We start from the raw sequence: 51142 nt of genomic DNA, 5'->3' as shown, positions 1-51142 counted from the left end.
ATTTTACCGCTTGTTCTTTAAATTCTTGACTGTAACGCTGCCGCTGTTCTCCCATTTTACACACTCCGCTTTACATTGATATTTTTTCTATTATATCAAATCGGTGTGTCCATCTAGTAGTCTAACTTCAAACTCTCATTCACACAGATGCATATAGTCCTTGTCACAACAAAATTCATATGCCTCTTGAAGTAGCTCAAGATCATCGTTATTCTGGTTTTAGAAATATGCTTTAATACCATCATCACCCACAAAACCAAAATCCATTTTATTTCGTTAACTCTAAAAGAAAGAGTTAAAGGAGATAAATAATATGAACAAATGGATTCTCACCAGCCTATGCGGTGCAGCCTTGTTGACCGCCTCGGGGTGCGGCAGCCAAACAGCAGCACCCCAGTCGAGTACAGCTGCCGTTGCTGCAAATGCTATCGCTTCGCCGCCGTCACCTGCCACTATGACCGTCACCCCATCGCCTAAACCTGCCATGTCTGCATCACCAACCGTGACGACAGCTCCTTCGCCTTCACTATCTCCGTCTCCGTCACCGGCAGCCGCAGCAAGCACGACGCCTAAACCGCAACCGTCGAAAGAAACAACGCCATCTGCAACTATGGCGAAGACTGAGACTGAGTCAGCAGCCCCAAGTCCAGCACCTACACCTGATCCCGCTCCGACAGCCAAGTCGCTGCCCGCTGAAAACGCTGACGTTCATGCCGAGAAGCTCTACAAAAGCAACTGCTTGGCTTGTCACGGAACGGGCCTGCAGGGTGACTTTGGTCCAAACTTGACTCAAGTCGGTTCGCGTAAAACGAAAGACCAAATCGTGAACCAAATCATGAAAGGCAAAGGCGATATGCCACCATTTAAAGATACTTTAAAAACGGAGGATATCGAAGCCTTGGCAACTTGGCTGGCTGCCAAGAAATAGTCTGAACAGTTTTCCAGTTGCTTCCTTAAGTTAAACTAAAAAGCGTGCAACAAAAAAGGAAACTGTGTACCTTGATGGTGGCTAGCAGTTTCCTTTTTAATACGGCATTTGTCGTAGGGAGAGGCCAATATTTGATCGGTAGACTTAAGTGCAGTCCCTCTTTTCTCCAAATCATGTGCCCATCACTTTAACTCCACGCGGCTTGCTGCCATTAGGATCCGGCTCCAATGTTACGCCAATGGAATCAATTTGCAAGTTTTTCACTGGCACATTATAGGTCAGAACGCCGACTCCTTCTTTATCAACGCGCAGCGTTCCGCAATTATACTTTTTACCGTCGTGATTTAACCAAACCTGGTACGTCCAGTCTCCCTCCGTTTCTTTTAGACCCGACAAATTTACAACTACGTTGTTGCTATCTCCGTGCTGCACAATCCAGGCTGTGCCAGTGGCAGACGGCATGGAGCTGTTCGCTGATATCAACTTATAGGTACGAATCACTTCTGCCGGTTGGCTCAGCAAATTATGTGCGTTCTGCTGCGAATGGGTCGTCTGATAATTCCACAAAGCGAATCCGGCCAATCCCAACAAAAGAACCGCGCTTATTCCATAGGTCCATTTCCGCGTCCATGTTTGTCTTTTTCGAGGGAGCTTTGGATGGATCGACTGCATCACTTGCTGCTTCAAATCCGCAGGAACTTCCACCTCTTCCATTTGAAAAGGGAGTGCTTGCCAGACAAGTCGTAAATCTTTGAGTTCTTCTCTGCAAGATTCACAAGTATGTAGATGGCGTTCAAAGGCGGCACGCTCCCATTCGGTGCATTCACCGGTCAAATACTCAATGAGAAAGCCGCAATCTACTCGTTCTTGTCCTTTCATATGGATCCCTCCTTCACTGGTGTCAGATGCTTGCGAAGTATTTTGAGGCACTGATGCAATCGGCTTTTCACGGTTCCTACGGGTTCATTCTTCTGAGAAGCAATTTCGCTTAACGAATACCCTTCCCAGTACATCAAATTGATCAATTCAATCTGATTGGTAGTCAAATGTGCATAAGCTTGCTTAATTTGCTCTCCACTTTGTTTACGGAATAAAGCAGTCTCTGGATCAGGTTCTCCAGATATAAAGGCTTGCTCCCACTCTCGCGGCTCCAATCGAATAATCTCATTTTGCTTCCGGTGCTTTCGAACATAATCTATGGTAATATTGCGGGTTATCGTGAGCAGCCAGTTCACGTATCCCCCCTTGCTTGCATCGTAGCCTTTCTCCGTCGTCCACAGCCGTGTAAAAACCAACTGTACGATTTCTCTGGATGCATGTTCGTCCTTCATCGTTTTCAGAGAAAATGAATACACCAGTTTGACATAACGATCGTAAAGTTCTTCCAAAGCTGAATGCTCTTTGGCCATAACTAGCTCCATGAGCTCCCCATCTGTTCGATTTTGCATATAAATCGGCGCTCCCCGAGTAGAAATAGCAGCTCACCTCACTCCACCCTTGTTTAGCTACAAACAACAAACACTCCACCCCTGCTGTATCGACAGCAGGATGGAGCGTTGTGAACAGCCTTTTTTAGAGAAAAACTCGCTGTTATCTGGCCTCAGTTTTAGTTGGATCAATAACAAACCATACTTTCGATACATTTTGCCCAGTTGTCTCACCAGGATTTTTATCTTTAATCCAATAATACAATGGCCACCCCTTGTACGTGCTTTGCTTCGTACCGTCGCTGCGGGTTAATACATCGAAATCGCTTGCTTTCAAATCGTTGGATACGGTTAGATTGGCGTCATAGAATACCGGCCAGTTGATTAAGCATTGACCTGTACAAGCGTTCGTATCCATTTTATCTTTCGTAAACACATACAAAGTCATGCCATTGCCATCCACGAGATAAGTGCCGAGTTGATCAGACTTGCTCGTTTTTATCGCACTATGTTCAGCTTTTGTACCGACAAATTTGTCCGGATTAACAACAAACCAGACATTTCCTACGTTTTGGCCTAATGTATCTCCTCTATGTTTGTCGGCTGCCCAATAATAGAGCGGAAACCCCTTGTATGTCGTTTGCTTCGATCCGTCAGCGCGAACTATCGTACCGAAGTCACTGGCATTTACGCCCGTTGGGGCAGAAATAGGATCTGCATAGAAAAGCGGCCACTTGTTCAAGCAATCCCCAGCGCAATTACTAACACCTTTGGTGTCTTTATCAAAATAATAGAGCGTCATGCCCTTTGCGTCTGTCAAATAAGTGCCCAAATCAGCCTTAGTTCCCAGAGCTACACCACTGGAAGGATTGACAACATGCCAAACATTGAGCACATTTTCGCCTTTTATATCGCCTGCTTGTTGATCTTTAACAAAATAATACAAAGGCCAACCCTTGTATGTCAATTGTTCTTTCCCATCCTTACGATCAAAAACAGAAAAATCTTTGGCATCCAAGCCTGCAGGAACAATCAACTTATCATCATAATAAATAGGCCAATTCGCAAGACAACCGTCCACACAGGCATTCATATCAGCCGCATCTTTTGTAAAATAATATAGCGTCATCCCTTTGGAATCGGTTATATAGCTGCCTACTGCATCATTCTGCTTCACATTCAACGAATTATTGGCAAGCTCTTCCACATGGCTGGCCTTAAGGATACCTTTGTCTGCAAGTGCAGAAGCCAATGTTTTGCCGCTGCCTTTCAGTGGAGCACGAAGCGCTTCAATTGTAGCTGTAGCTATGTTCGCATTGACCAGATGCGCAGCTTTTGCGATCTTGGATAAGCCTTTCTGTTCGGCAAAAGCTAACGTCATCTTGTAGTCAAAATCAGTATCCTGCTTATAGCCCAATGATTCCAGCAACACTTTGTAATAAGCCTGCGCCGTAATTTCAGTCCCCGGTTCAAACAAATTCCCGCCAGGTCCCTGCCAGCCCAAATCCGGATGATCTTTCAGATAGCCAAGAATAGCTTGCCCCTCTTTATACACAAGTCCTGCATCTTTGAAATTATCTTGTCCTTTGTAAGCAAGAGCTTCCTTCTCCAAACCCTTTAATCGTAGAAACATGATCGCCGCTTGAAAACGTGTTGTCGATTTGTTCAAATACTCACTCGTCAGTCCATTACCTTCCCCTTGTAACATACCCAGATCACCAACAAGCTCTGTCTCAGACTTTACATGCACTGGCTCTGCCGCGGCAGCAGATAAAGCTGTCAAACTTGTTACCATACTCAGGAGTGCGATACTGGAGAGAACTAGTTTTTTAATTTTTTTCTTCATGGACACTAAGCCTCCTTCGGTAGGTATAGACCGTTTAATAGTGGATTAAACGCTATTCTTACTTAAGGTAACGAAGCTTCCCTGCATTCGGTTTGATCACTTTCGTAAAAAATGATGAACCAAGCACTTATAAAACGCAAGAAACTAACCATCTCGCCGCATCATAAACAGGAAAATCTCAGACAGCCGAGACTTTCTCGACACCCGTAGATTCTCTATTCAAAGCGAAGCTAGCCATGACCACGTTCATCGACAAAATATCATCTCAAACATGCTCGATTCATCCTTTAATTTTAACAATAAATTAGAAAGGGGTAACCCCTCAGTCATCTCCCGAAAACATTGTGAAGTCGTATTTCCTTTTAACGCCAAAAGCCTATCGATGACATCTCATAAAGCGAAGATGCCGCTCGTAGGGCCACTAGATCCTTACAAATCACCAAACAAACTTATCCCTGTTGTACGATTGCTTCTGTAGTGACTTGCCACTTGATGCCGAACTTGTCCTCTATACGACCAAATAGGCTGCCCCAAAACTGCTTCTCAAGCGCCATAATCACTTGACCGCCTTCCGACAGATTAGCAAACGCCTGCTGGGCTTCCTCATCCGTCTTGAACTCGAGACTCAGATCAAAACCACTGCTTTTTCCCGCTGGCTCGTGCATGGTGTCAGCGATAAAAAAGTTTACGCCTCCCGCGGTGAATGCCATATGCATAACTTTGTCTTTGATCGCTTCATCTGTACCGGGGGCTTGTCCATACGTCATCTGAACGCCGATTTCCCCACCTAGTGCTTGCACATAAAACTGTGCCTGAGTTTTAGCATCTTCGGAATAAAAATACGGTGTCAACTTTGCCATCTACCATCCACGTCCTCTACTCATCATATTATCCTTGCATCCCTATTTTACCTCATCCAGCATTCTCTTACTATCCGTATCTTCAGAATCGTGTGCACGAACTTTCTTACACTTAGCAATATCAAGCCGATCTTGCAACTGCAACAGTTTACTTTAACGGTTTGGGGAATGGGTTTCCTCGATTAAATTTAGTGAATTATAACAACTATCTAACTTATAAGGCAGAATTGGATAGACTGTTAGCCTACGATGGGATGAATGCTCATGGCCATTGGGAGCTTGATAGTCAATATGCACAATATCAAGCTGACGTTGCAGCTGCAAAAAGTTATTTTGGTGTTTAAAACTTTGGTATGAAATAGAAACCTCCATCGGATTATCCGATGGAGGTTTAACATTTCTCATATAGGTAAATCAATCGTCAGGAGCGATAATGACTCTTTTTTTCATTATGATATTTGCATATTGAGCAGCCTCCCCTGCAGCTATAACACATTCTATAATTAAAAATATATATATATTATTTTACAGGAATATTCCTTATGAGGTATATTGTATCTAGGAATTACACAAGCTACACTAGATCACCAAACAACCTAATCCGATAGGAGGAATATGACCATGTCACAAGATGACATAACGAACGAAGCCGTCGCTGTCGTGAATGGCCGGGAATTGACGGTCACCCGCTATATAAACGCGCTGCGCAGCCTCGTCTACGAGGCTTGGACAGATCCGAAGCATTTGCCACATTGGTGGGGCCCCCGCGGCTTCACGATTACGATTCAATCCATGGAGGTGAGACCCGGAGGTTCCTGGGTATACATCATGCATGGACCTAACGGTGTCGATTACCCCAACATGATCACTTATATCGAGGTCGTCAGCCCTGAAAGGCTCGTCTACGTCCACTCCGGCGGAGAAGACGATGACGCTGGCTTCGACGTTACGGTGACCTTCGAGGAAGAAGACGGCAAAACGAAGATCACGATGCAATCAACCTTCCCGTCGTCCGAAGCGTTGCAGCTCGTCGTAGAAAAGTACGGTGCCATCGAAGGCGCCATATCTACTTTAGGCCGTCTGGCCGAGCATCTGGAGCACCGGTGATCAGTCGCATATCTGTGGCTCGAATAGGAGCCGATGCCGCATGAACGTGGCGACTTTCAGCGCTCTTGCCGAGCCCAATCGCATGGACATCGTCCAACTGCTAAGCAACGGGCCCTTGCCGGTCGGGGAGATCGCCGACGTCTCGATCTCAATCAGCCTCAGACATCTAAACATCTCCGAGTTCTGTGTGACACTGGCCTCGTCGAGGTTCAGCCGCAGGCGAACAAACGGATTTACAAACTACGTCCTGAACCCTTCAAGGAGATAGACACATGGTTGGAAACCTATCGGCGCATGTGGGAAGAGAAATTCGATCAACTAGACGTATATCTTCAAAAGTTGCAGGGCCAAATGAACAACTCAATTTCAACCAATGAATCGGAGGATATATAATGGAAAATCAACAAGCAGATCAGCAAACAGAAAATGATGAACTGGTACTTACCCGTGTGTTAAACGCGCCACGCGAGCTCGTTTTCCAGATATGGTCGGAAGTTGAACATCTCAAAAATTGGTGGGGACCTGTCGGCTTTGAGTGGGGATATGCCAAATTAGATTTTCAACCCGGAGGTTCGTTCCACTATCAAATGCGGGCGCCGGAAGGCTTCGAAATGTGGGGCAAGTTCGTCTATCATGAAATCGAGGCGCCGGAGCGGATCGTGTTCGTTAATTCCTTCTCCGATGAAGAAGGCAGCACCGTACGCGCTCCCTTCAGCCCGACGTTTCCACTCGAAATTCGCAATGTGGTGACCTTCACTGAGCAGGATGGGAAAACGACGATCACCCTGCGCGGCGGTCCGATCAACGCAACGGAAGAAGAACGCGCAGCATTCCGCGGCATGAAAGACTCGATGAACCAAGGCTTCAACGGTACATTCAACCAGCTCGAGGCGTATCTCGCCTCCGTTCGCGAATAAGGTTGTGGCGAGATCATTTTGCCAATAACCGCCTTCTAGACTGGCTAGCGCGAGGTAATATGACCAACTCAGCATCATAACGGTACGAACGGCTGCTAAATGCAGATTTCGAGGGCTCATCCCCCTGAGGTCGTCGCTTTATCTATAGCAGCCGTTTTTTACTGTTCTGTTTTCAGGCGATTCATTCTAAAGCACCTTTAGGATTCCATGTTTTAGCTACATCTAAAATTTCGTTTTTTGCATCTGCATCATTACCTATTACTGTAGCTGAAAGAATATACGTATTTACATTATTTGAGTCATTAGGTATAGGTCTCGTTACATAAAGCCAATAAATGATGTCCGTCCTTGCTCCTTTTTCCTTCTCCGTTACCGCCGTAAAATTGTCATGGGATATTTTAAGCAATGTTGCTTTTTCTCCAGTGATATTAACTTCTTCTTGATAAATAACAGACGAATGGTTTGGGTAACTAATATGACCTGGTACATCCATTTGCTGATTTATCGTAATGTCAATATCTTTGTAGGTAGTGGGTTCTTGCTGCCCTTCTATCACCATTTTTCCATCAGGCGTCTTAGCTATATTCTGAAATGTAGAAGAGATTTTTATTTCTGCTTGTATATCAGCTTTACCGACAGAAGAAGTCTCATTTGGTTTGATATGACAACCAGACAAGATAATAGAAAAACAAAAAATACAAACAGCCGTTTTTCTCACAAAGTATTCCGCCTCTTTTTGTTTAAATTTGCTCTTACCAAATAGACGTAACAATAACTTTATGGTTTATTACACCAATTAATTACTTAGCCCTTCACCCCCTATAACCCCAAATATTCATGTAAGTACTCCAAAATAAAAAAAGTGCCCCTTCAAAAATAATGAGAGGGGCACTTTTTAACTTTGCACAACCTGTATGTTAAGTTCAGGCAACTCTACGCTTATGATGCGGATCATGTTTGCGGAAGTAGTCCTTCAACTCTTGAAAGAAGTCATATACATTACTACTCGGTTGCACTGTTCAAACCTCTTTGAAGGCGTTGTAGAAGATTCGTGCGCACCTCTGGCCATTCTTCGGCGAGAATCGAATAATAGGCTTCATGATTATTTCTCGTCAAGCAAGATCCTAGCCACTGCAGCCAAATCAGCAACATCGATAATACCATCACCGTTTATATCGCAATTCTTGTATTGATCCCAATCTGGATCTTTGTTGGATTTTCCATAGGCTGCAGCGATGACAGCAATATCACCAATACTAACTTTGCCATCTCCGTTTTGGTCGCCTGGCATGCTCGGAATGATGGAATCTGCAAATGCCTGAAGCGCCGCCCTCAATGCGGATAATGCATCGTCCACGCCTTGTTGACTGCTCGAAGCGTTGTCGGCTACAGCTTTTGCAGCATCAATGGCGCCTTGCAAGACAGCTTTCGCCCCTTTCTTATACTGACCGGGAAGAGTGCCTTCCACCCCATTGTTGATCTTTTCTTGCGCTTGCGCAATCAGGTCAAGAAGTAATTGTTTGTTCACTGAAGCAGCTTTTACGACAACTTGGCTGTGATTTTTCGTGTTCAGCTGTGTCTCGACTCCACTGCCATTAGAGACAATAACATGTTGCAACAGAATTTCAACGGGTCCAGGTTGAACTGTAGGTTTCACCTTCCAATGCAGCTTAATTAAATCTCCGTATGCTGCGTTTGCATGCTCTTCTCCTAGTGTAGCTAATAGAATTCGAACTTTACCTGGTTGCTTCGATATGTCTACAACGACAACTGCATTGTCCTTAAGAGAAACTGCTGAATCAAACTCCAGCTTTGCCGGATCATAAGTCAGCGTAACATCCTGCGCATATATGCCTCCCGCAACATGGCTCAAGCCATAAATCAGATCGAAGGATTCTCCGGCCGAGACGCTTACGGTTCCGTTTAATACGGCGGATGGTTTCTCTTCCTCCCCAAGAATCGTAATCAGGATTTCACCTCTATAATTGGTGCCATCAGAAGCTGCAGCAATTACTTTAATCTTACCAGGCTTTAGGGCTGTTACAACACCTGTGGAAGTAACCGCTGCTTTGTCGGTCGCATTACCGTTCAATTCCGTAACCGTCCAGATCACACTGGGGTAGCCGGCCGACAAATTTATTAAATCTCCTATATGCAAGACGACACTCACATCAATGGAAGCAGCAGCAGCGGCATTCGCGGATTTCGGGACAGAAATCATTTGCAGGAACATACAGAAAACAATGATTGCTACGAAACCAATTTTTTTCATACGCATTCAACTCCTTACAAACCTTTATGTTTGAGCATAGAGAGAATTAGATTGACTACCTCAGCTCGGGTGGCCTTGTCGTTAGGTGCAAATAGGTTGTTACCTCTTCCTTGAATAAAGCCCGCATCGGCAGCAGCTGCAACGTGAGGAACGGCCCAGCTGGGAATATCATTCGCATCAGCAAATGAAGCTTTGGCACTCCAATCTACTTGCAGGCCGAACGCTTTGACAATCATCACAGCAAGCTCCGCGCGGGAGATCGGGTCTGCGGATCGAAACGAATTATCCTCATATCCGCTCACAATACCTAATTTTACTGCTTCGGAAACAAAGGGTTTCGACCAATCCGGTATCTGGTCTGCATCTGTAAACGGCAGACTACTGCCACCAGTCGGTTGAATTTTCAGAGCGCGTATCAACATAGCCACAAACTCAGAACGTGATACGTTATTATTCGGACGGAACGTTTGATCTGGATACCCCTCAACAAAGCCTTGCTTTACCGCTGCCAATATTGCCTCCTTCGCCCAATGATTAAGTATATCCTTAAAATTCATTTCATTGGTTAGCACCTTGTCAACATGGGCAGAGACGATAGCTGAATTTGCTAGTGTAGATGAAGCCAGTTGGCTATTGACGAGCTTAACGTCCTTCAAACCAAACTGGGCTTCCCCCGAATCAATCGGTTCAAAAGTAAACGTGCACAAGCTTATTTTCCCACTATCTCCGGCTACTTTACCCACCTTCGTATGCGCAAACTGAATTTTATTTCCTTTTACGATAGGACTGATGGAAAAACCGCTCTCTTGCTCCGCTTTGGCTCCTTTCAATTTCAAAAGTTTGTTATCGAATTCCAAGTTCACCTCATAAGCGTAAACGTCGTTAAAATTATCTCCTTTTACCGTTACAGAAATTTCATCGCCAGGCTTCTGATTATGATCACTGATGCTCAAAGTAAATGTAGGCCCAGTTGCAGCAAGTACAGCATGCGATGTCAAAAAGGAAATAAAAAGTACCAATGCAAAGCAAAAAGATAGGTAGGTTCGTCTCATTAAAAAAATTCTCCTCTCGCGTTAAGGTAGGATCTGAATCCATCCATTCTGTCTACGGCAGCCTTTCATTTATAGCCTCGGAATGTCGACCTATACCTTTTAAGTATAATAAGGTTCGTTATATCCGTTATTTGCAGTCTTAAGACAAACAGCTTGTCCGCATGAAATTTGAATTCTCATGAGACAATTGTTGAACGGATATCCACGATACATATTGTATCACGGATGCAAGGAAAAGTCACTAAAGCGTTTTCATCTCACAAATACTATTTTTATATCAGCTCTTCCAAAATAATTGCAGCGTCTAAGGATAGAGAGAAGCCTGCCCTCAAGCAGGCTTCTCTCTTCTTCCGTTCTATTCTCTTTATTGCAAAATTGAATTTGCCACGATAGCAAGGTCAGTGATGTCTACTTTGCCGTCGTTGTTGACATCCGCCACCTTGTATAGATCCCAATCCGTATCTGCGGATGTTTTACCATATGCAGCCGCAACGATAGCCAAATCGCCGATGCTGATCACGCCGTCTCCGGACGTATCGCTCGGTACACGATTAACGACCGAGGAGGTAAACGTTTGGATCGCCGCATTCAGATTCGTTACCGCTTGCGTTACGTCTGCCTGCGTTGCTGCTGCATTGTTCAGCACTACATTCGCTGTGTCTATCGCAGTCTGCAAGGCAGCTCTAGCTGCTGCCGGATACTGACCCGGACGTGTTCCTTCTACGGACGTATCATGCTTACTTTGTGCATTTGCGATCAATGTACTCAGAGCTGTTTTGTCAACTATAATAAATTGGATGCTGTGCGAAGTACCACTCAACTGAGTCTCCACTCCTTTTGCGTCGGCAATCACCACGTTCGTTATGTTTATTGCGCTAGTAGCGGATTGAACCGGTTTGGCCCGGAATTTCAGCTTTAACCAATCTCCACTTGCGTCATGATTCGTTCCCACATTGGCCAAAATAAACCGGACTTGACCGCTTGTTGCCTTTTTATCTACGATTTTTAATCCGTCTTTCGTCGGACTTGCGGAAACATACTCAAACTGCTGCGGATCATACGTTACTGTTACATCCTGTGCATACACTTGTTGAGCGACATTCCTCACGCTGTAGGTCAAATCGAATTCTTGACCCGGAATTGCTGTATCTGTACCCGATAAGACGGTTCCCGATTTCGTTTCGGCATACGTTAAACCATATCCAAGCGGGAATAACGGATTACTCTTGTCTTTCGCATTAATCTCATCAAACGTGCGAGGCCATGTGTATGGCAATTTGCCTTGGAAATCGTTGTCGCCGAATACGACATCGGCAACGCCCGCTCCTTCCGATCCCGGAAGCCATGCTTCTACAACGGCATCCCAATTAGCCAGATCGTTCGTTATGACAAGCGGTCTGCCCGATACCAGAATAATAACCACTTTCAAATTCGGATTAGCCGCTTTGGCCGCTTTCAGGTTCGCAACAATGCTGGTATCGCTGGAAGCACCACCGCCCGTTCCGTAAGTAAGGCTCGTGCCTGTGCGATCTCCATTGCCTTCCGCATAAGGATCTTCCCCGATGACAGCAATAGCAATATCATGACCTGCTGTAGCTGTAGCTCCGTTTTGATCCCAATCTACGGTTACGCCCGGACCGGCTACTTGTTTGATGCCGTCCAGAATGTTCGTGCCTTTCGTGACTGTGTTTCCTGCACCCTGCCAAGAGATTGTCCAGCCTCCAAGCTGATATCCGATATGGTTGGCTTTATCGCCAATGACGACGATCTTCTGGGAGCCGTCTTTTTTCAGAGGCAGCACGTTAGGGCTGTTCTTCAAAAGTACGAGTGACTTTCTCGCCGCTTCCCGGGCGAGAGCTGCGTGATCTTGGTTATAGATCACGCTATCCGGGTTGGTTACGCTGTCGGATAACGGCTGCTCGAACAACCCGTTTTCAAACTTGACTCTAAGATTTCTTGTAACCGCATCGTCAATCCGGGCCATGGGTACTTCACCGGTTCCTACCAACGATTTCAGGTTGTTAATAAATCCAATCCAGCCGTTGCCTGCGCCTGAGCTGCTGGTCGTGTTCCCTTTGTCGGAGAGCATGAACAAGTCGACGCCGGCATTCACGCTGGCTTTGATTTGTTTTTTGTAGTTGGCTGCTCCACTAATATTGTTCCCTTGATCGTCAACCGTTATCTGTTGAATGGCATTATAATCCGATACGACGAAGCCGGTAAATCCAAGCTGGCCTTTCAGCACATCCGTAACCAGATGGGTGTCGGCATGCGTTTTCAGCCCGTTAATGCCGCTGTACGTCACCATTACGGTACGTGCGCCTGCGTCAATCGCTTTTTTATAATAAGCGAGATAAGGCGCCAAATATTCATCCTTTGCTTGGTTCAATGTCTTGCCATCAGGTACAGGAACTGTTATGTTTCCTGTGTTAACCCCATTGTCCGTTAAACCGTCCCCAATGTAATGCTTAATATCGGCGACGATTTTCTTGCCTTTCAAAAACCCGGGATCCTCAGGATTGCCCTGCAGTCCTTGGACGGCTGCTACTCCGAGCTTCGCTACGATTTGCGGGTCTTCGCTGAAGCCTTCATACGTTCTGCCCCAACGTATATTTTGAACAGCGGATATGACGGGCGCGAAGGTCCAGTGGACGCCAGTCGCCCTCACTTCTTCCGCTGTTGCGCTGCCGATTCTTCTCACCAGATCGGCATCATTGGCCGCACCCAGTCCTACGTTATGCGGGAACATCGTAGCGTCCTTCAGGTTGTTATGCCCGTGGACAGCATCGACGCCGTAGATCATTGGAATGCCCAATCGGGTACTCAATGCCTGATTTTGATAATTGTCAACCATGGTCTTCCAGGCTGCTGCCGTATTTCCGGCTGGCACCGATCCGCCCCCGCTCAAAATCGAGCCTATAAAGTAAGTTTTGATGTCGCTTACTGTTCCCAGTGAAGCCCGCTCCGCCTGAACCATCTGACCTATTTTTTCATCCAAAGTCATTTTGCCAAGCAAATCCTGCACCCGTTGTTCAACGGGCATGTTCGGGTTTTTGTAGATTTCCAAGTCTGCAGCCGACACATTTGCCACATTAAAGGGCAATAAAGATAGCATTAATAAAGAGGCGAGATAAGAAGTTGTTTTCTTCATTTTTTGTTTCAAATCCTCCCATATGTTATTTATTGCGTTTTGTGTAAAACTGTTTCTGTGCATCCGGTTAAACCAAAGTCATTGTAGTAGCCACCTCCTTCACCTAGTGATTGATACATTTTGTATCATTATATACGGCCGTATATAAAACGCTTACATATTCTATTATGTTCTATAATTCCACTTAATTATATTCGAATTCCTCATATTTTGTATGAATATTCTACTATGTTTTTTAAACAAAGAGGTCTTGGTCTCGGTGATTAGCAACTCTTTTCGTAAAGAGAGAAGGAGGCGAATTTCGCCATCCCCCCCATGGTGTTTATTCTGTTTCAAGTATTTTTTGGGCTACCGCAGCAAGATCAATGATATCAATAACGCCATCGCCGTTGATATCGGCAACTTTATACTGCTGCCAGTTGCTGTCCAAAGAGTTTTTACCGTAATAAGCAGCCACGATAGCAAGGTCACCTATGCTGAATTTGCCATCGCCGTTAACATCTCCCGGTCTGCTGGTGTTAACAGAGGATGTAAAGACTTGGAGTGCCGTGTTCAGAACCGTCACCGCTTGATCCACTCCCTCTTGAGTAGACTGAGGATTGGCAGCTACGCTCGATGCCTGATCGATCGCTGCTAGCAGTTTCGCTTTCGCTCCCGCAGGATACTGACCAGGGTCCGTACCTTCAACTGCAGCATCATATTTGCTTTGTGCGTTCACAATTGCTGCTTGAAGCTCTGATTTATCAGCGACGGAAATGACTGAAACATTAAACGTTTGTAGTGCCGTACGCAAAGCGGCAAAAGCTAGATCGATTTGCTCTTGAGTCGCTTCTCTATTAAGGGCTACAGCCGCAGCCTGATTGATCGCCGCTTGCAGAACTGCTTTCGAACCTGCCGGGTACTGACCATATCTGGTTCCTTCAACTGCAGCATCGTGCTTGCTTTGCGTCTCTGCAATAAGCGCGGTCAAGGCCGATTTATCGGCAAGCTTGATCAGCACGTTATGAGAGTCGCCCGCGATTTCTGACTCATCTCCCTTTCCGTCGGCTACAATGACTTTCGACAATGTTATAGTTGCCAAAGCCGATTCTGAGAGCTGCTTCGCTTTAAATGTAAGCTTCATCAAATCTTCTCCCTGCACGGAGCCACCCACATTAGCCGTAATCAAGCGTACCCGACCCGCAGTTTGCGCTTGATTCAGGACAAAGAAGTGTTCATTCAGAGAATCCGCCTTGATATATTCCAGCTTCTCCGGATCATAGGTTACCGTAATATCCTGGGCATACGTCGACTGGGTCACGCTGCTTAGCGCATAAGTCAACTCGAACGTTTGACCTGGAGCTGCTTGGGATGCACCTTCCAGAGATGCGCTTGGAGCTTGTGGAACACTCTTATCGTGACTGATATGGATATCGTCCACGTACCCTCGGAAATAGCCGGTTTGGCCTGTAGCATTAAAGGAAATCAGGATTTTGTCAACAATTTTACCTGCAGCTACCGCACCGATGTTCGCTGTAACTGTGTTCCATGCATCAAGTTGAAGTTTTCCGCCTTGACCTTGAGCAAGCGGAGTCAATGCAATGCCGTTAAGATCCACGGCGTTCAAATCATGCAGATACGTTCCGTCAGTGAACAACAAGTCGACCGAAATATAAGCACTTGTCTTCCTGATCGTGGACGTGCTCGATTGGGCATTGGGTCCTTCAGGGAGAATACGGTACGATAATACCGTGGACGGTTTCACATCGAACGAAACATTAAACAATTGGCTGTATGTGTAATTCGCCGATGCATCCATAGCATTACCGGAATACAGCAGGGCGTTTGCTTTGTCGGTATCCGTCGTTCCGATCTTGGATTCCATACCGCCTAAACCGCAGCAGAATTCGCCAACATTTTTGCTGACAATTGGAGAGTTGCTCCAAGTAGGAGGCGTGTCGGTCGGTTCAAAACCGTTGATGAAATCCACACCCGCATCATATGGCGGTTCAACCTTGCTTAACGCTTTGACGATAACGGTAAACGATTTGCTTTGAATGACCGTTCCTTTTTGTACACTAGCCGTTAGCGTAATTGTCTTATCGGGCTTGCCTAATCCCGGACGAGAGACAACTTTACCCGCATTGCTGAGAACCGTTGTGTCGGAACTGTTCCAGGTGACAGTTGTCCCTTGCACGCCCGCTGACGGTAAAGCCAGAGCCACGGTAACATGCTGGGTATCGCCCAGATCGAGCGCTGCGATTGCTTTCGCCACGGAATCCTTATCGCTGAGATCGGAACCGAGGAATTCAATTTCAGCTAACGAGGTGGAAGCTCCTCCGCCATTTGCGGTAATTTCAAGCCTGTAGCTTGAGAACTCCGCATCGTTCTTAACTGGGAATGCTCTGGTCTGTTGGCGCCAAGTGAACTTCTCGTCGCTTCTCGTGTCTAGCAGCGTCCAATTCTGCCCGTCATTGGAGCCCTTCAGCAACCAGCTCATTGGATCGGTATTGGCATTGCCTGACGTCGAGGTGAGCGTATACATGTTTACTTTTTCTTTGCCTTTGGTGAAATCGTATTGAATCCAAGGAGCTGCGCTGTTGATTGTGCCTACCGTATTGGAGTTATTGTCAAACAGGTTGTTTAGGGTAGCGGCTGCTGTGCCTGCACTATCCGTAACTTTTCCTGCGCCTTGAGCAATGAGCTTGTCGGTTTTGTCTCGATACGGTCTTGGTACATCGGAGCCTTGCGTAATGGAAATTGGCGCAGCATCGCTGCCGCTTCCCCATGCGGAAGGATTTGGTCCCATATCGAAATCCAACACAGCCCCGCCAGCAAGATCGGCATGCTTGATATAAGATTTGGTGTAATCAACGCCGTTTATTTTCAAACCCTGTACATATTTATTGTCCATGCTGGTCTTCGGTGCGTTAATCACGAGCTTCTTCCCATTTTCAAGGTTGATGGTCGCTTTCTTGAACAAAGGCGCTCCGATCGCATATTCCGGACTGCCCATTTGCAGCGGATAGAATCCTAGCGCGCTGAAGATGTACCAAGCGGACATTTCGCCGTTATCTTCATCCCCTGCATACCCTTGGCCGATTTCGCTGCCGACATAAAGTCTGCTTAACGCATCGCGCACTAATGCCTGTGCTTTGGATGGTTGGCCGGCATAATCGTACATATAGATGATGTGATGAGACGGCTGGTTGCTGTGGCCGTAGTTCCCCATTCTAACGTCTCTTGCTTCTCTCATTTCATGAATGAGACCACCGTATGATCCAGGATTTTGAGCTGTTTCCGGCGTGCTGAAAAATTGATCCAGCTTCTGTGTGAGCTTTTCTTTCCCTCCATATAGATTGGCCAGACCTTGACCATCTTGCGGCACATGGAACGCCATGTTCCATGCATTTGTTTCGGTATAATCGCCGGATCCTCCGCCCCAATCGAGAGGGTTAAAATTGCTGGACGTATTGCGCCATGCTCCGCTGGAATCCCTACCGTTAAAAAATCCAAGATTCGGATTAAACATATTCACATAATTGGTAGCGCGATTGATGTAATATTCGTAATCTGAAGCGTAATTGGCGTTATAAGGATCTGTGGTGTCGTTTTTCTCAGCTAGCGCTTTAGCCAGATTGGCAATACCAAAGTCGTTGATGTATCCGTCCATTGCCCATGACATCGCTTCACCTGTGTCGCTATAGCTTGTGTAGCCCTTAAATACCGATGTGTTCATCCCCTTACGGCCTACATTGCCATTCGGCGGGTTCACCGACGCATCCTTGATTGCTGCTTGATAGAAGCTTTTGACATCAAAATTGGTGACGCCTTTGAGGTAGGCATCCGCAAAAGCAACGTCTGCGCTTGTTCCTACCATGATATTCGCATAGCCCGGCGAAGACCATCTGGAGATCCAGCCCCCGTCTTTATACTGCTGCACGAATCCGTCAACCAGTTCCCCAGCCACAGTTGGGGTCAGCAAGCTGTACGCCGGCCATGTCGTCCGGTACGTATCCCAGAAACCGTTGTTCACATATGATTTCCCGTCTACAATCTTGGCGCATGTTTGAACTGCTGTGCTAGTCGAACATGTGGTGAGCGGGGTTTGGTCAGCATGCTTGTATGTCGGTGCTTCTTTCGTGCCTGTATTTTCAAATGCCGAGTTCGGCCACAAGAATAAACGATACATATTGGAGTACATATTGACCAGTTGATCCTCTGTCGCCCCTTCAAGTTGAATCGTGCCTAATAATTGATCCCAATTGGACTGCGCCTTCTCCTTGATCGTATCGAACGTATCGGTTGGCGATATTTCCAAATCCAGATTTTTCTTCGCCTGATCAACTCCGATGAGCGATGTTGCAATCTTCATCGTAACTACCTTATCTGTTGTCGTATCGAACTTATAATAACGGGACACATTGGCTCCGCCGCCATTCTTGGACGGATTTCCACTGGCTTTTACCGGTTTGTCGAAGGTCGCGTAAAAGAACATGCGCGTAGCTCCGTTGGAATTGCCGCTCTTTTGATCGGAATAGCCCTGTATGGATCCATCGGCGTTAAGCGTAATGCCTCCGCTGTTGCTTTGGTTGTCGAAGATCAAATTGGATTCGCTGCCTGTAAACGTAAATTGGAACATAGCTGCGTGATCCGTAGGCGTAAACTCTGTTTTCATGCCGTTCTCGAAAGTGACGCCGTAATAATGGGCCTTGGCGATTTCATTGGCATGTTTAAACTCCAATTGACGATCCGTACGATTGGCGCTCGGAACTCCCGTTACGTTCGAAGGCATCACCTGAAACGTCTGACGGTCTCCCATCCAAGGGCTAGGTTCATGGTTCAACGCAAAAGCCTGGATGACAGGCAGATTGTTTGCCGTATTCTTTTCATTATAGGTATAAATCCATGAACCTGAGCCCGCATCTGTCATTGGCGTCCAGAAGTTAAACCCGTGTGGAATGGCGACGGCAGGAACGTTATTTCCTCGAGAGAAGCTGCCGTTCGATTGCGTGCCCCGAAGAATGTTCACATAATCGGAAAGCCTCGACTGGGCCATCGGCAGCGGATTTCCGTCAATTTTAATATCATCAACCGTTGCTTTGAAGGATGTTCCTGCCACCGCATTTGGATTATCGTACGCCAGAAGGATACGCTTAATTTTTTTGCCTGCCGCAACATGGCCGATTTGGGATTTGATGAAATTCCATTGATTGTTGTACAAGGCTTTGGAATTCCCTTGCGAGACAGGATCAAGTTTGAAGCCATGCTGATCAATGGCACCCAGATCATGCAGGTAGGTTCCGTCGGAGAATGCCAAATCGATTGCCGAATAAGTGCTCGTATAATCGGTTTCCGTCGTGCTGGTAAACTGCGGGGCCAGATAATACGAAAGCTCCGTATTTGGCGTAACGTCTACATCGACGTCATAAATTTTATTGTAAGAATAGGTTCTTCCGCTAACCAGATTGGTTCCCGCAAACGTCATTGCTTTTAATCCGCTCCAGCCAACTCCGCTTTTCGCGGTGTACAGACCTGTCGGCCCGTTCGAAATGTCGGATTTCATATCTGCCGGAGGCGGAGGGGGCAATTCGATGCCATCGGACAATTGTACTTCCGCCAACTGAACGATGTTTTCGCCGCCATTCAGAGTGATATCCAGCTTGTAGAACAGGTAAGCTGTCGTATTCGCAAAATCGTATACGTTGGTTGCAAATCGGCTGCTGAATGACTGATTCGTTCTCGTATCCAGCACGTTCCAAGTTGTACCGTCATTAGAGCCTTGCAGCGTCCAGTTTTTCGGATCCCTTCCCGCCGCATCGTTAGCCGAAGTCAAAGCATACTTCACGATGACTCTCGGCAGATCAAACTTGAATTGTGCCCAACTTGTTTTATTAAAATCCAACCACTTTGTATTATTGTTTGCGTCTGTCAAGTTCGCCACAAGTTCATTAGGCGGATTATCGCCTCTAGCTGTAACCTGTACGATTTTGCTGGAAATATTACCGGGAATTCCGACATAAGGGGTATTTCCGTCAACCCCTGAGGTCATTTTGTTTCCCGAACCGTCCAATTCCGTCGTATTGACCCAGGTCGGTTGAACATCTCCGGTCTCAAACGAAGTGAAGAAGCTCCTCGAAGCCGGAGCAGCGTCGGCCAAAGCGATTTGAGATCCGGGCGCGTACAATATTCCTGCGAGCAAAGTAGAACATGATAATATCGACATCGACTTGGCAGCCCATCTGTTTTTCACTCAAGCATTCCTCCAATACTAATTTCTGATACCTATTAACCCTTAATCGAACCAGCCAAAAGACCGCGAATGAAAAACCGGCTGAGCAAAATGTAAATCAGCAGCGTCGGCAGAGCTGCCAGCAAGGCTCCCGCCATCTGCACATTCCAGTGCACAATTTGGCTGCCGGACAAGTTCTGCAAGGCAACCATGATCGGCTGCTGCTTCTGCGTTGTGAGCGTGACGGCGAACAAAATTCATTCCAGACGCTGGTGAACTGCCAAATGGCGACCACAACAAACCCGGTTACTGACAAAGGCAGAATCACATGACGATATATACCGAAGAAACCGTTTCCATCAATCTTGGCCGCTTCCAGCACTTCCGTCGGAACGCCCACATAGAAGTTGCGGAACATAAGCGTACAAATGGGAAGCCCATAAGCGACATGCACCAAAATAAGACCGGGGATCGAGTTGTACAAGTGAATCGCTTGCAAAAATTGAATGAGCGGGATCAGAATGCTTTGATACGGGATAAACATCCCGAAGAGCATGCACGTAAACAAAACATGAGAACCCTTAAACTGCCATTTTGATAAAATGTATCCGTTCATCGAACCGAGCAGTGATGAAAGCAGTGTTGCCGGAACAGCCAGCAGAAAGCTGTTCGTCAAATTAGGAATCAGCTTCTGGAACGCTTCTTTATACCCGTTAAAATTGAGATGGCTAGGCAAACTCCACATTTTATCCAAGGTGACTTCGCTCAAATCTTTCACGCTTGTAATCAGCAACACATAGACAGGGATCAGATAGACGATGGCCAAAGCGACCAAAAGAAGGTACAGAAGCGAGCGATTGAAACGCCGTAATGTCATGTCATATCTTCTCCTTTCGCATGCTAGTGACTAAATACGGAACAATGAACAAGGAAACCAGCACCAACATAATCATGGAAATGCTTGCGCCCTGGGCATAGTTATTACCACGGAACGTCGTCTCGAACATATATACACCGGGAACATCTGTCACGAACATAGCGCCCGGTCCGGTCATTGCGTAGATCAAATCAAATATTTTCAGTGAAATATGGGCTAAAATAATCATTAAGCTCATGGTGATTGGTTTCAGCTGCGGAATGATCACTTTGCGAATCAACTGCCATTCGTTTGCTCCGTCGACTCTTGCCGCTTCTCGCAAATCATCGGATATGCTGCGCAGACCTGCCAAATACATCGCCATGGCGAACCCGGACATTTGCCATACGGCAGCGATAGCAACGGCTATAATGGCAATAGGCAGGCCGAATTCAATCTGTCCCCATTGGATATGGGGGATAATATCCGTGCTTATATACCACTGAGGAACATTGTTGATTCCAAGCGCTTTCAAAATAAGGTTAACCCCTGTTGTCGGATTCAGAATCCACTGCCATACAACACCGGTAACGATAAATGACAGTGCCATAGGGAAAATAAACACATTGCGGAAAAACGTCTCGCCCCGTACTTTACGATCCACCATGAGTGCCAAAAACATGCCGATGACCATCGTTATGCCAATAAAAATGATTGTAAACATCAGCGTATTGCGCATGTCGGACTGAAACCGAAAATCCTGAAACAATAGCTTGTAGTTGCTGAGCCCTACAAAGCTCAGGTTCTTGACCATCGTTTTCCAAGCAGTAAACGACACAAACCCGGTCCATGCGATAAAACCGTAAACAAAGATACCGATTAAAACGAGCGATGGCAGCAACATCAGTATGGGAATCCATCTCTCCGATTTCCAGACGCTACGCCTTAAGGGAGCCACAAGCTCAGATTGAGCCTGAAGTTCTCCGGATGTACGGGAAGCGTTCATGTACTCACACTCCTGAAAATAGGGTCAAATGTCGAGTCCGCCATCTGACCCCTCTTTATTATTTTTTAATGCCGTTCGCATCAGCAGCTTGTTTGAGCGTCTTCAATGCTTGATCGACATTGCCTTGCGTAACGAAAATATTAATGATTTGGTTGGCTTGCGTTGCGAAGCCTTCAATAGCGGCAGAACCGTGCGCCAAACTTGGTGTCAGCTTGCTTTTCTTGAAGTCTTCAATGGTTGCTTTACCGTAAGCGTCATATTTGGATGCGTCCGCATCGATACGTGCGGGAATAGAACCTTTCAACGGGTTAAACACGTCCTGACCTTCAACAGAACCCAAAACCTTCAACCATTCCTTGGCGCTTGCTTGATCCTTGGAATCTTTAGGCAGCGCGAAGGTGTCGGTAATGACCATGAAATCTCCGCTTGTGTTCGGCGTTGTTACCCAGCCGAAGTCTTCGTTCGGCTTCAGCTTCAAATCGGTCGTAAAATAGCCTTTGGCCCAGTCGCCCATCACGTTCATAGCCGCTTCTCCCTTGGCCACTAGCTGTGCGGCATCCTGCCAGTTGCGTGCTGCATGATCTTTGTTGACGTAAGTCAGCATCTTCTTGAAGGTTTCCAAGGACTCTTTGACCTTGGCGTCATCAAACGCGAGCTCGCCGGTCCACAGCTTGTTATAATTCTCAGGTCCGAGTTTGCCAAGCAGAACGTCCTCAAAGAGCATGGTCGCAGCCCAAGGCTCTTTGTCTCCGAGCGCAAGAGCAGTCACCCCTTTAGCCTTCAAAGCATCTGCCGCCGCAAAAAATTCATCAAACGTCGTAGGCGCTTTCACACCGTTGCTGTCCAATACTTTTTTATTATAAAAAATGACATTGCCGCGATGAATATTGACCGGAACGGAATAAATATTGCCGTCCTTGCTGACCATATCGATCAGGTCTTTAGGGAATTTCTCTTTCCAGCCCTGTTGATTGTACAGGTCGTTAAGCGGACTGACTTTACCGGCAGCTACCCACCCCGTGTTAAGCTCTGCGCCGCCATGCACTTGGAAGGCCGACGGCGGATCTCCGCCCTGCATGCGGCTCGCCAAAACGGCTTTCGCATTCGTGCCCGCTCCCCCTGCCACGGCTGCGTTAATGACTTCAATATCAGAATGCTTCTCTTTGAACAGCTTGATTAAGCCCTGTAAACCAGCCTCTTCGCCGGCACCTGTCCACCAACTGAAAATTTCCACTTTGCCGCCGCTTGCTGCTACCGGTTTGGCTGTTTCCGCTGGCGCTGGCGTGCTTTGGGCTGCCGTCGGTGTGCTTGGCGCCTGCGTCCCGCTTGGAGCCGGAGTCGTCGTCGAGCCTCCACATGCCGACAACACCATACTTGTAAGAGTTAAAGCCGAAATGATGACACCAAATTTACGTTTCATATTACTTCCCCTTTCGTTCGTTCCATCTTGAAACCGCTTTACAAATTTATTGTATCCGAAAGGGAAAGTACTTTTAACGAGGTAAACCTATCTTTTGTTCCGCTTTTCTATCCATCTTCCACTTTCCTTCAAAAGTTCATATGGCATGGTGCTTGCGATAATCCCCCGGTGACATGCCGGTCTGCTTTTGAAACCATTCGCTAAAGTAGCGGGGATTCGGGTAGCCTACCGCATCGCCAATCTGATAAATTTTTAACATACTGGATTTCAGCAGTTCGGTAGCCTTCTCCATCCGCAAATCGGAAAGATAGTCACTGAAGGATCTCCCTGTCTCCTGCCGAAACAATCGGCTTAAATAGTTCGGTGTCACGCATAATTCCTCGGCAATTTCGGAGAGGTGGATATCCTCTGTGAATCTGGCTCCCATGACGCCAAGCGCCTTCTTGATTAGATAAGAAGCCGGCTCCTCTATCTTGTCCATGCCCGACTCGTCGCGTAGAACAGACTCCTCCGGGCTTTCCCTGAGCGCCTTGGCTTTAGCCAGAGCTTCTTCGATTTCCTCCACATCTGAGGGCTTCAGCAAATAATCGACCGCACCCAGACGAAGCGCCTCTTGGGCATACTTAAAATCGCCGAATCCGCTTAAAAAAATAACCTTGATGTGGGATAACTGCTTGTGTTCCTTTGCTTTCTCCCGAATCGTCGCAACAAGCTCCAAGCCTGTCATGTTCGGCATGCGAATGTCCGACAACACAATATCCACGGGCTGTTCGGTAATATAAGTAATCGCATCCATCCCGTCTTCGAATACCTGAACCAGTTCAATGCCTAAACGTTCCCAGCCAATGTGTTTGCTCAGGCCATCACGGATCCAAGCTTCGTCATCAATAATAACAGCTCGGCAAATCGATACATTCATGGACTCTCCCCCATTCTTTTGGTACCTTTAATAGAAATATGTGCGGACAGGTTGCGTAATTCTACTGCCGCTGCTTTAAAGGCTTCCGATGGACTGGCAAACAAGGTCAAAATCTTAGCCAGAGCGTCCTCCTCAACATTCACCATGGCTGGGTAATAGATGAGCGACGGTTCACTTTTGGCGATGCTCATGCTCTCCAGAATCAGCGCAAAATCAGGCCTGCTATCACGGAACACAGGATCGCTCAGGATGGAGCGTCTCGCGGGAATACCGCCGTTTTTGGCATAAATCATCCCGCCTTGCTTGCCCGTGGCAAATTCAAGGAATCTCCATGCATGGAGCTGATTGGTCGAGCTTGCATTCATGGCGAGCGTCCAGCCATGTTGAAAGGGAACACGGCGGACTTCCCCGCTTTTATCGCGAATTCCGGGGATCAGCGCAATACGGATATAATCCTTGTGTGGGGAGTTGCTTTGCTTAATCATCGGATAGGCTGAATTCCAGTAAGGTGCAGCCATCGCGACATCACCATTGAGCAGCGCGTCTCGAGTCCTTGAGAAATCCCAAGACATCAAATCGCCCGGAACGATCTTATCCCGCACCAGTTTCTCCAAATATTCACCGCTTTGGATCGATTCCTTCGTATCTATTAATACCTGTCCGTCATCTCCTATGATGTCCCCGCCAAATGACCATAAAATCGAATCAAATATTTTTTCCCTTTCTTCCGGAATGACCGCAGGCATGGCCAGCCCCCAACGAGTAGGAGACTCTGGATGCATGCTCGAGGAAAATTTCTGCGCCACTTCGTATAGTTCATCCCACGTTTCCGGTGGTTTCGGAATTAAGTCGCTGCGATAATACAGAAAATGGGTGCCGGATATCGGTCGGCAGCGCGTAAATACTTCCGTTATAACGATAAACGGAAAGAAAATCGTTAATATCAAACGAGTCTCGGGAAGTCGAGTCGCTCATCGCAATATAATGATCCAACGGCAGAATCGCTTTGGAAGAAGCGAATTGAGCAATGGAGGTGCTCGGCATCAAGACGATATCGAACGTATTCGAACCTGCAAATAACTGCGTGCCCACGGTGGTAAAATAACTGTCCCGCCCCACTTCGATAAATTCCACTTTGATGCCCGTTTCCGTTTCAAAGGGCTTAGCGATCTGACGCAGAGCCGCAGACTCCGTTCCCGTGCGGATCAGCACTTTGACAACATCGACTGGCTTAGGGGAATTCGAAGCATCGATCATATCCCGGTTTAAGAGCACATATCCCGTTAAAGCCCATAGAACCAGAAGAGAAAAAGACACAACCATAAACGTATTCAGTTTGAAATGATTCATTTGGCCGCCTCCATTTGATAAGGAATATAAACGAGAACTAGAGCCCCTTCTTCTTGGGATGAAGAAAATCGAATGCCGTATTCCTGGCCAAACGCCATCTTGATTCTCTGGTCCACATTCCTCATTCCAACATGCTCGCTGGAATCGGTACTTTGCAAAAGTTTCTTTGCTTTTTCGATATCAATTCCGCTGCCCGTATTGAATACCGATAGACGCACACGCTCCCCTTCCCTGGCAACCGTAATGGACACCTTGCCTCCCTTGGACATTTTGGCGATTCCGTGCTCAAGCGCATTTTCCACCAAAGGCTGTAAAATAAGGGGCATGACATATATATGTTGAAGAGAAGGATCCATTTGAATCTCATATTTCAGCTTGTCCTTGTAACGAAACGATTGAATTTGCAAATAATTTTCTACGTGATCCAATTCTTTCTTCATGCTCGTCCATTCTTGGCCTGAATGCAGGGTAAACCGAAAAAATCGGCCCAGCGCCGTGACCAACTTGCTGATGGAATCAGCTTCATATTCCTTCGACATCCAATAAATCGTATCCAGCGTATTGTATAAAAAATGGGGTTGAATCTGCATCTGCATCGCTTGCATCAACGCTTCCCGTTTCTCTTTTTGCTGGCGCTCATTATCGAGCAGCAGTTGTTGAATACGCTCCCGCAATCGGTTGAAATTCCGCTGCAAAATGCTGATTTCCCGGATCGAGCCGACGTTTTCCCGCATATGCAAATTGTCAATGGATGTCGTAGACATCAACCGGGCTAAATGGATAACAGGCTTGGAAATGGCCATAGCAAGCAGCACCGAGACAATGATAAAGATCAAAGTGCCCAATCCCGCAATAATGATCAAATACTGCAATACCCTTTGATTCGGTACGAGCAGCTCTCGTAAAGGAACCACAGCTGTCATTTGCCAACCGCTAGTTGGAGAAGTGTTGAAAGCAAGCAGCCACTTGGCGTCCACCACCTGAATGCCCTGTCCCTGTTTGGGCAGGTTTTGGATCGTCTCTGACATACTGAGATTTTGAAACAAAGCGGAATCCTGCTGATAAATGACATCCCCCGCTGCATCCGATATCATAAAAGAACCTGTAGAACCGATGCGCACGTTTCCTACATTTTCACTAATAAACCGGTCGTTAAGCTGTACAAATAAATATCCTCTCAGCTCGGAGGTGTTGCTGTCGTTCAGCCTGCGCACTGCTGTAACCGAAGCGTGGATTGGGGTCTGGAATCCTTCCTGCGAACGAAATATGGCCCATTTATCGCTGAACCAGTTCATTTTAAGCGGTTCGCTCTCAAGCTGATCCATTATGTATCTAAAATGACCTGCGTCAATTTGATCAAAGGCATATAACGACGTATTGGTCGATAGCACTTGGTGGTCCGCTGTAACCAAATAGATGTCGCGAATGTGATCGAGCCGGCCGCGAAACAAATAGATGTACACCATATCTCGAAACTTCTGGTTGGCCTGAAACAATTGATAGGGAGTTTCAAGCGAATTGTCCAAAAAATCTAGTGATTGCTGATAAAGCAAAGGCCAAGTCAAGCGGTCAATCTCGGCTAAATTAGCGTCCAGTGCCCTTTGCGTCTGTTCCACAGTCTGCAGCAAATATTGACTGACCTGCTTCTGGGAAATTTCATTTTCCTTTTTGTAAGTAATAATGGCCACGGTCAAGGGAAATATCATCAACAATAGGAAAACTGACAACAGAAGCGAACGAATCGAAATCGTTTTTTTGATCATGAGACAGCACATCTCTTCCTTTCACAAATTGAAGGCGCTTACAAATAAATGCACCATATGATACATTTAGTATCATATTATCACGTGTTGTCACTTCTTGGAAGAGTTAATTTGTTTCATATCATTCCCTCTTCCTGCTGTAAAATAGGCCAGATGTTCGCAAAAAACCTTTCAGAAATAGTGAAAAAGGCCGCTGGATATTATCAGCGGCCTTCCCTATATCTTAATTAAGCGAATATTTAAAAAGGGTTCAGCACATGGAAGAAGACATTTGGCGACGCCATCCGGTAATAATAGCTGCACCAGCCTACCCCTTTATTCGTAAACCTGTTCGTGGTGCTGTACAGCAAACGATCCTGTTCCAGCTCTTCGATTTGCAGGATCCTACCTTCGAGATAATCGAAAATTCTCATCGAAGCTGTATCCAGCCTATTGACAACACCGCCGTATCGAATGTCGATAACTTCCCAGCCAAACGGCTTAAACATGCGCAGCCATTGGGTGCGATGGGCAGAGCGCAGCTCCTTCACAGCTTCCGCGATTGCTGGCAACACTTCTGTTGCAATGCGTCTCAGCGTATCTGTATCTTTTGCGTCGTATGCCCGCTTCAGCTCAATCCCGATCTCGCTTTTACTTTTCAGCACGCGACACAGCTTCTCCGGAACGTCGAACAAGTAATCCAACTCGGCGTCGTTGACGCGGCGGCTGTGGATCTCCTTCTCTACCTGCGCATAATGAGCAGACATTTCCAGCCCTTCGATTTGCTTATCAAACAGTCCCAGCAGCACATCCTGATACAATAGGAATTTCGAAGGATTGCTCTGCTTGCGGTTGTCAGGCTCGGAGCCAGGCGTCTCATCCAAATATTTGAGCTGCAGGAAAGCGTCAGCTTCGATGCCCGTGCAGAATTTCACGCGTTCCGAGAGAAGCTCCCAATTCGGTTTTTCCTCGGAATACGCGTGCTCGGCATAAAGCTGCAAACCTAGCAAAGCAATGAACGGGTTGCTCTCCATCCCGTCATCGCCCCACATTGTCGCATAAACTTCGCGGATGCCTTCCTTTTTGCAAACCTGCAGCGCGGTGTCAGAGGCGTTCAATGACAAGCCATAGTTAACCCCGAATGTGTTAAATACCCAAACAGCGCCGGCGAATACTAAATTACAGCCGAGCGGTCTGTGCTTGGCGATCAAGCTCTCATAATCTTCCCGCTCCGTATGGACATAATCCCAATACACCATATCCACATCTTTAGGGATACGGCGAGCCATCTCCTCCGGAATTTGGGTTTCTTCGTCGTAATACTCACTGCCGCCCTCTGAAGCAAGTTTCAAGAACATATCGCTCCACATCATCGGCTTTAACCCGCGCCCCCGTGCAATGTCCAGCACTTTCTCCAAATGCGCCGTCATAATGTCAAAGCGGCTTGCATAGCCGTTTTGATCCAAATATTTGCCGCGGCCGAGCTCTTCCGCCTCGTCCATGCCGACATGAAGTTTACGGCTGCGGAAAGGAGCGCTGGCCGCCTCGATCATGTTTGCGACCAACTGATCCGTCTTGTCATCCCCAACCAGCAGTGCACCTTTCGTATCTTTATAATGTTTCACAGGTTCCCATTTCAGGAACTCCTCCAAATGTGCTAGAGTCTGAATGCTCGGGAACGCCTCAATACCAAATTGGTCCGCGTAATCGTCAATCTCTTTCAACTCTGCTTGGGAATATCGGCCTCGCATATAGCCGAAATAAGGCTCCTCGCTGATTGCATAAGTGTCTTCCAAATAGAGCATGACGGTGTTCAGCCCCATCAACGCCATTTTGTTGAGCATGAATTTGAAACTGTCCAGCGTGAGTACCGCATTGCGGGACAGATCGAACATGGGCCCGATGGTGTCGAACTGCTGTTTTTCCCGGATATGGAAAGACTCTCTACTGCGGCCGTGCTGTACGAGAAGGCCGAGCCCGCGGAAAAATTGGTGCTTTTGTCCATAACGTATATAAGCTTTCCCCTGCTCCAAACCTACTTCCAAATCGCCTGTCGACGGTTCAACTTGAACGCGCAGCCCGTCTTCCCCTACGGTAATGCCAAGCTCCTGCGACAATAGGCCAATTCCAGGTAAAAAAGCAGTCATATCCCCTTCAAAAAACAACTTCATCTATATTTCCTCCTAAGCTTGTAACATTTTGCTATCATGAAGCTTACACTATTTATCGCCTTTTTTCTAGATATTTGTTGATAATCGCGCAATAAATTATATATTTATGATGTTTTTAATCATCTATTCCTCAAAAACTTAGCATTACGTGTAGTTCGCCTCTTTAGTGGAGTCGTCCTATTAGAACTTCTTTCATATTATTCCCAAATATATACGCTCAGCTTCATACCCATTTCGGAAAGTTGGGACAAGATCTTCCTAAGCGGAAAAGGAGATAGTCCTTCAACGGACTCACCCTTTGGCTTAGTGCTTGCATCTCGAGACAAAAAGAAAAAGCAGATTGCTAGTCGCAACCTGCCTTTTAAGCAAAAACTTATTCCAATCACGGTTATTACTTCGTTGCATCCGGGTAAACATCAACTGAAATCGTTTTCCCATTCGCTGTGATCATGGTTGCAGTGAATGAAGAAACTTCCACAGGTGATCCGTCTACAGCGGATGTGGCAGGTCTGTAGATGTACTTGGCATCCCCGCGATATAGCCTGATTTTATTGTTTATGGTGGAGAACACCCAATCGGTTGGATCTACTTCTTTTCCTGCGCCAGCTCCCACATCTGGGTCATCTTTCGGATATCGATATCCTGTTGTTGGATCTCCCACTAGTTCATATGGAGCATTTGACGATGCGTTCACGCTGTTTACACCGGTAATATTGGACTCAACTGCGAGATAGCCTGAATCCGGTACGATATTGTCGCTAGTCCATTTTACATTGCTTATAAAGATTTGAATTCCAAATACAGGCGCAACACGGATCACCGAGCTGTTTTTAAAGGCGTTATTGCCGTACTGATCCATTAGCGTAATGTTGCTGAAGGTTTGTTTTAGCAGTAATTTTTTTGCTGTCGTATCGACACTATTCCCCGAGAAGATGTTAACTCCTGCTTTTAGCTGGGACAACCCCATGATTTTTGACTTGCCGTTATAGGTTGCTGTTAACGAGCTAACCGTTAGCGGGTCATCCTTAATGGAAATACTATCCATAAATACTACCTTACTGCCGCTGTAGTTGGATGGTTTGAATACAACAGAAATGCTTGTGGTCCCCACATCTTTTCCGCGAATGCCGTAACCATCGAAAAAGTTTGCCGTTTGTCCATCTGCCTTCGGTTTATTCACGACGGATGAAACTCGAGTGTTAGAAGTGGTAGTGGAATTAATCGTTTGAATCGCATTGTTAGGCATTTGGACAATGTTCCCGCTGGCATCCTTTGCCGTAAGCACGACTTTGCCTGAGAACATGTTTTCCAAAGAATAACCTTCTGTAGAATAAACGTTATTGATGACATTTTTTACCGAGCCTTGCAAGGTGTCCTTAATTTTATCAACCGCATAGATGCCATTTGTAAATGGCGTAAGCGTATAAATTAAATTATTGGCCTCTCTAGCTTTTTGGAGCTGCGTCGAGCCGATGGCTGTTGACAATAAGGAAGCCGTTCCTGCTGCAACAGTTGCACGATCCCCTTTGAACAACTGGGCTGTAACCTGGTAGGTTCCTTCATTGTTATCGCCTGGTTTTGAAATGAAGAAAAAATCTCTGTCGCGGTAATAGCCGAAATCTGTCGGACTTTTACCTGAATCATATCCTTCTACCGTACCATCTACGCCGTTTACAATGAAAGAAGTTGTTACCGTATCTAAAAATGGAGTTATGCTTCCCCTGACGACGTACACAGCGTCAGAAACTGTGCTGGAGGTGTTGGCAAAAGACAATTTCATCGAATAGCCCCGATAATCCCGATCAAAATCTTCGCCATATTGGTCTTTAAATTTCAATCTAAATGCGTTTTCAGTTCTTCCTTTATCCAAATCAAACGATGGTAGCATTTTGGGCTTTGGCACAACCGAAAAGTAAACCGTCTTCGGATAACGCTTGGCAACAACATTTGTGGTGTTGGATGCGGTTTGCCCGCTTGTCACAACCATCGCTTTGACCGTTAATGGGCCCGTATTATGATCCGTAAACAATTTCAAATCGGAAATACGAATTGAGCCTCTATTTGCACCACTCTTCTCGATACCGCCAATTAGTTTGCCAGATACATCCTTGGCACCAATGGCTACACTGCCGATAGCAGATCCGTTAACACTTATTTTATCGGCATTCTCTACAACATCATCTGTGCTTAGTATATTCCCTCCTTGGTCTTTAACAACGATCGGAAGATAAAAATCTTCATCGCCGACAGCAACCGTATTCGGGAAGTTACCTATGCTAATTTCGTACGGAGTTTTTGGAACCCCAACCTTCATGACTTTAGAAGTGGATTGGCCTGAACCAAATGCAGTCAACGAAAGTGTGACATCTTTTACGCTAAACATCGTAAAATTTTGAGCGGCTTTTGCCTTCAATTCAGGAATTCCGTCCCCCGTTTCGTCAGCAATAAAACCGAAGCCATGCGGAGGGTAAGTCGCCGCCGTATCGATAACGCCCGCTGCATTGGAGTAAACGCTCGTGCCTTTCGTCAATACATCGAGATCCATGATCGGATAACCGTATTGGTCAAATGCTTTGTAGGGAACGGTCACCAGATCGCCTGCTTCGAATTTCGTTTTACCGTTAACATACACAACATCGCTTAGCTCCACTTTGCCGACCGATTGCGGATCGCCAACTATAAACGATTTGTTTGCTTGAATCGAATAATCGGGTGCGACAATGCGCACTTCGATTCTAGCATCCTTTCGCAATTGGTTGCCGTATACGGCGCTTCCTACATCAATGGTCAAAGACTGCGAATCACCCGCGGGGACCATATTCAGATCAGAACTTGTAAGTATGCCAAAAATAGCAGCACTCAAGTCGGATACTTCTTTATACTGGTTCGTTGCTTTAAATGTAAGCTTGATCTTGCCTTGCGCAATGGTATCAGAAGGCGTCGTGAAGTCAATTTGGGTAATTTTCTCATTGGTTACGGATACCTCGGCAGTACCTTTGTCAATAGTTAGTCCGCCGTCTTTGACCGCATCTAATTTGACTGTGTAGATACCTTCCGTCATTTTCGTATCCAGCGTAATGGTTACTTCGTTCTTGACCGCATTCCATTTTTGAGCGCCTGTTACAACAGCCCCGGTGATGCCTCCGCGAAGAACAGAAACGGTTAGCTTGCTGGTATCGGCAATAACGCCGTTTAGTTTGACCACAAGTAGTTTGGCGCCTGTTGCTTTAAGTTCAGCAACAGATACTTTGGTTACTGGCGGGCCTCCGGATTGGACTAATTGATAGGCAGCATATGCGGAGTTTACTAGAAACTCTCGTTTTGCTGTTTTCGTGTAGTCCGTTGTGCTCGTAATAAGACCTGCAGTGATTGCTGCAGCAACATGCCTTTTTGCCCAGCCGGATACGGTTCCAGTAACTTTTGCTGCTTCCGTTTCATCTGCTTGAAGTTTGAAAACGCGCGTCAATACAGATGCCACTTGTTCAATAGTTACGATGCCAGAAGGGTCGAATTGCCCTTTGGCGATACCATCCATATAGCCCGCTTTCGTTGCTGCTCCGATAAATCCAATAGCCCAGCTTGCATCGCCTAAGTCCGTATAAACGGAGCTGGAAGCCTTAGCTTCGACGAGCCCGTTCAACAAGACGATTACTTTGGCTAGCTGAGCGCGAGTTACTTCTTTGTCGAGATCCGCTTTACCTGCCTCATCGGATCCATCCAATATTCCCTTTTCTTTCAATGCGTTAAATTTAGCTTGCGTGTCCAATGGAGGTGCAGTCGGTTTAGAGGGCGTGGAGTCTGCAGCAGTTGAAGTTGGCGCTGCATCCGCGTACACGTTAACCACGGAAGCAAGCATAGAGAACACCATAGCAAGTACGAATAGTAATGACAGCTTTTTTTTCGAAATCATTGGTCTTATTTTCCCTCCCGCATTCATTTCAACCCATTCCCCAAGTGTACGTAGATGATTACTTGCAAACGCTTACCAAAAGTGTTACCCTCCTTCCTTTTTCTTACTAAATCATAATTTATGAGAGAAAAGATAACATAATAGTTATTTAAGTTGATATTGAACTAACTTAAGGTATGATATACATGGTTAGCTTCGATCATATGCAAAAACGCTATGGATTGATCCATAGCGTTCATCTAAATAACCCCGTAGCACCGCTTTCAAAATGCAATAAACAAATGCAGACGAGGCTAAGACTTCTGGTCATGTAATCGTGGAGAATGATGGTCCCCCTCAATGTTCCGAATCGCTTCAGAACCAAGACGATCCTGTAATTGCTGCATATACAAGCTGCGGGGATTTACATGTGTCCCAAAGCTTTCCCAGTAAGCCTCCTGCCGCTGTCTAGGATCATAAGGGTTAGGAAGAAACGATTTTCCTTTCGTTCCTACATGTCCAATTGCATAGTTTTGGGCGGTGGGCGGTTGTTGCGATACAAGTTCATTTTGTGTATTCCAAGTGACATAGTTAGCACCCGACCACCCATGCCCACTTCCCAGCCAGCCACGATCCTGAATATGAATACGCCCGTTTACATTGTCGTACAAACAGCCTACGGACCATCTATGATGCGGCTCGCTGGTGTTGTAATCCTTTTTCGATTCGCAGTCGAGGAACACATTCGGCCCCGCAACCCGCGAATCGACTGCGAATGCGTGTCGTGCTGTTTCCGTATAAGCGCGCTGCACCAGCGTTAATTCGCCCATCAGATGAAACGGGTATCGGCGTCCTCCCGTAATCACGCTGATAAAATCGTATACAGCGCAATCCTGTATAGTCACCCATTTGGCATTGCGTCCAACTTGCACAAGGGCATGCTGCAGATGAAAACCGCTGACATTTCTCATCCAGGCATTTTTGACATGATCCATGAAAATAAAGTTAATGGCATGATCCTCATCAGCTAAATAAGAGAAGCTTCCCTCGTTGCCGTCGATTCTCGTACTCGTGATGCTCGGGTCGTATTCAACATCTACCCGTAAATGCTCCACACCGACATGTTCAATACGTGTTGTATCTTCATATTTAACGATAGCTCCACAGCCCCATCGCTTTTCGAGCGCATTGGCGACGGGCGCGTCCATCGTGATACAATTCCCGTCGATCCGAGTGATTACCCTGTCAAATTCGAGATGAAAAGGCAGCCATTGAACCGTCCCTCCTGTAACAGGCCTCATTCGAATGGAATCCATGCTTATGGCATGTATCCATCGTTCATTTCCGTGCCGCAGCACCTTCACGGTGTCGCCGGGATGAAAGCAAGAAGCATCCTCGACATGGATCTCGCGAGATCCCGAAGGGACATACAGATCGCTAACGGACGTTAATGTCTCTGTCAGCAAACGAGGACCGGACGCGCCTAATATTTCGATCAGATTCCGCTTCATCGTCCCTGTCGCATAAAGTAAAGTGCCATCCTCGCCTGCGCCCTCGCCTCGCAATACGATACCACTTGCGTTAATTCGCAGCGTTCCGCTGATTGGATAGACCCCCTTCCTCAAAAGAACCGTCCCCCGAAAGCCTTTGGCTGATACCGGCAAGGCGGATAAACGGTCAATCGCATGTTGGATATGTTCCGTGTTATCCCCCTCCACGGGTTCAATGTTAATGGTTGGCGGGATATCGGGTAATTTCACACCGCCTCCGCCATAACCGCTATTGGAGAAATCCAGAACCCGATTCCCTTTGAAATCAGGTACATAGTCCAGCTTCCCGGCCTCATCCAAGTAAACGATTTGGCTTTGGCCAATCTTTGCATGTAAAGGATCAACAATGGTGAAATAAAATGAATCGTAGATGACAGGTTTCCCTGAGAAAAGTAACGTTACTTGTATTTGATATCGCCCTAGTTGAGCAGAATGGCCTGAAAATGTAACCATGCTTTCCATTTGTGCCCAGATTTCTCGTTCTGGCAGGTCCAGCATGATTTCCCCAGTCGATTCGTTTAGCAAAGAAACGTTCACAGTCATGCCTTCATCAGCCAAGATATGCAAAATAGGAAGGGTGTCACCTATCTTCAACAAGGCAGGTTGACCGATTTCCATAACAAGTGTCGAATGCGTTAGCCATAATTCAACCAGCCGATCGGAAGGTTCGTAAACATCGATAAAGAGACTGTTTTCTCTAGCCACCCCATCTAGAATGACAACCCCTTTGACTTGTGCAATGCCTTGCTTTTGTGCAGTGAGAACACCCTGTTCCCCCATTGAAACTACTTCAGGACAGGTACTTATAAAGAAGATCGCTGCATTCGCCATCTCAGCTTCAGAACCGTCGGTCATGATTCCTTTTAAAGTGAATGTTGCCATGCTGCTCACTTGCAACGATACGGTATCATCCTGATCGTAGACTTCGCCTGACGCATCTGTGATAAAAACCCGATCCAACAAGGGTCCGGAAGGAATGGATGACAAGTCATAGATGCCTAATTCGATCAATTGAAAATCACGCTCAGGATCAAAAAGATCCACTTCAAGAGTGACATATCTTCCCGTAACTTTAGGAAATAAAGCGATGTCTAAGGCGCTAATTCCACCTTTGGAAGTATCCCGTTGAAAGGCATCCAGCCATGTAAAATTGTCTTGGGAATAACTAATTTTGTAAGCGCTAATGAACCCGGATGCTAATTTCAAAACAACCTCATTAAAAGAGATGCTATCGCCCAAATCGACAGTCAGCCACACTCGATTGTCTTCTTTCTTGTCCAAACCTAATGGCTGCCAGAATGTATTTACATTTCCGTCAATGGCGTGGCTAGCCATAGCATTCTTGCTCTCGGAACTGCATGTTACCGTTTTGTGTAGGGCAAAATTGTCTTTCATAACAGTCATACATCCTCCAAACTTTCTGGTATTAACTCGACAAGCCAAATTTCCTTTAAGTTCATCAATACCTTTCCGCAGATGGTGTCCGGCTTGACGGCCAATTTAAATTCACCTGCATGGGCAAAATCAATTTGGCCAATCTCATACGCTAGAAATTGATGTTCACCACCTGTAAAATTCACCGCAGCAGCCAGCTTTTCGTGACCTACTGTGATTTCAAATAAACCTCCTGCAGACTGCTCATCCGTGCCATAAACGACAGTTACTTGGTAGGAGCCTGGGCTTGCCACCCGAAAATTCCAACAGATATAATCATGGACAGCATGCCAATCCCTGACATTGTCTCTCCCCTTTTTCCCTGTATCATATCGCAAAGATTCCCCATGCAGCTCCCCATCAAAAACCCCAAAAACATGAGTCACTCCTCCAGGAAGCAATACTTGAAGAGGATTCGGCTTCATATCTCCCTCAAACTCAACTACTACCACTGTACAAAGGGGATCAAGCTCCTCTGCGGGTAATTGAATAATGACGATACCATCCGAGTCCTTCATGCGCTGTTGCTTTAGGCACGTTTTCTCCGAATCCGCCAACAAATAAGCTTTGCCAATAGGATTGTGCAAATCAGGTATCATCAACTCCCCACGAACAGGCCAATCCCAAACATGCAGATATAACGTATGTCCTTTAATGGTGCATCGGCCCCAAGGCATTTTGCCGATTGGGCTCCCTTGTGTGCCATATATACTTTCACCGTTCTTTTTCAGCCAGCTACCGATAGTTTGGAGGATCTCCAGCGATTTCGGATCGAATTCCCCATCACCTGTAGGTCCTACGTTGATGACGTAATTCCCGCCCATACTGACGACGTTAATCATGTCATACAGGATGTCTTGGGGACTGCGCCAATGATGATCCGTTTGGTTATAGCCCCATGAATGATTTAACGTAGCGATTGATTCCCAGTCTCTTTCAAACGATCGGACATGAAGCTGGTTGTCGCCCGTATTGTCATAATCCCCGAAACCTGGCCGCCGAACTCTGTGGTTGACCAAGCAGCTCGGTTGTAACCCGTGAACCAAATCCACAAATAGCATGCCCTGCTCGTCGGAAATCTTATGTCCACAGTCAAACCAAAGAATGCCGACAGGACCATATTGCTCAAGCAATTCATGAATTTGCGGATAAGCCTTTTCTTGCAAATACCGCTCATAGCGATTTTTTTTATCCGCTTCGTTCATCCATGCTTCCAATGGATCGTAAGCGCCAATATTGCCCGGGAAATCCAAGGTATTCCCTTGGGAATCAGGATGATGCCAATCCATGGCATGAGAGTAGTATAGGCACAGGACCATCTCTTCGCTCTGGCAAGCCTCGGCCAATTCTGCTATAGGGTCACGTCCAAAAGGGGTTGCCTTAACCAGATTATAATCGCTTACTTTAGAATCATACATGGCGAATCCATCATGATGTTTAGCAGTGAAAATGATATATTTCAAACCAGCTTCCTTTGCTGTTCGGACCCACGCTTTCGCATCAAAGTGAACAGGGTTGAAATGGGCAGTAATCTGCTCATACTCCTGAATAGGAATTTGGGCTCTTAATTGCAGATGCTCGGAGTAAGAAGCGTTCACGGTTTCGCCTTTCCAGATACCTCCCGGCAGTGAGTACAACCCCCAGTGAATAAACAGCCCAACTCTTGCTTCTCGCCACCAAGCAATCCGCTCTTCACGTTCTTTATCGATGGATTCTTCCTTAAAATGATTCCGCTGCCGGCTATCCGCTTCTGCATTATCCATGAGATGATCCTTCGTTGACATGCGTACCCTCCCCTCCTTCCGAATGACTCAACCATTTAAAATGTTTTCGATTTCCTGCAGATCAAATTCAGAAAGCTTCACGCCTGAAGCCTTTGCATTTTCCGCCACTTGCTCAGGCCGAGAAGCTCCAATGATGCAGCTAGAGACATTATCCAAGCGTAAAATCCAAGCCAAAGCCAATTGAGCTAAACTTAATTCATTGCGTTCTGCAATGAATCTCAACTGTTCGACCTTGGTCAATTGTTCTTCCTTCATCAAGTGAACAATTGCCCCGTTTTGCTCCGGATCTGCCGCCCTTGAATCCAATGGGAATGGCATACCGGGTTTATACTTACCGGTCAGAATACCTTGAGCCAAAGGCGAATACACGACTTGTCCGATTCCTTCCTTCTTACACAATGGAACAATGTCCTTCTCAATGCCGCGTCGAAACATATGATACTGCGGTTGATTGGATACGAGACGATTCAAATTCAACGCTTTGCCAATATGAACGCCGTCGAGAAGCTGTTCGGCCTTCCACATACTGACGCCCGTATACAATACTTTACCTTGCGTAATTAGATCATTCAAGGCCCGAAGCGTCTCCTCAAGCGGAGTTTCCGTATCGTAACGGTGACATTGATACAAGTCGATGTAGTCCACGCCGAGCCTTTTCAAGCTTGCGTCACATTGCTCTTTAATATGTTTGCGGGACAAACCGCGGTCATTGGGCCCATCCCCCATAGGCACGCACACCTTTGTTGCCAGAATATACGATTCCCTTGGATATTTAGACAATGCCTTGCCGACCACTTGCTCCGCTTCGCCTCTGTGATAAACGTTGGCTGTATCAAACAGGTTGATACCCAACTCGTAGGCTTTATCAATAATCAACTCGGATTGCTTCGAATCAACGGCCCCACCATAGGTAAGCCAGCTGCCCAAGCTTAATTCACTTACTTTCAAACCACTATTGCCTAAACGTCTGTATTGCATTTCAAAAAACCTCCCTCATCTATCATTTATCAACCCATACTTGTTAACTTCATTTTGCAAATCGCCCTTTATGCTCTCGTTACTACATAGGTGGCCCCAGCTAAGGTTTCGTCCCTCCGAAATTTAGGCTTATGATTCGATCTTACAATCACTGAACCAATCCTTCATTATCTGTATTTATACTCCTATGTCTTTTTTTAAGATAGCAAGGATAAACCTAGACTGAAGCTACGCTCTACCATTTGCGTTAGGTGTCCTAAGAAAATATAGTTTTAGACTGGATTTGTTGAATCTACAAGGAAATCTGAATTGCAAACCGGCAGGCTCGAAGCGAGCATGATGCAGTTACCTCCTTCACCTTGACACGCATCTTCTTCATCCCTGTAGCAGAAGCCATATTTAAAATCTTCAAAACCGAACTCGCCAACCATATTAAATTTTATGAATTCGGAGCAATTGGCACTGAGGCTCAGTACTATGTGAATTGGTATAACTACCATCATATTCACGGATTTCTAGGGTATCTTATACCAGCAAAAGCTAGATGTTTGACCTTCTAAAAATTGTCCAATTTTCTGTTGACAATCCAATTCCAATTTTTTCTTCTACAGAAAACTTCCACCAAAAAACTGCACCTCCAATTGTTAGTTGAGTATCTAACAATTGGGGTGCAGTTCATGTTTGGGACAGCCCCTTCTTTTATATCCTCTCGTGTACCACTCGCTTACAACCGCCTCACGCTCATCGGACTCCTCGAAATAAACCATGCCGCTGCCAGTAAGGCAAGAGCTACTAAAATCCCCGACTCCCCCGTCCAGAACAGCACATTCTCACCTTCGGAAGATGCATCGAATACGTCCTGGATCACAGCATTCCATGACGCATGCAGGAAGAACGCAGGCCATACGCTGCCGGTTGTTAGCCGCAGGCGCCCAATAATGTAACCGAAGGAGGTGACCGAAATCATAAATAAAAAAACGGAGAGAGCAGGGTAGGGACCGGAATAATAAAGCCCGGCAATCATCACGGGAAGATGCCATAATCCCCAGATATCGTCTCACCCGTGAGATAAAACCACAGATCGTGCTCATTTTCTGCATAACCTTCCATCCCCGCGCATGAACGATCAATAAGCAAACATCGCTTGCTGAAGTTTCCACAACAAGAGCCATTTGAACACATAAGCAACTCCTTCCTTGTGTTGTCTACGCTAACGAACCGTAGCGGTTGTTAGCCCCGAGAAATGAGCCTGTCCATTCGTCTAACGAACTGAAGCGACGTAATAGAGTCAATGATGAGTGAATTGATGCGCTTTTATTTGAAATAGCGCGTCTGGAGTTCGTTAAAACGATAACTCTTAGTATTTTGATCAAATAAGGGTTGCTGAGTTCGTTAGGCGTCCCCCCGTCAAAAAAAAGCAAAGACTTTCAACAAGTTAAAGCCGTCCCCGACGCCAAAAGTACGTTCCAAGTTGGATAAAACACTCAAAAGCTCACCATCTCGCCGCATCATAAACAGGCCGAGACTTTCTCGACACCCGGAGATTCTAATTCTTATCTTGCAAGGATAAACGACTTCCTCCTTCAGGGACGAGCGAGTTGGTCAAGATAGATGCGAAGCAAACGTATAGACATATACTTTCTATACATAAAAAACGACCGCTTAACCTCTGCAGGCTAGGCGGTCATCTATGATTATTGGTTATACACTTCAATCTCGTTGATCGTAGGCACTGCACTGGCTGTGCTCATGTACAGCCTCAAATATCTGGAAGTAACCGGAGTGAAACTGATCGTTTTGCTCGCACCGATCGTCGTTCCCGTTGTTCCGGCAATATCCGTATACGTTGTTCCGTCGTTAGAAGACTGGAGCTTATAAGACGTTACACGCTGGAACGAAGTTTCTTTGATCACAACTCGGCTATACGTAGTTGCGGCATTGAAATCGAAGCTAACCCATTGATTATTCAACGAACCGCTCGCTGCGGACCAGCGGGTAGTCACATCAGCGTCAAAGGCGTTAGATGCTGGGTAAGCAACACTCCATACGGATGAAGCGTTGTACGTTTTGCCCAGCGCAAGATTGCCTCCTGTCGCTAAAGTCGTAGTATTTGCTGTATTGCTTGATGCAGATACGTTAGCTGCGGCATCTTTTGCTTTTACGGTGTAGCTATAAGCGGTTGAAGCAGTGAGTCCCGTATCGCTGTACGAAGTCGTCGTCGAAGTCCCAACCTTTGTACCTCCTCTATATACTTCATAACTTGTAACACCCACATTGTCTGTCGAAGCGGTCCAACTCAAATTAATTTGACTGCTCGATACTGCCGTTGCCGTCAAATTTGTCGGCGCTGTAGGTGCTTGGGTGTCACTACCACCACCCTGATTTCGTTGATTTTTCACCCACATAAAACGGGCGTATGTGGCCATGCTTGTGCTCGTATTATTCGGCAAATCCACATTGCCCAAGGCGTAGTACATATCGGGACGAAGAGCCGCTAAAAAGAGATTTCCATTGCGGGCATAGGTGGTCGGTGCGCCATGCCCCGTACCATCCGTTCCATCAATACGACCTGCAAAATCATTAGGTCCTCTCATCATCACGTCGGCATACATGTTGGCAAAAGGCATCATCATCGCCGCAGTAATGCCATAGCGGCCACTTAGGTATGCTCGATAAAAACCAGCTACATCTAGGCTGGCATGATTGGAATCTTCTCCCCCCAATAAAGTGGGATTGTAACCCCAGTTATAAGCCGTGCTGCCTTTACTGTCCGTATAAGTCTGTTTGGCAGAATCATTGTTAAAGAACCAATTGAGGTTCGTTTGGACGATACTATCATACTGAGCGGCTAATGATGCATTATCTCCTAAAGTGGCATGAGCAGCTGCAAGATTTTGCAAACCATAGGAAATCATCATTTGCTGATTCCATGGCATAATGCCTCCGCTCATATAAGGCGATTGCGTAGAGAAGTAGTATTTATTTCCTCTGGAAAGATCTAATAGGGACGGCAGAATAAATTGGTTGACAACATAATCCGCTTCCGTTAAAAATGTCGCTGCCCGCTGTTTATACGTAGCTCCATACCCATAAGTATCGGAGACGGGAACCGTCGTATTCCAAATCGACGGGGTTTGAAGAATAAGCTTGGCGCAGTAGGCCAGGTGACCGACGGGATCGCCGTTCGCCGAGTCAGCGGATGCTGTACCACTGTTATTCCCTGGCCATACCGGTGCTTTGGTGTTCGTCCAGACGGTGCGTTGGCCATAGGGAGCAGGGAGTTTGTCGTTGCGTTGTGAAAGAAGTACGTCACAGAAGTAGATCATTCGATCAAGAATCGCTGTGTCACCCGTAATCTCATACATGAGTCCCATGGCCTTGATGTTTTCACCGCTAGCTCCTTGCGCATATTCGCCCTGCATAGAGCCGGTGTTGGGCCAGACAACAGGCTCCACTGTTTGAATGTAAGTTTTAAACGAATTGATTTCGTTCTGTGTGACGGGACCTTCGAAGCTATCTACTACCATCGACCCAGCAGCACGTGCTTGCGTGTAAGGAAGCAGTCCAACAACAATAGCGATAAGCAGTCCACATACAAACAGACGTTTTTTGTTTGTCATCATCAAATTACCCTCTTTCTAGGTCTCCATCGGCTGGAGTAATTGCTGCATGATAGACTGAAAAGGATTGCCGAGTTATAGGTTAGCAGTTTCACACCTCCTTTCATTGGACTGAACCCGTTCATAAGCCTAGGAATCATAAAGGGTTCTGTTCTTTGTTTTCATTTTAATGTGTTTTCATCATGATGGGAATTTACTTTACTAACAACTTTTTTGATAAAACTAACTTTTAAATTTGCATCATTGAATGTTGATGGCGAAACTCCGAGGGCGATATGCCGACATGCTTTTTAAAGGAGGTTGAGAAATGAGAAGCATCGTGAAAGCCCGTCATTTGAGCTACTTCGTTAATCGTCATCAAAGAATTACTGAGCATTCCTTTTGCCTTCTCCAACCTTCGGTCGTAAATATACTTCATCGGCGACACACCAAGATGAGTTTTAAAAATACGTATAAAATAGTTCGGATGAAAATGCGCGGTTTGCGACAGCTCGTGAATGGTCATGTCCTTATCCAAATTTGCATCGATGTATTTAATTGTGTCAACCAATTTGTTTATAAAGGGAACGTTGACCTCCTTCTTCGTTTCGATCATCGCATGGTCGATAAAAAAAGCGATCATTTCTAGCAAAGCTGACTGAATCTTGATCGAGGCCGTCAGCCCAAAATGACTGCGGTTCTCTATCAACTGCCGGAAGTAGCCCAGCAGCCGCGAACTATCCCTCACTTTAATCATATTGGGGATACCCATAGACTGAAAAAGTGAGTGAAGTCCGATATTGGAAGTAAAATGGCACCAGTACATCGTATACGGAGGATGATCGTTTGTAACGGAATAAGACTGCAAAACTCCCGCAGGAGCGAAAAACAGTTGCCCTGATTGGGGTTGGTAATGCTTGCCTTCAATGTTGATCCACCCGTTGCCTTCGCAAATATAGTAAAATTTATTGTATTCGGGCATAAAATCGAGATGTTTCCAGTCCTGTCGGCACACGGAAAGTTTAGCGTATAACAATTTCATTCGTAAATCGGAAAGCTTATGATACAACAAATGATTGGTTATTTGCATATCCGCCACTTCCTTCATCGAATAGGATAATGTTCACTTGCAAAGATAATGGATAAAAAGCTCCGCCAGGCCTCAAGGCATGCGGAGCTTAATTCCCTTTAACTTATCAAAGGTCTTCTTCTTATTTCTTCAATGCGTCGTATGCTTGTTGGTAGATTTTCAGATATCTTGGCAGCTTCATATTTTCCATATTTTTCAAGTATTCATCCCATTTTTTATCAATATCCATATCACCGATAATCATTCTTGCAGTTGACTCCTTTCGGTAGTCATCGATCGTTTTGCCGATATTGGCGAGTTCATCCGTCTGCTCGTTTGTAAAGTTTAAGGTCGGAATCATTTTTTTAGGGTCCGTTTTATAGGGCTCGTACTTGGTCAGCGTTTCTTTATACAGGATGTCTTCCAGCGGATTTTTCGGATCGGCCGTCTGACCCAAACGCCATTCGTTCGTACGCAGGGATGGACCTACTTGTCCCCAGGTTGCATTCTTTGCTCCTGGAGATGAATTGCCCAATAACGTGTATTTGGCTGGCTTCCCATTAATGCCAACATCATTGGCTCCTGCTATCTTCCATTCCATATCCGGTCTGCCGAGAACGCCGCGATTTGTGGCCTCCTCCGAATACAGGAAATCAGCTAATCGCAACGCGATCTCTGGATTTTTGGCTTTGTTGGTAATGACGAAAGCTCCAGAAGTAATACCTTGAGGGATGTATTTGGATGCTTGGACGCCCTTAGGCCCTTTTAAAGGAGGGACGGCTACATAATCCTTCCAACGTGTCCCTTCAAGTAAATTGAAGACAGTTGGGTTTTGTGCCGCCACTGCCCCTAAGAGGACAGCATCTGGATTTTCGCCCAATTTCCTTATTTGGTTCCGGTCCTGAGTGAAGGATTGCGGATCAATCAAACCTTCTTTATACAGTTTATTGATATACTTTAGCCCCTCCTTATATTCAGGCTGGGTAAAGGCAACGTTAATTTTGCCATCTTTCAGGAACTGCATATTGCGATCACTGTCAATAAACGCTTGCAAGAGGAAAGTATCAATGTAAGAGTTGGCAATGTTGGCCCCGACGAGCGGAAGTTCATCCGCTTTTTTATTGCCGTTAGGATCTTTTTCCTTAAACGCTTTCAAAACTTGATAAAACTCATCCGTGGTTGTAGGCATCTGCATCCCTACAGCTTCAAGCCATTTCTTGTTAATCCACATTTTGTTGCTGTGCATACAGTGAAAACACTCGTTTACAGCTGGCAGCCCGTAGATGTTACCGTCTGTTGAAGCAGAAAGTTCTTTCGTATACGGGAGTGCAGCGAACATTTTTTTCGTTTCAGTGCCATATTTGTCGATCAGCTTATTTAGCGGGATAAACACGCCGTCTTTACCATAAAGCGCTAATTGGACTTGATCGATGTTAAATCCTAGATAAACATCTGGATAGTCGCCGCTGGCCAAAGAAATATTCAGCTTTTGCTTCGGATCGTTAGCGATATCCCATTCGATATGGATATTGGTTTTTTCTTCCAGCCATTTCGTAAACTCGTTTGTTGCGAAGTTCTCCACATTAGGATTCGTTCGCGACATCACTTTGAGCGTCGTTTTCTCTTTGGTGATCGGAAGCACACCAGGCGGATTTACCACTTCGTTCGAAGCGGTTGCTGTCGGTCGCTTGGATTCCTGGGAAACCGTTTCTGATGTTTTACATCCACTTAAGATGACGGTTACAGCTAAGAACAAGCATAATGCTGAACCCCATAATTTCTTACCTTGCATTTGCAATTCCTCCCTTTTAAATATGGTGTGAATGGGTTACCCCTTTAAAGAACCGATCATCATGCCTTTTACAAAGTGCCGCTGGACAAAAGGATACACAATCAGAACAGGAATTGTAGAAATAACAATCAATGAATATTTCAGCAGCTCTCTCATCCCTTCCCGCTGCGCCGCACCAACTACATCCGTTAAGATATCCTCATTAAACGTGTTTTGAACTAATATATCGCGTAAAATAATCTGAAGTGGAAACAGATTTGGCGATTTCAAATAAAGAAGAGCGTTAAAATACGTATTCCAATGTCCTACTGCGTAAAATAAGGAAAGCACCGCTATGATGGGACCCGATAACGGTGCGACGATTTTCACCAAAAATCGATAATCGCTGCAGCCGTCCAGATGCGCCGCTTCCAACAGCTCATCGGGGATCGTCGTTTGAAAATAGGTTCTTGCGATAATGACGCTCATGACACTCATGAGCCCTGGGATAATCAACGCCCATCGCGTATCGAGCAGTCCAAGCGACTTGACCAGCAGGTAATTGGGAATCAACCCCCCGCCAAACATCATCGTGAAAACGAACAGAGCCATCACCGCATTGCGAATATAAAAATCTTTGCGAGATAATGGGTAGGCTGCAATTAGCGTCATGATCACATTGAAGACGGTTCCAACTACCGCATAATACATCGAATTGGCAAAGCCGGTCCAGACCTGTTTATGTTTGAACACCGCTTCGTACCCCTGAAAGGTGGTATCAACGGGCCATAGCCATACTTTACCTGACATAACGGCTGTTGGCGAGCTAAATGAAGCACTCAGCACATAGATTAGCGGGTATAACACCGTGATTGTAAATAAGATGAGCACCGTGTAATTGAAAATGTTAAAAATCTGATCGCTTCTTGACTCATGAATTCGTATCGATTTCATTTTTGAACTTGCACCTCTTTACCACAGACTCGTTTGCCCTAATTTTTTAGCGAGCTTGTTAACCGAGAACAGAAGAATCAGATTGACGACGGACGTGAACACGCCAATTGCCGTAGCGTATGAATATTTGATCCCTGTCGAAAGAAGTCCCACCTTATAGACATAAGTATCGATGACTTCCGAAGTGCTTAAATTTAATGGATTCTGCATTAACAGCACTTTTTCAAACCCTGCGTCCATCATATGACCTACACTCATGATCATTATTATAATAGCAACCGGTAAAATACCGGGAATATCCACATGCCACATTCTCTGAATTTTGGATGCCCCATCCATAACAGCCGCTTCGTGCAGCGAAGGATCGATTGCTGCCAATGCCGCTAAATAAATGATGCAGCCGTAACCCACATTTTGCCAAACGCCTGACCAAACATAAAGTGATTTAAAGTAGTTGGGATTCCCAAAAAAGTCGAGCTTTTCAAAGCCTAATTGTGCCAATATCATATTGACAATCCCTGTTTTGGGATCGAGAAGCTGCATAATGATACCGATCATCACAACGATTGAAATAAAATGAGGAGCATAAGTGACCATCTGTACGCTCTTCTTTACGAAAGGACGTCCCACATAATTTAGACAGAGCGCTAACAGGATCGGAAACGGAAACCCCGCTAAAAGACCGTAAAAACTAATGCCGAGCGTGTTCTTGATGACCTTCCAGAATTCATAGGAATTGAAAAACGTTTTAAAATGCTTGAGCCCCACCCAATCGCTCCCGAAAAATCCTTTATGAGGCACATAATCTTGAAAAGCGATCACTACGCCGTACATAGGCACATATTTAAATATGAGAATGTACAGAATCGGCAGAGCAGACAAAATGTACAACTGCGGTGCTTTTTTTATATTGCGGAAAAGCAGAATCACGATATTGGATCTATGCTTACGTACCTTTTGACTGCGCTTACTTTCCCCTTGTATGTCCCGGACAAATTCCAAACCAAACCTCCTCCTCTCATTTGTTATCTTCATGATAGTTTTTTGAAGAAGAGAGAGCATACTAGTTTTTTAAGCACATATTCAACAAAATTATGGTACTTGCCTACCAATCAGCCCAAAAAAAATAATGAAAACAACTGTACCAGGTGCAGTCGTTCCATTATTTTTGTAACTTATTGCGAAATCAGAGAAGCAAGCCCACTTCGTCATTCTTGCTAGGCATTCGTAATATAAACTTCGTGCCCGTATCAAACTCATTGTTGGAAACAGCGAGTCCGTACTTCTCGCCAAATACGATTTGAATACGGCTGTGTACATTCACTAGACCGATGCCCCCTTCACGTTGCTCGCGTTCTGGCAAGCCGATTTGGGTCTGTTGCGCTGTCAGCCTCGTCTGAAGCTGGTTAAGCCTGTCAGGGGGAATACCGATGCCGTTATCGGTAACGGTCACAACGAAGTCGTCATGATCCACGAACGCATCGATGATGATCCGATGATGACTCTCGATCCCGTCGGGAAAAGCATGCTTAAACACATTCTCTACCAAAGGCTGCAAGGACAGCCGCACCATTTTTTTCAACAAAAGCTCTGGAGGAATTAGAACCTCAACTTCAAACGTGTGACCTAGCCTATAATTCATAATGTTCATAAAGTGCATCACGTGCTTCAGTTCATTGGCTACCGTAATTTCCTCCAAGTCGGCTCGTACCGAGTAGCGAAGCATATAGGAGAGGGATCGGACAATCTCCTTAATCTCCTGAGAATCTTGAACGACAGCATAACATACAATCGTTTCCAATGTGTTGTACAGAAAGTGTGGATTGATTTGCAACTGCAGGGCTTGGAATTCGGCGGCCTGCCTTTTAAGCAGGTACTCCTTATTCTTCAGCTCTTCGGCATAGACTTGCTCCATCAACTCCTGTAATCGGGAAACCATCATATTATAGCTAACAATCAGGCGGTCCATCTCGTCTGTCCTGCCACTGATCGCTACGTGGGTCCAGTCGCCCTTTTCCGTTCTGCGCATCCCGCTCACCAACAATTTGATGGGCCGAATAATAGACTGGCCAAACTGGTAGGCAAGAAGCAAAGCAACTAATAATGCAATCGCGCAGGTGTAGAGTGTGGTTTTTCTAATATTCAACACAGGTGCTCGGAGTTCATCCAGAGGCATGGAGGCGACCAGTGTCCAACCCGAATAATCGGATCTGCGATTAAAGTGCACTCTTTCGACATCTTCTTTGTAATTAAAAATCTGATTTTGGTTTTCTTTTAACTTCGTCAACAGTTTATCGTTCACATGCGTACCGATCATTTCGGATTTCGGGTGGTACACAATTTTCCCCTTATCGTTAACAATGTAAAAATAACCAGTTTCACCAAGGTGAATCCCCTTCCATAGCGAAGTAAGCTCTTCGATGTTTAACTCAATGCCAAGGATCCCTTTGAATACTTTCGAAGTCTGGCGGTCGGATATTTTACGCGTTAAGGCTAGCTTTCCATCCAAAAAACTCCAGTCCATAATCGTCAATTTTCCGTCGTTATTCGTAATCCCCTTTAAAGATTCCAGTTTTTCCAGTAACAACGATTGACTGAAATCCGTCATTTCTTTGTTATAGTCATAAACGCTTAGGCCATTATAGCCTATCAAATAAACCATGCTGATTTCGGGATTATTGATGAAAATGGGCTGTATCACCTTCTCTTTCATGGGTCTGATCGACAAAAAATATGAGACAAAGTTGTTGTTGTCCAGGTTCAAAAAATCCTTCACATTCGTCGAAGTCAACATGGACAAAGTAGCTCGATCGTATTTCTTCAAATACATGTCGGTATGATTCATCGCGTTATCGACGATTTGCGTCAAGAGCTCGTTTGTTTGCTTGTCCACCTCTTTAGAAGACTGCAAGTAGAGTACGAAGCCTACAATAGATGAAGAAATGACGATAACAATAATGAAATATGCGAACATTCTCGCCGCTAAGCTGGACCTTATCATTTGATCCCCAACATACTGCGGTATTCGGTTGGTGAGCAGCCGGTCATCTTTTTAAATATTTTCGTGAAATACGGATAATTTTGATATCCGATGGTCACACCCACATCAACGACTTTATAATGAGGCATTTCGAGGAGCCTTTTTGCCATCTCAATCCGTTTTTTCATTCTATACTGAACGAACGTTTCATTCGTCATTTTTTTGAATATATAACTGAAATAGGTCGGTGCAAGCCCCATTTTCTCAGCGACTTCCTCCAGGCTAAGCTCTTCCGAAATGTGATTGTCAATGTATGTTTTTGCTTCCTCGAACAAGCTTTTCTGATTGCCGCCTCGCCAGTGGAAAAGCTGATTATATAAGTGAACGATTTGCGACTGCAAATAAGCGATCGCACCAGGAACGTTATTCAACTGATTGGGTGAAGGAATGATCGTAAATGTCGCCATCCCGTGTGCGTTAAGCTTTTTAACCAAAATTTTCAGCCCGTCCGCAATAATCCATTCTAGCTGCTCAATTTGGATCCCTTTGGTCAGATCCCCATGCTTCCAGTCATTCATAAGTCCATTTAGCGCTTCCAAATCCGCCGACCAGATCGTCGATTCGACGCGCTCCAGCCATTCCTCCACTTTTAAAAAAGAGATAGGCACGGAATGATCCTGCTGCGACAAAAGTTTGTGCAGAACGGGGTATAACTCATGCTCCGTAAGCGGTTTCAACAAATATTCTTTAACGCCATAGGTGAGACACTTTTGTGCATAGGAAAAATCATCGTAGCCAGATATGACTACGACAGGAACATTCACATTCATGGACTGAACCTGTTTGCACAATTCCAGTCCGTCCATCTTCGGCATCTGGATATCCGTCAACAGCATATCCGGACGCTGCTTGTTGATTTGCTCCAGAGCCTCCGCACCATTAGCCGCGACGACCGTGCGAAATAAAGGGTTGCACTGCCTGACTAGCTGGGCCAAACCCATTCGAACCATCGGTTCGTCATCTACAATGAGGATCTGTTTCATTCCGTGTGCACTCCTTTTTTAGAACATGCAAATCACCATATATGAACCAAAAATGAATCTACTTTCCACCGGTCCTGCTCTGCATATTTTATCACAGACCTCATACCTATGTAGACCTATTTTTAAGTATACGCCCAATGGGAAGGCCTCTGGTTATGTTTATTTACGATCCTATGTGTTATTTTACTTGCTGATTGCACAAATACAGTTTTTTCAAATATATCCCCTCATCCTCATTTACAAAGAGCTGATTCATAGACAAGGAGCTTAATATCCTGATTTGTATGATTCTGTAACCCGTGACTTCCAAAAGGCTTGTTCAAGATTGTATCACCCGCTTTGACCTCCTTGGTTTCACCATCAACCGTCATCAGTCCGCGGCCTGCCAGTAGGATATACATTTCTTCATCATCCTTGTGCTTGTGATATCCGATCGAAGCGCCTGGCGGAATTTCTATGTAGTACAAAAATCGCAGTGGAGACTCATAATCCTTCTGACTGTAGAGTCGGACGCTCCGCACCCCTCCTTCCCCCCCATGGCTAGGTCCGTATGCCAGATCCGCTTCAAGAAAGCTTCGAACATCCATTCCTGCACACTCCGTTCTCATTCATTTTTTTGCCTTCGACTTCTATCAACTGTTTTCAACTCGTTGCTGCCCGAATCGCCTTATGCTCCCATTCCTGCTAATATTGCTTTCATACGAGCTCCCTCTTCCATATGACAGACCAATGAAGCAAATCCTCTGAAAGCGATACTTGCCTTAACCTTGATTGAAATTTGACAGTGCTGCCCTTTAGACCAACGGCTGCTTCAGGTAAAATAAGATCAATTAGTTGGCTGCCTTTCGTTGAACGC

32 protein-coding genes and 3 pseudogenes (1 of these 35 running past the window's edge) are annotated in these 51142 nt (G+C 45.8%); 5 read left to right on the top strand and 30 right to left on the bottom strand.

The window, feature by feature from the left end; genetic code table 11:
- Positions 1–313 precede the first annotated feature (313 nt).
- Complete coding sequence (locus FU659_RS12185; RefSeq protein WP_147947831.1) at positions 314–928, top strand: c-type cytochrome; 615 nt, start codon at positions 314–316, stop codon at positions 926–928.
- A 171-nt stretch (positions 929–1099) separates the two neighbouring features.
- On the opposite strand, the gene FU659_RS12180 is transcribed toward FU659_RS12185, so the two are convergent.
- From FU659_RS12180 to FU659_RS12165, 4 genes are all read right to left on the bottom strand, one after another.
- Complete coding sequence (locus FU659_RS12180) at positions 1100–1807, bottom strand: anti-sigma factor domain-containing protein (RefSeq protein ID WP_147947836.1); 708 nt, start codon at positions 1805–1807, stop codon at positions 1100–1102.
- The gene (locus FU659_RS12175; RefSeq protein ID WP_147947830.1) at positions 1804–2376 is read right to left on the bottom strand and encodes an RNA polymerase sigma factor; all 573 of its coding nucleotides are present in this window, start codon (positions 2374–2376) and stop codon (positions 1804–1806) included. Before FU659_RS12175 ends, FU659_RS12180 begins: the two co-directional genes overlap by 4 nt.
- Before the next feature lie 142 nt (positions 2377–2518).
- Positions 2519–4201: a hypothetical protein gene (locus FU659_RS12170; RefSeq protein ID WP_147947829.1), complete on the bottom strand. Its 1683-nt coding sequence runs from the start codon at positions 4199–4201 to the stop codon at positions 2519–2521.
- Between the two features lie 449 nt (positions 4202–4650).
- A complete protein-coding gene (locus tag FU659_RS12165) occupies positions 4651–5061 on the bottom strand; it encodes a VOC family protein (protein ID WP_147947828.1) in 411 nt (136 codons plus the stop codon).
- 621 nt (positions 5062–5682) lie between these two features.
- Here FU659_RS12165 and FU659_RS12160 point away from each other — a divergent pair.
- The 3 genes and pseudogenes from FU659_RS12160 to FU659_RS12150 all read left to right on the top strand — a co-directional run bounded on the left by FU659_RS12160 (position 5683) and on the right by FU659_RS12150 (position 7085).
- Positions 5683–6168, top strand: coding sequence for an SRPBCC family protein (locus tag FU659_RS12160; protein WP_147947827.1), 486 nt, complete (start codon positions 5683–5685; stop codon positions 6166–6168).
- 40 nt (positions 6169–6208) lie between these two features.
- Positions 6209–6561 (top strand): annotated as a pseudogene (locus FU659_RS37100) (ArsR/SmtB family transcription factor).
- Positions 6561–7085 (top strand): SRPBCC family protein, encoded by a 525-nt coding sequence (locus tag FU659_RS12150; protein ID WP_147947826.1) that lies wholly within the window; start codon positions 6561–6563, stop codon positions 7083–7085. Before FU659_RS37100 ends, FU659_RS12150 begins: the two are co-directional and overlap by 1 nt.
- A 181-nt stretch (positions 7086–7266) precedes the next feature.
- Here the strand turns inward: FU659_RS12150 and FU659_RS12145 are convergent, their stop codons facing one another.
- From FU659_RS12145 to FU659_RS12060, 16 genes and pseudogenes are all read right to left on the bottom strand, one after another.
- A complete protein-coding gene (locus FU659_RS12145) occupies positions 7267–7803 on the bottom strand; it encodes a hypothetical protein (RefSeq protein ID WP_147947825.1) in 537 nt (178 codons plus the stop codon).
- A gap of 384 nt (positions 7804–8187) precedes the next feature.
- Positions 8188–9357, bottom strand: a complete 1170-nt coding sequence (locus FU659_RS12135; protein ID WP_187274109.1) for a cohesin domain-containing protein — start codon at positions 9355–9357, stop codon at positions 8188–8190.
- A 14-nt stretch (positions 9358–9371) separates the two neighbouring features.
- A complete protein-coding gene (locus tag FU659_RS12130; RefSeq protein WP_147947823.1) occupies positions 9372–10409 on the bottom strand; it encodes an S-layer homology domain-containing protein in 1038 nt (345 codons plus the stop codon).
- A 364-nt stretch (positions 10410–10773) separates the two neighbouring features.
- Complete coding sequence (locus FU659_RS12125) at positions 10774–13560, bottom strand: glycoside hydrolase family 3 N-terminal domain-containing protein (protein WP_187274108.1); 2787 nt, start codon at positions 13558–13560, stop codon at positions 10774–10776.
- Positions 13561–13882: 322 nt separating this feature from the next.
- On the bottom strand, positions 13883–19792 hold the full coding sequence (locus FU659_RS12120; RefSeq protein ID WP_147947821.1) for a GH92 family glycosyl hydrolase: 5910 nt from the start codon (positions 19790–19792) through the stop codon (positions 13883–13885).
- Positions 19793–19827: 35 nt separating this feature from the next.
- Positions 19828–20648, bottom strand: a pseudogene (locus FU659_RS12115) (carbohydrate ABC transporter permease).
- 1 nt (position 20649) lies between these two features.
- Positions 20650–21633 (bottom strand): carbohydrate ABC transporter permease, encoded by a 984-nt coding sequence (locus FU659_RS12110; RefSeq protein WP_147947820.1) that lies wholly within the window; start codon positions 21631–21633, stop codon positions 20650–20652.
- 58 nt (positions 21634–21691) lie between these two features.
- On the bottom strand, positions 21692–23053 hold the full coding sequence (locus FU659_RS12105) for an ABC transporter substrate-binding protein (protein ID WP_147947819.1): 1362 nt from the start codon (positions 23051–23053) through the stop codon (positions 21692–21694).
- Positions 23054–23189: 136 nt separating this feature from the next.
- Positions 23190–23972: a response regulator transcription factor gene (locus FU659_RS12100; protein WP_147947818.1), complete on the bottom strand. Its 783-nt coding sequence runs from the start codon at positions 23970–23972 to the stop codon at positions 23190–23192.
- A pseudogene (locus FU659_RS12095) lies at positions 23969–25229 on the bottom strand (ABC transporter substrate-binding protein). The gene FU659_RS12100 and the pseudogene FU659_RS12095 overlap by 4 nt, the downstream one beginning before the upstream one ends.
- Positions 25230–25318: 89 nt before the next feature.
- A complete protein-coding gene (locus FU659_RS12085; protein ID WP_187274107.1) occupies positions 25319–27085 on the bottom strand; it encodes a sensor histidine kinase in 1767 nt (588 codons plus the stop codon).
- Between the two features lie 239 nt (positions 27086–27324).
- Positions 27325–29235 (bottom strand): beta-N-acetylhexosaminidase, encoded by a 1911-nt coding sequence (locus FU659_RS12080; RefSeq protein WP_147947814.1) that lies wholly within the window; start codon positions 29233–29235, stop codon positions 27325–27327.
- Positions 29236–29626: 391 nt separating this feature from the next.
- Positions 29627–33145, bottom strand: coding sequence for an S-layer homology domain-containing protein (locus FU659_RS12075; RefSeq protein ID WP_187274106.1), 3519 nt, complete (start codon positions 33143–33145; stop codon positions 29627–29629).
- Between the two features lie 293 nt (positions 33146–33438).
- Positions 33439–36078, bottom strand: a complete 2640-nt coding sequence (locus FU659_RS12070; RefSeq protein WP_147947812.1) for a discoidin domain-containing protein — start codon at positions 36076–36078, stop codon at positions 33439–33441.
- Positions 36075–37892, bottom strand: coding sequence for an alpha-L-fucosidase (locus tag FU659_RS12065; RefSeq protein WP_147947811.1), 1818 nt, complete (start codon positions 37890–37892; stop codon positions 36075–36077). Before FU659_RS12065 ends, FU659_RS12070 begins: the two co-directional genes overlap by 4 nt.
- Before the next feature lie 27 nt (positions 37893–37919).
- A complete protein-coding gene (locus FU659_RS12060; RefSeq protein ID WP_147947810.1) occupies positions 37920–38870 on the bottom strand; it encodes an aldo/keto reductase family protein in 951 nt (316 codons plus the stop codon).
- 359 nt (positions 38871–39229) lie between these two features.
- On the opposite strand from FU659_RS12060, the gene FU659_RS38795 reads away from it, so the two are divergent.
- Entirely contained in the window at positions 39230–39430 is a 201-nt protein-coding gene (locus FU659_RS38795) for an IS3 family transposase (RefSeq protein WP_187274105.1), read from the top strand.
- 164 nt (positions 39431–39594) lie between these two features.
- On the opposite strand, the gene FU659_RS12050 is transcribed toward FU659_RS38795, so the two are convergent.
- From FU659_RS12050 to FU659_RS12005, 10 genes are all read right to left on the bottom strand, one after another.
- Entirely contained in the window at positions 39595–39921 is a 327-nt protein-coding gene (locus FU659_RS12050) for a CPBP family glutamic-type intramembrane protease (protein WP_261807785.1), read from the bottom strand.
- A 643-nt stretch (positions 39922–40564) separates the two neighbouring features.
- Positions 40565–42493, bottom strand: a complete 1929-nt coding sequence (locus FU659_RS37095) for a discoidin domain-containing protein (protein ID WP_147947808.1) — start codon at positions 42491–42493, stop codon at positions 40565–40567.
- A 226-nt stretch (positions 42494–42719) separates the two neighbouring features.
- The gene (locus FU659_RS12040) at positions 42720–43559 is read right to left on the bottom strand and encodes an AraC family transcriptional regulator (protein WP_187274103.1); all 840 of its coding nucleotides are present in this window, start codon (positions 43557–43559) and stop codon (positions 42720–42722) included.
- Positions 43560–43680: 121 nt separating this feature from the next.
- Positions 43681–45330 (bottom strand): ABC transporter substrate-binding protein, encoded by a 1650-nt coding sequence (locus FU659_RS12035; protein WP_147947806.1) that lies wholly within the window; start codon positions 45328–45330, stop codon positions 43681–43683.
- 36 nt (positions 45331–45366) lie between these two features.
- The gene (locus tag FU659_RS12030; RefSeq protein ID WP_147947805.1) at positions 45367–46263 is read right to left on the bottom strand and encodes a carbohydrate ABC transporter permease; all 897 of its coding nucleotides are present in this window, start codon (positions 46261–46263) and stop codon (positions 45367–45369) included.
- Between the two features lie 18 nt (positions 46264–46281).
- Entirely contained in the window at positions 46282–47265 is a 984-nt protein-coding gene (locus FU659_RS12025; protein ID WP_261807781.1) for an ABC transporter permease, read from the bottom strand.
- Positions 47266–47449: 184 nt separating this feature from the next.
- Positions 47450–49264, bottom strand: coding sequence for a cache domain-containing sensor histidine kinase (locus FU659_RS12020; protein WP_147947803.1), 1815 nt, complete (start codon positions 49262–49264; stop codon positions 47450–47452).
- Positions 49261–50286 carry a response regulator transcription factor gene (locus FU659_RS12015; protein WP_147947802.1) on the bottom strand — a complete coding sequence of 342 codons (1026 nt, stop codon included), beginning with the start codon at positions 50284–50286 and terminating at the stop codon, positions 49261–49263. The genes FU659_RS12020 and FU659_RS12015 overlap by 4 nt, the downstream gene beginning before the upstream one ends.
- Positions 50287–50519: 233 nt before the next feature.
- Positions 50520–50873 carry a cupin domain-containing protein gene (locus tag FU659_RS12010; RefSeq protein ID WP_147947801.1) on the bottom strand — a complete coding sequence of 118 codons (354 nt, stop codon included), beginning with the start codon at positions 50871–50873 and terminating at the stop codon, positions 50520–50522.
- 109 nt (positions 50874–50982) lie between these two features.
- On the bottom strand, positions 50983–51142 hold the final stretch of the coding sequence (locus tag FU659_RS12005; RefSeq protein ID WP_147947800.1) for a glycoside hydrolase family 95 protein. 2216 nt of this gene lie beyond the right edge of the window; the window shows 160 of its 2376 coding nt (coding positions 2217–2376); its start codon lies off the right edge, out of view; it ends in the stop codon at positions 50983–50985.

The organism is Paenibacillus sp. N3.4 (genome assembly GCF_008017805.1).
Classification (GTDB): Bacteria; Bacillota; Bacilli; order Paenibacillales; family NBRC-103111; genus Paenibacillus_E.
Note: the sequence above shows the minus strand (reverse complement) of the source record. Positions and strands in the feature narration are given on the sequence as shown.

Coding starts and splice junctions, on each gene's coding strand:
- FU659_RS12185 (WP_147947831.1), top strand. CDS start 314: ATGAACAAATGGATTCTCACCAGCCTATGCGGTGCAGCCTTGTTGACC.
- FU659_RS12180 (WP_147947836.1), bottom strand. CDS start 1,807: ATGAAAGGACAAGAACGAGTAGATTGCGGCTTTCTCATTGAGTATTTG.
- FU659_RS12175 (WP_147947830.1), bottom strand. CDS start 2,376: ATGCAAAATCGAACAGATGGGGAGCTCATGGAGCTAGTTATGGCCAAA.
- FU659_RS12170 (WP_147947829.1), bottom strand. CDS start 4,201: ATGAAGAAAAAAATTAAAAAACTAGTTCTCTCCAGTATCGCACTCCTG.
- FU659_RS12165 (WP_147947828.1), bottom strand. CDS start 5,061: ATGGCAAAGTTGACACCGTATTTTTATTCCGAAGATGCTAAAACTCAG.
- FU659_RS12160 (WP_147947827.1), top strand. CDS start 5,683: ATGTCACAAGATGACATAACGAACGAAGCCGTCGCTGTCGTGAATGGC.
- FU659_RS12150 (WP_147947826.1), top strand. CDS start 6,561: ATGGAAAATCAACAAGCAGATCAGCAAACAGAAAATGATGAACTGGTA.
- FU659_RS12135 (WP_187274109.1), bottom strand. CDS start 9,357: ATGAAAAAAATTGGTTTCGTAGCAATCATTGTTTTCTGTATGTTCCTG.
- FU659_RS12130 (WP_147947823.1), bottom strand. CDS start 10,409: ATGAGACGAACCTACCTATCTTTTTGCTTTGCATTGGTACTTTTTATT.
- FU659_RS12125 (WP_187274108.1), bottom strand. CDS start 13,560: ATGAAGAAAACAACTTCTTATCTCGCCTCTTTATTAATGCTATCTTTA.
- FU659_RS12110 (WP_147947820.1), bottom strand. CDS start 21,633: ATGAACGCTTCCCGTACATCCGGAGAACTTCAGGCTCAATCTGAGCTT.
- FU659_RS12105 (WP_147947819.1), bottom strand. CDS start 23,053: ATGAAACGTAAATTTGGTGTCATCATTTCGGCTTTAACTCTTACAAGT.
- FU659_RS12100 (WP_147947818.1), bottom strand. CDS start 23,972: ATGAATGTATCGATTTGCCGAGCTGTTATTATTGATGACGAAGCTTGG.
- FU659_RS12085 (WP_187274107.1), bottom strand. CDS start 27,085: ATGATCAAAAAAACGATTTCGATTCGTTCGCTTCTGTTGTCAGTTTTC.
- FU659_RS12080 (WP_147947814.1), bottom strand. CDS start 29,235: ATGAAGTTGTTTTTTGAAGGGGATATGACTGCTTTTTTACCTGGAATT.
- FU659_RS12075 (WP_187274106.1), bottom strand. CDS start 33,145: ATGATTTCGAAAAAAAAGCTGTCATTACTATTCGTACTTGCTATGGTG.
- FU659_RS12070 (WP_147947812.1), bottom strand. CDS start 36,078: ATGACTGTTATGAAAGACAATTTTGCCCTACACAAAACGGTAACATGC.
- FU659_RS12065 (WP_147947811.1), bottom strand. CDS start 37,892: ATGTCAACGAAGGATCATCTCATGGATAATGCAGAAGCGGATAGCCGG.
- FU659_RS12060 (WP_147947810.1), bottom strand. CDS start 38,870: ATGCAATACAGACGTTTAGGCAATAGTGGTTTGAAAGTAAGTGAATTA.
- FU659_RS37095 (WP_147947808.1), bottom strand. CDS start 42,493: ATGATGACAAACAAAAAACGTCTGTTTGTATGTGGACTGCTTATCGCT.
- FU659_RS12040 (WP_187274103.1), bottom strand. CDS start 43,559: ATGCAAATAACCAATCATTTGTTGTATCATAAGCTTTCCGATTTACGA.
- FU659_RS12035 (WP_147947806.1), bottom strand. CDS start 45,330: ATGCAAGGTAAGAAATTATGGGGTTCAGCATTATGCTTGTTCTTAGCT.
- FU659_RS12030 (WP_147947805.1), bottom strand. CDS start 46,263: ATGAAATCGATACGAATTCATGAGTCAAGAAGCGATCAGATTTTTAAC.
- FU659_RS12020 (WP_147947803.1), bottom strand. CDS start 49,264: ATGATAAGGTCCAGCTTAGCGGCGAGAATGTTCGCATATTTCATTATT.
- FU659_RS12015 (WP_147947802.1), bottom strand. CDS start 50,286: ATGAAACAGATCCTCATTGTAGATGACGAACCGATGGTTCGAATGGGT.
- FU659_RS12010 (WP_147947801.1), bottom strand. CDS start 50,873: ATGGATGTTCGAAGCTTTCTTGAAGCGGATCTGGCATACGGACCTAGC.